Below are 56,534 nucleotides of genomic sequence, written 5' to 3' on the forward strand. Positions count from 1 at the left end.
CGTGGCTCCAAGCAGCTCGCCCGCGCCTGCGGAATCCCCATCATCGTGACAACGCAGTCACTCCGCTCCAAGATGGGGGCAGGAGGACTTTCGGCGGGATCGGTCGGCTACACCAGCGCATTCGAGCAGGACTGCGACGTCCTGATCGGCATGGAGACAACCGACAACTCCAAGGAGTCCAAGCTCAAGATCATGGCCTCCCGAAACTGCCCGAATGACGAATTCCTGGTTGTCTGGGACTACGACACCTCCACGTTTGAAGAAGCAAAAATCAACTTCGGTTCTTATGCCCAGGGAGAGGATGTTGAAGACGTCGAGGAGTGGTTCGACCGCCGGGCGGCGTGACGACCTCATCCCAGGGGACGTTCCCTCCGCACTCGCCGAACTCGGCGTAGAGGTTCTGGGGGACGACGGCGATAACTTCAGGATCCGCTGCCCAGCCCATCTGGAACGCACCGGCAAGACGGACCGCAGACCCTCCTGCTACATCCACATCCACAGCGGCCAGTTCATCTGTTTCTCCTGCGAGTGGAGCGGCTCCTTCGCCCGCTTCGTCGCCTACATGCAGGGCACTGATTCGGCTCACGCCAACTCATGGATCGCATCCCAGGGGACGATCGGCCGAGCCCTGCGCCTGCTCAAGGGCGACGACCGCCATGCCGAAGTCGAGCCGGGCCAGGACGTCACCGAGGCACACCTTGTGCTGTTCACGAGCCCGCCCGAGGCAGCCCGGCGCCGACGCGGACTCACGCTGGAGGCATGCGAGCGATTCGGCGTGCGATGGGACCTGGCCCGACGCTGCTGGATACTCCCGATCCGCGACCCCGACGGCCAACTGCTCGGGTGGCAGGAGAAATCGAAGCGCCACTTCCGCAACTACCCCGACGGCGTAGAGAAAGGCAACTCCCTGTTCGGCGCCGACGTCGCATTCGACGGCCCGCTCGTCATGCTTGAATCACCCCTCGACCCGGTGCGTCTCTACTCCGTAGGAATCGAGGGCGGCAAGGCTACCTTCGGCGCCCACGTAAAACACGCACAAATGGGGCTGGCCATGGAACTGGCCGACACCATCATCCTTGCCCAGGACAATGATGCAGCCGGGCGCACTGCCAGGAACAGTATCTACTACAAATACCGGTACAAGGGTGCCGCTCTGAAGTTCTGGAACTACTTGAACACTGGAGCAAAAGACCCCGGCGAGATGACCGGTATGGAGATATGGGACTGCTTCGATGCCTCCTATTCACCAATCAGGAGGAAGCTCAAATAGCCTGATGAGGTGTTCACGGGAAAACTGCACCCCTATCAGGAGCAGGACGTCTCTCGCATAGTCGAGAGAGGCTCCATGCTGTGTGCCTACAGCATGGGCATGGGCAAGACCGTGCTGAGCATCGCGGTGATGGAGGAGTGGCTGGCTCATGACGACATCACCACCTGCATGGTGGTCGTCCCCGCCTCCCTCAAGTGGCAGTGGGCCGAGGCAATAGCGCGATTCACCGACGTACCCGCAAGGCGGCGGCCGGTGGGTCGCGCCCACATCGTCGTGCCGGACGACAGTGCCTGCATCGTCGTGGACGGCACGAAGACGCAGAAAAGCAAGCAATACGCGGCCATTCTGGAGACACGGCCGGACTACGTCGTCCTCAGCTACGAGAACGTTGTCACTGACTGGCGTCAGGTACGCAAGATCCGCCCGGACGTCCTGGTTGGCGACGAGATCAGCTACGTCAAATCCTTCCGGGCCCAGCGCACGAAGAAGATCAAACGCCTCACGGCCGGTCGCCGCCTGGGACTGTCCGGCACTGTCATCGACAACGGGCAGCCGGAGGAGCTGTTCAGCATCTTCGAGTGGATCGACGAAGACGTGCTCGGCCGTTGGGATTTGTTCGACGGTGCCTTCATCCACCGCTCCCGCTCAGGCATCCCCCTGGCCTACAAGAATCTGCCGCTCCTCCACACCAAGCTGACCCAGGCCATGATCCGGCGCACCTATCTTGATGAGGATGTAGCGCGGTTCATGCCCCGTGTCAGGGAGCGCGTGCTGCCCGTCCGCCTAGGCCGCCAGGCGCTCAGAGCCTACGAGCGAATCGCCCAGGACCTCCTTGTCGAACTCGACAAACTCAAGGCAGGGGCGGTCGACCTGGCCGCGATGTATGCCGGGCGCTCCGACTCCGGGAACATGGCGCAGGGCCGTGTCATGGCGCGGCTGTCGGCCCTTCAGATGCTCATCAACCACCCGGACCTGCTGCGCGAGTCGGCCATTGCCCATGACGCGGGTGACGGTGGCAGTGCGTACGCCGCGCAACTGCTGGATGACGGTGTCCTTGAGGGTGTGTGTGGGTCGCCGAAGCTCGACACACTGGTTCGGTACCTGAGGAAGCGCCTTGACGCCGATCCGGCTCTCAAAGTGATCGTTTTCTCCTTCCACAAGGGCGTGCTGCCCCGTATCGCCACAGCGCTCAGCGATTGGGATGCCGTCCACTTCACTGGTGACCTCACCGCGAAGGGGAAGGCCGAGGCCAAGGCAGTCTTTGCCAGCGATCCCAAGGCGCGCCTCTTTCTTGCTTCCGACGCAGGCGGCTACGGGCTCGACCTGCCACAGGCGCAACTGCTGATCAACTTCGACCAGCGTGACAGTTCTGGGGCGATGGACCAGCGCAACACCCGCCATGTAAGGGCGAGTTCACTGTTCAACGAGGTCGAGGTCGTCAACATCGTCACCGAAGGGACGATCGAGGAACGGCGGATGGAACGGCTCGCCGTCAAGCGGAGGACCAACAGCGCAATCCTCGACGGCCGGGGCGCGGACGAGGACGGCCGCGTGGTCAACGATGTGGAATCTCTGCGCTCCAACCTCACGCGGTCACTGAGTGATCTGCGCCGCAGCGCGTAGGTCTGTCCGGGGCCCGCCGTAGGCATATGCAGTCGGCGGGAGTTGATACCCGCACTCGGCGCCCCTGCCTGACTAGGGAATCTGACCTGCGTGTTCGGTGGAGGGCTGGTGGCAGGCTCGCGATCCCCAGGCGCGTCCCAACAAGTCAAAGACAGTTGTGCAACAGTTGATATGTCGGTCAACTGTTGTAGTGTTCTTGGTGTCACAGGGGGAAGCGGAACGGCCCGACAAGGCGATTGACGCCCAGCTTTGCGTTGCCCCCAGCTGCCGAACACCGAGCCACGGGGAGCCTTGATGGAGTTCAGCGATGCACCACTGTCGAGCGAGATGACGGCCAACACAGTCGCCAGCGACTTCAACAGGAAGGCGGCCCAGTGGGCGCTGATCATGGACCGCGTCGCAACGCAGCAGACACTGCTCGAAGCCCTCAAGGCGGACATGATCGAGGACCTCCAGGACTTCGGTGTCCGGGACCACAAGGGCAGCTACGTCCTCGACCTCGGCCGGTCCTATGAGGTGGCAGGGAAGAAGTTCACCGGTCTCAAGTACCAGCGCGGCTCAACCCGCACAGCAAACACGGAGAAGGCCGAACAGCTGGCCAAGGAGAAGGGGCTGGTTGAGCGTCTCTTCCCGGCGCAGCCCGTCTTCGACCCGCAGGAGGTCTACGTCGCCTTCCAGGAAGGCCTCCTCACCGAGGAAGAGGTCGACCAGATCTTCCCGGAGAAGACCACCTGGTCCTTCGTGCGAGTGGGGGCCAAGTAAATGCGCGACTGGGAGCGGGAGTTCGCCGTCATCGCGGGCGGAGAAGCACAGAAGACCCCCGCCTACTACCCGGGATCATCCCGCCGCATCCGCAGCGTCGACCCCCACACCATGCGCCTCGTCCAGGCCGAGCCCGCCCCCGAAGTGCTGTGGGACTCGCGGCCCCGCGTCTACCGCGTCGGCGGCCGACTTGAGGAGTTCTTCTCCATAGGACAGCTGGCTCAGGCGCTGAACCGCCAGCCGGTCACCATCCGCAAGTGGGAGCGCCTCAAGGTTATTCCGGCACCCACCTTCTCCATCCGTGGCAAGACCGAGCGGGGAAACCGCAGGCTCTACACCCGGGCGCAGGTTGAGGGAATGATCCGCATCGCGGCGGAGGAGGGCATTCTCCTCCATGAGGGCGAGAGCATCCACATCTCTACGACCGATTTCTCCAAGCGCGTGGTGGCCCTGTTCAAGGAACTCGCCGCTGCCGCAGAGACCAGCCGCGCCGCATGATCTACCGCAAGCGCGTCACCGAGCGCTACAACATGGGCTCCTACGAGCACATCGAGGTCTCCGCCGAAGTCGAATACGACCCGGCCAAGGAAGACATCGACGACGTCGAACTGACCCTGGACCACATGCTGGCCCGCGAGCGGCTGCTGGCCAAGCAGCTCACCACCGAGGACAACTCGCTCGCACACGCACACCCCGCACTCACCAAGCCACACACCAAGAGGAGCTGACGCATGGCCCGCACCGCAACACTGGACGACGACGATGTCTTCGACGAGCGGCCCAAGCGTCGCCGACGCAGCCTCGACGAATCCGACGACGCCGAGCAGCGCCCCCGCCGCCGCACACTTGATGACGACAGTGATGACGAACCGCGCGGGCGTAAGCGGCGATCCCTCGATGACGACGCCGACGACGAAGAGAGCCGCCCCCGGCGCAACCGTCGCGCCCAACAGGACGAAGGCGACGACGAGGCGGAGGAGCGGCGACACCGGAAGAACGCCGCATCCAAGCGAGGTGTCGCCGGGTGGGACGAGTTCGAGACGACGAGTAGCTCAGGCGGTACCGACTTTGAGGCGAAGGCCGCGCTCAAGCTCAAGGTGACTGAAGAGCAGCAGCTACTGAAGCTGCTTGACTCGGCGCCGTTCGACTCCATGGGTCTCCACTACGTCAAGGAAATCCGCACAGGCAAGCGCTCCTTCCGCTGCGGAGGCGAGGCGTGCCCGCTCTGTGACGACCTCGACCACTATGCCCGCAAGCTCGCTTACTTCAACGTGGCTGTTTTCAACGAGGACACCAACGCGTGGGAAAACCGGGTGTGGGAGGTCGGCGTCAAGGTCGGCCGCAAGCTCAAGGCGATCAACGACGACAAGAAGCGCGGACCGCTCGACAAGCCGAGCCTGTACGTCGCGATATCCAAGACAGGCATGAAGACGGCAACCGAGTACCACCTGGAAACCGTTAAGGGCCGTGACCTCGACGAGGACTGGGATGTCGACGAAATCGACGACCAGACCTACAAGTCCCTCACCGAGAAGCTGTACACGGAGCAGTGGGAGCACTTCTCCACCCCTCAGGAGCTGAAGCGCGTCGTCAAGCGGCTCCTGGACGACGACGGCGAGGAGGACGACGACTAGCCGTCTCCCGCCACCCGGTCGGTCAGCCCGCCCCCTGCCTTCAGCGGGACAGGGGGCGGGCTTTTCACACCCTGGACGCACCCATGCCCAGCATCATCCTCACCAAGGAAGACCTCGCCGACACTGTCCGGTACTTCAGACAGCAGGACGGCTTCAGCTTCGACGTGGAGACCGTCGGAGAACACCGGGGAGTGCCCTCCCAGAACCAGATCACGTGGCTCTCCATGGCCACCCACGGCGCGGCCGTCGCCGTTCCGGTGGGCCACCCCAACGGCGACACGCTGATCTCCAGGGCCACCCGCAAGAAAAACCGCGAGACCGGAACGCTCGACGCCATTCCGGCCGTATACGACGAGCCCCCCGCCCAACTGCGCCCCGGCCAGGTCTTCGAAGCCCTTCAGCCGCTCCTCTTCGGCGAGCAGTACCGAAAGATCGCCCACAACGCCGTCTTCGACATCGTCTCCGTCGCCAAGTACTACGACGGTGCCCTGCCCACACCCAAGTACGGCTGCACGCTCGTTGCTTCCTGGCTCCTGGACGAGAACCGCCTCAACGGCCTGAAGCCGCGCGTCATCAGCGAGTACGGCCACAAGTACGACACCGAGAACGTCGGCCGTCGCGTCGAGACCCACGCGTTCTCCAAGGTCGCCCGCTACGCCCTCCTCGACGCCAAGTACACCTGGCTGCTCTGGCGGCGGATGGTGCCGCTCCTCCAGGCCGAAGGCCTCTCGCGGGCCATGAGCCTCGAACTAGGGGTCCTCGAAGTCCTCCTGGACATGGCGCTGACCGGCGCCCCGGTCGACCTGGAGGCACTGCACAAGCTCGACGCCGACCTGACCGTCCAGGTCGCCCGCATCATCGAAGAGGTCTACAAGGCAGCGGGCCAGGTATTCAACATCAACAGCACCAAACAGAAGGCCGACGTCCTCTTCGGTAAGACGTCCGCCGGAGGCCAGGGCATCAAGCCGAGCAAGCTCACCCAAGGCGGCCGGAAGAAGAAGCGCGAGGGCACCAAGCCCACCATCTACGACTACAGCACCGACGCCGAGGAACTGAGAAAGCACGACGACAACCAGGTCTGCGCCACTCTGCTCGAATACCAGGAGGTCAACAAGCTCCTGGGAACTTACGTCCACGGCTACCTCGGCGACGAGGCAGCGGGAAAGCCGTCCATCATCTTCGACGGGCGTATCTACCCGACCTTCAAGCAGTACGGCACGGTGTCCGGCAGATTCTCGGCCTCCGAACCGAACTTGCAGAACGTACCCGCCCCCGGCACCCCTCTCGGGGCAGCGGTACGCGGCCTTTTCGTCGCGCCGCAGGAGAAGGCGACTGTCCTCCAGGGAGACGAGCCGGTCGACCTCGGGTGGAAGCTGCTCATCGCCGACTACGGACAGATCGAGCTGCGGGTGATGGCGCACTTCCTCGGTTACGGCGCCTGGTACGACGGATTCCACGCAGGGGTCGACGCCCACACCGCCACCGCCAACGCCGTATTCGGCGTGCCCTTCGAAGAGGTCACCAAGGACCAGCGCAACCGCTCCAAGACACTGGCGTTCGCCACGCTCTTCGGCGCTCAGGCGGCCACCGTCGCCAAGTCCATGGGATCCACGGTGCCGGAAGCCCAGGCCTTCCTCGACCTCCAGGAACGCAAGATGCCGGAGGTTGCCAAGTTCCAGAACTGGCTGATCGGCGAAGCCCTCAAGCACGAAACTCCCCACATCCGCACCCTCGTTGGCCGCAAGCGAAGACTCCCGGACCTCGCCAGCTCCACGGACTGGATCCGTGAGAAGGCAGAACGGCAGTGCCTCAACAGCCTGATCCAAGGCTCGGCCGCCGACCTGAACAAAATGGCGATCATCCGCATGGGGCACTTGTGCAAGAAGAACCGGGAATGGCTGCGGCTCTCTCTCACGGTGCACGACGAACTCGTGGTGCACTGCCGAGAGGACAAGGTCGAAGAGGGCTCGGCGCTGCTTCAGCAGGCAATGATCGGCCCTGGAATTCAGGAAATCCTCAACGTCCCCATCACCGCAGACGTGAAGATCTGCGACCGATGGTCGGAGGCCAAGTAGATGAAGAACCGCAGCGTTCCCGCCGAGGCCATCCAGGCCGAACTCCTCATGGACATGTGCGACGGCGACATGGTCCGGATCATGGATACCCTCAAAAGCCTTGGTCAGACCGGGAGAAGCCCCGACGTCATGGCTATGGAGATCGCCGCCTCGACGGCGCGGATGGCAACTGTCGAGAGAACCGACGAGCTGCTCGCGACCTACGCTCACCTTATCGCTCAGGTCGTGCTCAAGCCTATTCTTAAACACCCGTCCTTCAGATCTCTGAGCAACGAAGGAAAAACGGAATTCGTCCACGACCACGCAAGTCTCTTCTACGCGGCATCAAAAGCGATCCTGGCGAACCTGTTCGACAAGGACATCATTCAGTACACGGTGCCTAAGGAGGTCCCTGGTGAGTAGTTTCTGGGCACGAGCGGTCGGCAGTGCCGCGCCGCCCCCGCCGCCCGCCGTCACCCCGCACACGCCCGTGCCCCCAGCACATCCAGCACCGGGCGCACCGCCTCCGCTCAAGGCTCAGTCGGCCCGGGACAACTCCGCCTGCCCCAACTGCGGCTCGGGCAACTACATGGCACCGCAGGGCACGCAGAGCTACCGCTGCTACGACTGCGGATACCCCCGGCTCCACTCGACGTCGGGAATGATCGCGTCCTCCTCCGACGGCCCCGCGCGCCCGGCCCGAGCCCAGCCCCAGAGCAGCCCCGCCCTCAATACGATCATCGGCCGCGTCGGCTAGAACGGACACGCATGACTCTCATCGACAGCCTCGGCGATCTCACCGATCCGTACCAGGCCTACATCACGAAGTCCCGCTACGCCCGCTGGCGCGACGACCTCGGCCGCCGCGAGACCTGGACGGAGACGGTCGACCGCTATTTCGCCTTCATGACGACGCACCTCCAGGAGCGGTGCAACTACGTCCCGGACAAGGCCCTGGCCCGCGAGCTGCGGCACGCTGTACTCCACCACGAGGTCCTTCCCTCGATGCGCGCTCTGATGACGGCCGGGGTGCCACTCGACCTGTCACACGTCGCCGGGTACAACTGCGCCTACACGCCGCTGGACGACCTCCGGTCGTTCTCCGAGGTCCTGTTCATCCTCCTCAACGGCACGGGGGTGGGCTTCAGTGTGGAATCGAGGTATGTCGACCAGCTGCCGGTCGTCGCCCATCAAAGGAGCGACCCGGCCACGCGGATCGTCGTCGCCGACAGCAAGCTGGGCTGGGCCGAAGCGTTCGACCTGCTGCTCGATCTCGTGTGGATCGACGGCCGCATACCTGAGGTGGATTACTCCCTGGTGCGGCCTGCTGGTGCCCGGCTGGCGACGTTCGGCGGCCGGGCGTCCGGGCCGGAGCCGCTGAAGGCCCTCTTCGACTACACCGTGGAGCTGCTCAGGAGCGCCCAGGGCCGGAAGCTGCGTCCGATTGAGGCACACGACCTGGCGTGCAAGGTCGCTGATGTGGTGGTGGTCGGTGGTGTGCGCCGGTCGGCCATGATCTCCCTGTCCGACCTCGACGACAGGGAGATGGCCACGGCCAAGAGTGGCGAGTGGTGGGTGGAGCACCCGTACCGCGCCTTGGCGAACAACTCGGCGGTGTACCACGACGGCATGAGGTATGAGGAGTTCCGCGCCGAGTGGGACGTCCTTGTCGCTTCGGGCAGTGGTGAGCGCGGAATTTTCCACCGTGACGCGGCACAGCGGCAGGCCGCGAAGTTCGGCCGCCGGGAGCAGGACGTCGACTACGGGACCAACCCCTGCTCCGAGATCATTCTGCGGCCCCGGTCCTTCTGTAACCTCTCGACCATTGTGGTCCGCCCCCAGGACGGCATCGGTGACCTCCGGCGCAAGATCACGCTGGCGGCCATCCTCGGAACGTGGCAGGCGACCCTGACCGATTTCCCGTTCCTGCGCGAGGAGTGGTCGGCCAACGCCCGCGAGGAACGGCTCCTGGGCGTCTCCATGACGGGCATCTTCAACTCCGCCCTGCTGACTGACGGCCAGGGCCGGGACCTCAAGAACGATGTGCTGGAGAGGCTTCGCGACGAGGCCCGCGAGGCCAACGAGCTGGAAGCCGAACTGCTTGGTATCTCTCCCTCCAGGGCGATCACCGCGATCAAGCCCGAGGGCACGACTTCGCAGAAGACGGGCGTCCCGTCAGGCCTGCATCCTTCGCATGCCCCGTACTGGGTGAGGACCGTCCGCAACGACGTGAAGGACCCCATCTCCAACTTCCTCATCGACTCCGGGGTTCCGCACGAGAAGGACCTCATGAATGACCAGAACTGGGTCTTCTCCTTCCCGCAGCGTGCCGCCGCTGATGCAGTGACCCGTGAGGACCTGACAGCCATTCAGCACCTGGAGCTGTGGCTCGATTTCCAGCGCCACTACTGCGAGCACAAGCCCTCGGTCACCGTGTCGGTCCGCGAAAGTGAATGGGACGAGGTACGGGAATGGGTATGGGCACACCTTGACGAAATGTCAGGCGTCTCCTTCCTGCCCTACTCCGAACACACCTACGTGCAGGCTCCCTACCAGGAATGCGACGAGGCGACGTACCGTGAACTCGCAGCGAAGATGCCCACACTCCTGTGGTCCGACTTGTTCTTCTACGAAAAATCGGACCACACCACGGGCACCCAGGAATATGCGTGCTCGGCAGACGGGTGCGATGTGAAGTAGCAGGAAGGAGTTGTGCGGTGAGCGAGATCAAGGCAGCCGTCGCCGAGGTGCTGGAGGACCTGGCCACCGGCCTGGAAGAGCGAGTCGAGCACTTCTCCTCGACGTACGCCACCCACTCCGAGGCCATCAAGGCGCAGGTCCTGTCAGAAGTCCTCGACGAACTGCGTCGGGTCAGCACGGATCTCGCCGCGTAACAACTCCTGCTGACTAGCCCCCGGGACTACCAGGCCCGGGGGTTTTCCATACCCCACCTCTTTGCCATTTCATTACCTTGAGTAGCAACTTCGGCCTGAGACATCAGCGTTGACCCGCTAATAGCCTCTCCACATCACGGCAACACTTGCTCAACCCGAGCAATCACAGCCGGAAACGGGGGAGTTGACGCATGGCACTGACCGGAGAAGCGCTGGCTCTCATGGCCAAGATAAACAAGCAGTACGGGGACGGATCGCTCGTCATCGCCAGCTCCCTGACTGACTCCGGACAGCTGGCCACCGGAATCCTCAGCCTCGACCTCATCCTCGGCGGCGGATTTCCCCGCAATCAGTGGAGCGAAGTCATCGGTATGGAAGGCAGCGGAAAAACAACCGTCTGCCACCGCACCGTCGCCCACAACCAGCAGATCTCACCGGACTTCACCACCCTGTGGATTGCCGCAGAGGCCTACGACAGCGACCAGGCCAAGATGCTCGGAGTCAATGTCGACCAGGTCATTGTCCACGCTACGAACAGGATGGAAGAAGCATTCCAGGTCATGATCGACGCGGCGGAAGCCCGAGCCGTTGATCTGATCGTCCTGGACAGCTATCCCGCGCTCGTCCCCGACGGCGAGGCCGAAAAGGACATGGACGAGGCGTCCATGACACTCGGCGCCCGTCTGATGGGAAAGTTCTTCCGCAAAATCGGCAAGGAGACCGGGAAAGCGATGTCCGCGACCCAGCGGCCGGTGACCGGACTGATCATCAACCAGTGGCGGCAGAAAATCGGCGGCCGCGTCATGAACGGGCAGATACCCAAGACGACACCCGGCGGCCTCGCCAAGAATTTCGCCTACTACAGCCGCGTCGAAGTGGCACGCGCCGAATGGATCGACGAAGCCCGCCCCGGCAAGGGAAAGGCCCGCATCGGGCAGGTCGTGAAGTTCACGACGATCAAGAACAAGCAGATCGCCGGACAGAAGACCTCGCAGTCCGACTACTACTTCGAGGAATCCCGGACTCTCGGCTTGGACGCAGGCCGCTTCGACACAGTCAAGGACCTCATTATCTGGGCCGTCTACTACGACGTCATTACACGGCGCGGCTCCTATTACGACTACGGAAAGAACAGCTGGAAGGGAAAGGATCCCATGATCGACGCCATACGTCAGGACCTCACCCTCCAGGAAGAGCTGACCGCTTCCATCCTCGGGGCAGCCGATCCGCGCCGCCAGACCACCAGCCCCGCCGAACTGGGGAACCTCGCGCAGGAGATCGAGGCCGAGGCCGCGTGAAGAGCCCCCTCAAGCGCTCCCAGGACCAGGAGAAGAAGCTCGCCGACCGCTACGACGGCACCGTCAACCCCGGCAGCGGCAACGGCTGGATCCACAAGAACGACGTCCGCTCAGACCGCTTCAGCTTCGAGGCGAAGACCACCGAGAAGCGGTCCTACTCCCTCAAGCTCGACGACCTCCTCAAGGCGGAAAAGAACGCCCTCATCTCCGGTCGGGAGATGGTCTTCGCCGTCGAACTCGGCGGCCGGAACTGGATGGTGGTCAGTCAGGAGCTTTTCGACACCCTCCTGGACACCTGATGGCTCTCTTCTCCCGCAAGGCATCACCGGACTGGAGCGGCGGGTACTCCCCGGCCACGGAAGCCAAGTGCCGCAAGTTCCCCACGCCCCATACCGAGACCGGCGACGCGTGGTTCGACGATCCGGAAAACGCCGCTGACATCTGCAACGGCACCAACGACGGGATCGTGTGCCCACTTCGCACCGCCTGCCTTGTCCAGGCCCTCGTCAACGCCGAGCGCTACGGAGTCTGGGGCGGCCTCAACCAGCAGCAGCTCGGCTGGATGCGCAAGAAGTACCGCGCCCAGCCCGACAAATGGGCCATCAAGAATGCCCCGCCACTCTCACTCTTCCAGGAAGGACAAGGAACGAAATGGGTACAGCAGAGGACTTCTGGGCCCGCGTCGAAAAGACAGAATCATGCTGGCTGTGGCGAGGCGGCACCCGAGGCAACGGCTACGGAACATTCTGGGCCGACCGGAAGCGCTACTACGCCCACCGCTACGCCTTCTTCCTCACGCACGACCACATGCCGAAAGGCATCGTCCTGCACGCCTGCGACACCCCCAGATGTGTCCGCCCCAGCCACCTCTCCGACGGCACCCCCGCCGACAACGTCCTCGACATGTGGAGCAAGGGACGCGGCAAGCCTCCTCCCGTCCTCGTCGGCGAGGCGCACCCCCACACCCGCCTGACCGAAGCCACCGTCCTGCACATACGCGAGCAGTACGCCAGCGGCCAGTACTCCCAGCGCAGCCTCGCCCGCACCTACGGCATGGACCACGCCTCCATAGGCGCCATCGTCCGGCACGAGACCTGGCGGCACATCGGCGGCCCCCACCCCGCCCAGGCGGCGGCATGAAAGCCCCCCGCGCCCGCCGCAAGGCCATCGCAGCGCCTTCCAGCCTCGACGACCTCTTCGCCTCCCGAAGCAAGGACAAGACGTTCCTCGCCGAAGCCAAGGCACACGTCATCGAGAAGAACGCGAATGACAACTCCCGGCGCCAGGACATCATCCACCCCTCCGAAGTCGCCAAGGCCAGCTGGTGCCCCCGCGCCACCTACCAGCGCATCGAAACCGGCATCCACCACAAGGAGAAATTCGGCTTCCAGAGCCTCAACATCTTCGACTCCGGACACGAAGCCCACCGCAAGTGGCAGAACCGGGCGTGGAGCACCGGATGGCTTGAGGGCAACTTCAAATGCCTGAACTGCGAACAGCTCTGGTGGGACAAGAGCCCAGCCACCTGCGACCGCTGCTCCTCCTCCGCCCTCGAATACGCCGAAGTGCCCCTGCGCGCCGTACCCACCCACCGCATCGCCGGACACGCCGACGGACTCCTGACCCCGATCCGCAAGATCCTGGAAATCAAGACGGTAGGAGAAGGCACCTACCGCTACGAGAACCCCAAGCTCCTGGCACGCCATACCCACAAGGACGCCGAAGGCCGCCCCTACGTGGACGTCAAGGGCCTGTGGACCGACACCCGCGTCCCCTTCCCCTCCCACGTCCGGCAGGTCCAGATCTACATATGGCTCGCCAACACCTTCATGCAACTCGAAGTGGACGGCGCCGAATTCATCTACGAGTCCAAGATGAACCAAGACGTGAAGTCTTTCACGATCAAGGCCAATTTCGACGTCATCGCGGACCGCATCGCCCTCTGCCAGGAAATCAACGAACGCCTCGGCAAGAACGACCCGCCCGCCTGCCCCAAGGGCGGCTGCAAGGACTGCAACGCCTACGAGGAGAGCGATGACGGCCCCGCACGACGACGCGGCACCAACCCTGGCGCAGACGACCGTGAGACGCCTGCGGGTGAAGGGGCTGAAACTCCCGCAGCGGCCCGGCGAGGACGCTCCCGAACTCACCCCGGATCTGACCGAACTCGCCGACGACGCACTGATGTCGATCTTTGTGGAGATGACCAACTGGGGCGAGTTCGCCGGAACTCGGCTCGCCCAGGCGGCAGTCGACGAGAAGCAGGCTGAAACCGACCTCGACCGGTGCCGCGCCATCGCCGCAGTCAGGGCGAAGACCGAAAAGTCGGTGACCGCCCAGAAGGCCGCCGCAGCAGCCGACCCGGAAGTCCTCGCCTGCACGGACGCCTACAACGCCGCCTACGCGACCCGAAAACTCCTCGAATCCATCTACAACGGCCTGACCGCCAAGGCAGCCGTCGTCTCCCGCGAACTCACCCGGCGAGTGGGACGCCACGACCGCGACAACCGGGCACAGAGATGGTCCTCGTGAAAGGAATCGGCATGACCAACGGACAGATGTTCCTCCACAAGAGCCGCAAGAAGATCGCCGTTCTACGCCCCACCGACAAAAACTCCACCCTCAAGTCGGCCTTCATCTACAACCTCGGCACCGGCAAGCGCACCGCCGTCTACATCCGCACCGAAAACCTCACCAAGCAGTACCGCCCGATCTCCAACTGAGCCAGGAGCACATATTATGACCAGCTTTCACCTCAGCTCCACCACCGGCCAGCACCATCTCAAGATCGACAGCACTCGATTTACGCCACCCGGCCCCGCCGACGGAACCCAGGCCATAAACCTCCACGGCTATGCCCTTTCCCTCATGCTGACTCAGAACGAACTGGCCCAGCTCCGCAAAGCCGTAGGGGAAAAGGAGATCAAGTCCCTCCAGCACCGGGTGAGCGAAATATCAGAAAACTACGAGAGAGCCAGCAGGGAACTCACCGAACTGCGGGCAAAGCTGGTCAAGGAGCGCGAAAAGCAGGCGCTCATCGCCGACCGTACCGCCCGCGAGCAGTCACGGCGGCGAGCACAAGTCGACGACTTGCTGGCCCAGAGGGACGCGGCGATCAAGGACAAGGCTGACTGCTACCGGCAGCTGACGGAACTGAGGCACCAGCACGCCAAGTTGCAGATGACTGGCACTCCCCAGCCCAAGCTGAGCCTCTTCAGTGACCTCGCCGCCGAAGAACGCAAGCGCAAAGATTCCCAGATCAGGCTGCTCACGGTTGAGCGAGACGCGGCCCGAGCCGACGCAGCTGCCTCCGCCTCTGCCTACCGCGACATCGTGCAGCGCTGGGAGGCCTCCAAGTGAGCCCCACCTTCAGCGCGGTCGTCTGCCCCTGCGGCTACGAGATCAGCGCGGATGAGGAACGCCATTGCATCGATGGAGAGTCCCACTGCACCAGGTGCGTTCCCGCACCCGGCTATGCGGCAACCGGCCGTGATAGGAGCCACGCGTGAGTGCACTGACCAGCTCGCTGATCCGTCCCGGCCAGACATGGGCCGACGCGGACAGCCGCCGACGAGGACGCGCCGTACGCGTAGAGCGAATTAAGGGAGCGCGAGTCCAGGTGACCGTCCTCACCAACTCGGCCCGCACACAGGCTCGCGTCGATTCGGGCGACATCCATCTCGACCAGCGTGGCCGAACGTCGCAGATTCTCAAGTCCCGCTTCGCCTCCGACTGCTACCGCCTCGTGCAGCAGAACAACACCTTGGTCAACCGGTTGCCCACCGCCTGTATCGACTACGGCCGCCACGCATGGCACCCCACCCGCGTGATGACGCCCTTCCTCCAGGACGCGGCCGTCATCCTCGTCTGCACCAAGTGCAGTGCCCACACCGCGCGCGCGTCCCGGTACATACCCGATGCCGTCCTCGACGGAGATCTGGCCGCCTGATGCCCGCCGAGACCACACACCCGTACATCGGGATCGACCAGTCCTATACCGGTTTCGGATTCGCTGTCTACAGCCACCCCAGCGGCATCTACCAGACCAGGACAGGCCGATGGGAAGCGAAGAACTTCCGCTCCCAGTCCGACCGGCTCGCCCGTGTTTTCCGCGACGTGCAGTCGATGCTCTCCTCCGTGTACTGCGCGTATGGCGGCATCTCGGCGGTCGCCATCGAAGGCTATTCCCACGGCTCACGATTCCAGCGCGAAGCCCTGGGCGAACTCGGGGGAGTGGTCAAGCTCGCCATCACCGAGATAGCCGGGGTCCGTTCCTGGCGGCACCCCATCATCGTGCCGCCGCCCACGCTCAAGAAATTCGTCACAGGCAAGGGCACCGCCAACAAGAAGGAAATGATCGACGCCGTCGCCCGCCGCTACGGCGCCATCTTCTACGACGACAACCTGGCCGACGCCTACGCACTCGCACGCGTCGCCTGCACCCTTCAAACCGGCCGGGGAAGCACCAGCGAACTGGACACCGTAAAGAACCTGAAAGAACAAGGACAGCGCGGACAGCAAGCAGCCTGACAACAAGATCCCCTGCCAGAACCGGCAGGGGATCTTCGCTATTACCACAAACTCAAATCCCGTCCCTACTCTCAATATGTCACGCAAGAACCCCGGCACCCCAGAAGAGATCCAGATGAAGAACAACGACGACGAATCCAAGGACATCACCGTCATGGTGAAGTCATCCACCGCAGCACCAAGCCTCGGCTCCATGGTGGCCCGCAGCATCTACGAGGGAAAGCGAATCACCCTCCGCGCCGTCGGGGCATCCGCCGTCAACCAAACAGCCAAGGCCATCGCAATCGCCCAGGGATTCGCCGCCCCACGCGGCCACGACCTCTGGGCAAAGCCCCACTTCTTCGACGTTGACATCCAGGGAAAGACCGTCACGGGCGTCGCATTCCGCGTCATCGACAACGCCCGCTAGCCCACAACCACAGACCAGACGAGAAACCAGCGGCTGACGGACCAACAGCACGGGCCATGAGGAGGCCACATGAGCGAGCGCATCATTTCCAGCGGGCAGTTCCCCACCATGGGGCAGTCCATGGCCCTGGCCGCTTCCTTCGTCACGCCCCAGGGCGGCACCCCCGTGTCCAAGAAGGGCAATGCCAAGGGCGGCACCGCATACCCCGAGCACGCCACCGGCATCCGAGCACGCCAGCTCAACCGCGAGGGTCGCGGCTCGATCCGCGCCGACCGCTTCGTCTCCAACAGCCCCATCGCCAGCGAGACCGGACACAGCGTCCGGCGCGTGCCCTCCAAGTTCACCACCAACGGGAAGTAGCCGTGCTTCCGCTCATCCTCGCCGCCGCCCGCACGGTCCTCCCCGCACTCGCGGGACGCGCCGCTGCCGGAGCCGCAGGTGAAGCAGCCGCCTCCGGCGGAGCATCCCGGCTCCTGTCGGGAGCGCAATTCGGCGCCGGAATGCTCTCCGGCAGCCACACCGACACCCAGAACTCCGCCCCGCCCACGGAATCCAATCCCGTCTACAACCGCTAGGAGCGCCGCCCCATGTCACTGCTCTCCTTCGGCAACGGCGTCCTCAACCAGACCCAGTTCAGCAAGGTCGGCCGCGAGGTGACCAACATGGCCACCACCGGCACCCAGCCCATGGAGCGCACCTCCATGGCAGGCAACATCGTCGGCGGCCTGACCGGAGCCGACTCCCAGTACCAAAGCGGCGTCCTGGCCCGCATCTCCGACATCCAGAACGAAGCCCGCACCCGGGGCGTCACCCCCGACCAGGTCGTCCGCGACCGCCAGCGCCAGCAGGCCGTCACCGACACCGTCACCCGCTACGCCGGATCCAACCCCATCCGCAACTCCCAGGCCACCACCGGGAGCAGCGCGTGAGCGACATCTTCTACTCCACCCCCTACCAGCTCCCCGGAGCCGGAGCCGCCGTCGTCGGCGGAGGCGGCAGCACCCGCATCACCGGAGCACAGGCCATCTCCCAGGCACGGCAGAACCTGTCCGCCCCACGCCTGGGCGACGCCGAATACCCCGACGGCTACCTCGGCACCCTCAACTCCCGCCGCTCCGACCGCCTCGCCAGCAACAGTGCCGAACGCAGCAACACCCGGCCCTACTCCCGAGGCGTCCACAAAGGCTCACGCCTGGCCCCCCAGGACTACCGGTGGCCCACCGACTTCGGCCCCATGACCGGCATCGAGCACCAGATGCGGGGCCGCAAATGGACCGCCACCGGCACACCCGAAGGCACCCACCTCGTCAACTCCGGCAAGACCCACATCACCCCCAGCGACCCCGAGCAGAACGCACAGCGCATCAAGGCACTCACCGCCCTGCTCCCCTCCTGGAGGTAGCCCGTGGACTACGCGCCACGCCCCTGGTCCAGCAGCCGCGAACAGCAAGTCGACGACATGCTCCAGGCCCTCAGCGCACCCGTACACCAGGGCACGTGGTGCCCGCCCAAGGTGGTGTTCGGCACCCACGGCACCCACCCATCCGTCCCCACCCTCGACGACGCCCTCGCCGTCGACTCCACCTACCCGCCACCCCAGACGGAGACCCGCCATGGCCGATAGCCAAAAGCAGCCGATGAGCATGTTCGACCGCCGCCGCTCCGGCCGGGGCGACAACGTCAAGTACACGGTCGACAGCGACGAACTTGCCTCCCAGCGCCTCGCCAACATCTGGAACGACAGGTCCACGATCGGCGCTGGCAAGCGCATCACCACCCCCGTGCCCCGCATCAAGAAGGCGGCCTGACATGGCCTACATCCCCCGAGGCCCCCTCACCGACGAACTCGACTCCGGCCTCTGCGACGGCACCATCCGCAAGGCCAACCCGAACCGGGGCGGCGTCGTCGAGAGCCTCACCCGCGAATCCCGCGAAGCCGTCCTCGACCCGCGCAGCTACGGCCCCCTCGGCGTCAGCGACCACCATGCCGCCGAACTCACCAACCGCTACCCGGAGCGCTCCCACCGGTACGCATAAACAGAAGGAGGCCCACCGTGGGCACACGATGGATACCCGGCGCCGAACGCCTCGGAGACGGCGTCATCGGCGGAGACATGGACACCCCCCATCTCCCGCCCCGCGTGGTCTGGCACACCACCGAATCCGGCGCGGGCAACAGCGCGTTCACCAACGTAGGTGACTACCTCATCTCGGAGAACTTCGAGCCCCACATCCTCTACGACCCCACCACCGACCGCCTCGGACAGTACGGCCCCCTGGACCAGTCCGCCCGCGCACTGGCCAATGACGGCTCCACGCGCACCAACCGCACCGGCCGTGTCTGCATCCAGATCGAGGTACTGGCCCGCGCCCACCAGCCGTTCACCGACTACTGGCGCCCCGGCCCCAACTTCCGTGCCCTGATGGCAGCCATCCGCTCCTGGGGCATCCCCGACACGTTCCCGATGGGCGCTCCGCCGCCGTACCCGGGAGGCTCGCGGCGCTCCCGGTCAGTCTGGCTCAACCAGGGCGGCCACTTCGGACACGCCAACATCCCCGGCAACAACCACGGCGACCCCGGCGCCATCTCGGCATCCCGGCTCTTCGCGGCCGCAGGCGGCTCCGGCGGAGGCTCCCAGAGCAAGACCTGGATCGTGCGAGCAGGCCAGACCATGGCAGGCATTGCCGCAGCTGTCGGCATCACCCTGGCCTCACTGATCGGCGCCAACCCGCAGGTCCACAACCCCGACAAGATCCAGCCCGGCCAGGAAATCCACCTCCCCGACAACGCCAACCCGCCGCCGACCGTACCCGGCGACGACGAACAGCCCCCCACGACCGGCGGAGGCGGCGGCAACTCAGGCGGCCTGGGCAACTACCAGATCACCATCAACGGACTCAGCTACGGCCCCGGCGCCTACGGAGACCACGTCACACGCGTCGGCACGGCACTCGTCAACCGTGGCTTCGGCTCCTCCTACACCGTCGGCCCCGGCCCCCGCTGGACCCAGGCCGACACCAAGGCCTACGCCGCCTACCAGCGCTCCCTCGGCTACAGCGGCGCCTCAGCCGACGGTATCCCCGGCCCCTCCTCGCTGCGAGCGCTCCTCGGCACCTCCGTGAGCGGACCCGGATTCCCCGGACGGGACGCAGTCCGCTACGGCGCCAGCGGCCCGCAGGTCCTCACCGTCGACAAGTCCCTCCTCCGTAAGGGATACGGCCGTTACCTCTCTTACGGCCCTTCAAGCTATTACGGAAATACCACCCGGGCCGGGGTCAAGGCATTCCAGAAGACACAGGGTTGGACCGGCACTAACGCCGACGGAAACGTCGGGCCGGAAACATGGCGGAGGCTGACACGTTGATTGACTACATCAAGAACAACCCGATTCTCACCCGCACTGTCGTGGTGGGCCTGCTCACCGCACTCGTTCATTTCGTACCTGGTCTCGCCGGAGTTGACGCGAACGAGACCGTCATCGGTGGACTCAACACCTTGCTGGTTCTTGTCGTTGGCCTTGAGTCCCGCAGCAAGGTGACGGCCAACCAGCACGTCCTCGTGGATGCGCGAACCCAGTAACTCCCCTCTCGTAGCACGAGAACAAGGCCCCGGCTAACAACTAGCCGGGGCCTTTCCATACCCTCGAAACAACCCCGGGCGCAGCAATTCGCAGGGAGAGCCAGGGCCGACCATGTCCCCAACGTTGGGTTCTCACATGTCCCGCAAGCTCGCCGCATTCGCCCTGCTTCCCATGCTGGCCACGACTGCTGTCGCAGTGTCGGCCAGCAACGCCGCAGCCGACCAGCACAGCACGGTCGCCCCTCGCGTTCAGGCGCGCAGCACCATCGCCCAGAGCGCCCCCGCGACCTACACCGTCCAGCCCGGCGACACCCTCAGCCTCATCGCCCAGAAGCAGCTCGGCGACGTCAACGCCTGGCAGGCGCTCTACCAGAGCAACCGCACTGTCATCGGCGCAGACCCCGACCTGATCATGCCCGGCCAGAAGCTCCGCCTGGACACCGCAGCCAACACCCCCCAGCCCCCTGCCCGGCCGGAGCAGAAGCCCGCCCGACCCGCCCCCAAGGCGCCCTCAACCACCACCACCGCCTGGGACCGGCTCGCCGACTGCGAATCCAGCGGCAACTGGAGCATCAACACCGGCAACGGCTACTACGGCGGGCTCCAGTTCACACTTCAGACCTGGCACGAGTACGGCGGCACCGGCATGCCCAACCAGGCCTCCAGATCAGAACAGATCCGGATCGCCGAAAAGGTACTCAAGGGACAGGGCCCCGGCGCGTGGCCCGTCTGCTCCTATGAGGCAGGCATGCGATAACCGATCTCCGCTAACACAGTGATCGGCCCGGCCCGTAATTTTGGGGTCAGGCCGATCAGTTGCGTTACAGGAGAATCTCAGTGGCTGAAGAAAAGGTACGACTTCTGCTCTGCAAGGACTGCAAGAGCATCGAGGAGATCCCCGACCACGACGGAACCCCACGCGAGGACTTCCTCCTGGAAAACCGGGTTTCCCAGCACACCTACCCGGACGGCAACCGGCACTTCGGCCAGCTCATGGTCATCTCCAAGAAGCACTGGGACAACGCCGAATACAAGACCGAGATCGTCAAGAAGATCAACGAAAAGATGGAAAACGGCGGCTCCGAAGGCCTCGGCACCGACTTCTACAACCTCAAAGCCAGCTTCCAGGACGACGCCATGACCTGCTGGCGCAAGCACCAGCGCACCCTCGACTGCGGAGACCTCCGCAGCTCCAAGGTGAGGCTCACCCCCGGCACCAACACCGAACGCAAGGCCGCCGGACTCCCCAAGTACCGGTCAGCCAAGGACCGCTACCTCTGCGACTTCTGCCCCGTCATGAACCGCGTGCGCGCCGACCACTTCGACAAGGCCGCTCCCAAGGAGAGCCGATGACCACGCCCAGCATCGGACGCATAGTCCACTACCGCTCCCACGGCACCCCCGGGGGTGAATACACCCCACAGTGCCGGGCCGCTATCGTCACGGACGCTCCGCGAGGAGACAGCGATCTCATTGCCCTGGCCGTCTTCAACCCTGAAGGGATGTTCTTCAACCGCTACGTCCCGCAATCCGAGGAGGGGCAGCGGGGAGGCACCTGGCACTGGCCCGAGCGCACTGAGGAAAGCCGATGACCACGCCCAAGAAGGAAGCCCCGAAGAAGCAGACCCGGGGCCAGGCCATCATCAGCGGCACCAAGGGCGCAGAGAAGGGCATCGCCCGCACCAAGAAGGGCTACTCCTCCGTACGCGACCCCAAGACCGGCAAGGTCACCTACGGATACCGGCTCGTCATGGAGAAGAAGCTCGGTCGCAAGCTCAAGACGTCCGAGACCGTCGACCACATCAACGGCAACCACCACGATGACCGGCCAAGCAACCTGCGCGTCGTCTCCCGAGCAGAGAACACCAAGCTCATGCACGAACGTCGCAACAAGGACAAGAAGGGCGGGGCCAAGAAGTGACCACCGTTGACACCATATGGGCAGCAATCGCCGTCGGTGTACTCGCCTATGAGGTCTACATCGTCTCCAGCCCCCGGCTTGGAGCTACCATCTCCGACCGCGTCGTGGGCTGGCTTCATACCTCGACAAAAACCGCCAAGGCCGCCTTTGCGGCTGCATGGTTCGCGGGCACCCTACTGCTTGTCTTTCACATACTCACCGGCTGACCTGTCCCGGATGGCGAACCCAGGCTGCCGCTTCCGAACGATCAGCGACCCAGGGTCGCTACGGCAGGTAAATTACGTCGCAGGTTGGTGACCCGGGCCCGGTTCTACACCACTTACGCGAGAGGAACCGGGCCCCAGGCGTGAGTGACCAGTACGCCAATACGGCCAGTAGGGGAGCTGGAGCCAGGAACCCCCATCAGCACGACTCCGAGAGGGAGTCCGAGGTGTCGTGATCACTGCGGCACGCCCTCACGAAGCAGCGGTAGTGATCGTGCCTCCCCGGAGTACTGCTGCATTGGCCCGCTTGCCGGGCCTTCGGCCCGCATACGCTTCTCTCGTAAGACATCAAGTCAAAGTTGCAGGGGCGGGACAGTCGATGATCGACCTCGAAATCAAGATCAACCAAGTGTGGCACCAAGAGGTACGTCCCCTCGTAGCCGAGGCGTACCGTTGCTATACGTCGGGCTCAGCCCGCGCCTCCATCATGCTCACCTGGACCGCTGTCTGCGCCGACCTGATACACAAGATCCATCAGCTGGCCGAGGACGGCGACGGCGAAGCTCAAGAGGTCGTCGACAAGATCGAAGCGGCCCAAAAGAGCCCCGACAGCAAGCAGTCAGTTCAGAGCATGCAGCAGGTGGAGAGCGGCCTTCTGGACACAGCTGAGAAGGCCGAGCTGATCGACCACGTCCAGAAGCGCGAACTGAGTCGGCTCAAGGAGGACCGGAACCTGTCGGCGCACCCTTCTCTGCGACCCCTGGGGGAGCTCTTCGCCCCAACCACCGAGTACGCCCGCGCACACCTAGCGGCTGCTATGGAGGCGCTCCTGTTGCACCCACCGAGCCAGGGGCGCAGGGCAGTCGAGCGCTACAGATCACACGTAGACGATCCCGGCTTCATCGGTATGGCCGGTGTCCTCACACAACACTTCTTCGATCGAGCAAAGTCGGGCACCCGGCGTAGCATCCTGTCACTTGCCGCAAAACACGCTCTCCTCGAACTGCCGACCGACAGCTCCCAGGACGACGGCCTCCTCGCCGACCGCCATGCCACGTGCCTGCGCACATTCGCGGAAAGCAACCGGGAGCTGGCAGCGCAGGCACTCATTGCCGTCATTCCGCGCTTCCCCCACCTCCCTCTAGAGCAACAGATCCGCGCCGTGGTCCGCCTCGCCGACCTGGACATCTTCTGGGATGCTCTCGACTCGGCCTCAACAGCACAACTGGACACCTACATAGAGCGCATCTGCCCTCCGGACGCGTACACGCCTCTGCCCGTCGACCAGATCGCCCCACTCAGTCTCGTCGAAGTACCCAGAGCCAGGACGGAACTGCCGTCGCTGAGACCCAAGTTCCAAGCTCTCTCGCCGTACCAAAAGGCATCCGTCATCGCCCGCCGCCCCGGCCCCTACGGAGCCGGATTCCTCGCCGCGATCCTCAAAGAAGCAGGCAGCTTCAGGATGGCCGAGAGTCTGGCCAAGAACACCGTGCCGCAGTGCGCTCCGCACATGACAGAGGCCCAACTGGGCAGCATCCTCGAAGCCTGGGCAGAGAACTATGAGTGCCGGGCCTCCATGGGCATGCTGAAGCTTGCACCCACGTTCTACTCGCTTGTCCCCGCTGCACTGCGCAAGCATGGCGCTTGGCAGACCTTCCTCGACGACGTAAAGGCGGCCGACGACTCGGACGGCTTCTTCTCATATCAAGACCTAGAGGAAGTCATGAAGGAAACCACGTGATCCTTCAGAGATCCTTCTAGGGTTCGCGCTACGCATCGAACTAGCAAGGCTCCAGACCGCGCTAACACATCACCCCGGGCCACTCATAGCGTCACTCCTATGAGTGGCCCTAACGCTTTCTACGACCGCCTCACCGAGTCCCTCGCGGAAATCCCGGACCCCGCGCACGGCGGCAGCGGATACTTCTCCGAGCCCTCCCGCGAACTGGACCCCAACCTCTTCGACGGCACACACCTCAAGCCCAACATCCGCGAATGGATACTCCGCACACTGCGAGAGTTCTTCCTCGTCACACCAGGTTTTGACCAGTGGGCAGAGGTATGGCTTGCCGGATCTGGCATCACCTATCAGTGGGCAGCAGACCGGGGAAACGGGGACCTCGACGTACTGCTCGGCGTCGACTACGCCCAGTTCACCCACTACAACGACACCTACGCCGGACTCACCTCCGAAGAGACCGCCAAGCACGTCAACGAAAGCCTGCGGGCAGCACTGTGGCCCAAGACAGCCAACACCCAGATAGGCGACCGCACTTACGAGGTCACCTTCTACTGGAACGCGGCCCACGGCGTGAAGGACATCACCGCCATCAACCCCTACGCGGCGTACTCCCTCACCACCGACTCCTGGACAGTCACCCCGCCCAAGCTCCCCAGCGACCCTCGAAGCACCTACCCCGACAGCTACTTCGAGGCCGCCCGCGAAGACGAGCACCAGGCCAAACATCTCCTGGACCGCTACCGGTTCCTCTCCGCCAGCCTCAGCGCCCTCACCAAGGGCTCCCCGCCCTGGATGAACTCCGCTACCGCCCTACGCACCACCATCGCCGAAGCCACCACCCTCTTCGACGGCATCCACCTCGGCCGCCGCCATGCCTTCAGCCCCCAAGGCACCGGCTACTCCGACTTCAACAACTTCCGCTGGCAGGCCGCCAAGGAAAACGGCACCGTCAACACCCTGCGCCAGCTCAAGGAAATCGGGGCCACCGCACAACAGTCCACGGACATCGCCCTGTACGGCCAAGTCATCGACGACGCCCAGACCGCCCTCATCAAGGCCGCCCTCTGGAGCCAGAAGTGAACATCGCGCTGACCATCAACGGGGTACTCCGCAACCCCGAGACCCACGGCGTAATCCCTGTCGGCAACACCCTCTACCAAGCTCTTGTCGCTCAGCACAGCGTCTATCTCCTGAGCGACGACCTCGACATCGACCGCACCCAACGCTGGCTGACCATCCACAACCTGACCCGCCACACACGCATCATCCAACCCCGCACCCACGCCGAATGGCGCACCGACACACAGCTGCGACTCGACGCCGTCGGCAGCGTCACCAGCACCGGTACCAAGGTCGACCTCGTCATCGAACCCGACCCCGCCATCAGCGCAGAACTCCTCGCACTCGGATACCCCGTAGCGACGCTGACCCTGCCGTACTTCGCCAAGCCTGAATGGCGCCCCGACTACAACCAGACACCACGCCCCTGGGACGCCCTGGTTGACGAAGTCGAAGCACAAGCCGAGGCATACGCCGCAGACCCCCGCCGCACCGCCGACCCGCTCTAGGACACCGGATGCACCTCTACCAGGCAGGCACAGAATTCCCCGTCTACCGGCGCCTGCTCACCGCCGAAGGCTCGCTCACCCAGAGCCTGAGCTACTGGGGCCTGCGCAAGCGCAACAAGTTCACCAAACCGTTCCTCGTCGCCGACCACTACGACCCCGACGTCCGAGTACTCCTCGACTCCGGCGCCTACACACTCAACAACAACCCCGCCGCTTCCCCCGACGACGACGAACTCAAGGACATCGCCGACCACTACTACGACGAGGTCGTTGAACCCAGCATCGAACGCCTCGACCACTTCGTGGAGTTCGACGCGAACCGCCTCGACCCCACCCACCAGATGCAGCGCCTTCCCTGGCTCGAAGAACGCCGCGACAAGGCCGTCATCGTCTGGCACCCCGGCCAAGACCTCATCGCCACCTGCAAAGCCTGGCCCAACGTGGCCATCCCCAAGGACGCCATCGATGAGCACCTGGCCCACCGACTCGTCCGCGCCGTCAAGGACACGGGAGTTCGGCTCTTCGGGCTCGGCATCACCAAGCCGGAACTGCTCCAGAGCGTGCCCTTCCACGCCGTCACGAGCACCAGCTGGCTCAGCCCCTCGCAGTTCGGCGACACCATCTGGTTCTCCGGCGGCGAACTACGCCGATACCCGAAGAAGATGAAGGACCGCGCCCGCAAGCGCCACCGCCAGGAGTTCATCGACGCTGGGTACGACGTAGACCTCATCGACGAAGACGACTCGACCGAAGTACTGCGACTCTCCATCCACGCCTGGGCCCGATACATGGACAAGCTCAACGGCACCGCCAGGGGAGTAACTACCAGCCCCGAAACGCCCACCGAGCAGAACGCGGATCCGGCCCCCGAGTCAGTTGATACCCACCTGCTCGAAGTGCGGCATGACGGAGTAACTACCCCAGCCCCCTGGCACCGCCCCGAGACCCCCGTCATCCGCACCAAGGACGACATCACCAACCTCCAGGCCACCCTGCTGGAGATGCAGACCGGACGCGTATTCGCCCGCAAGCGCGTGGAGGAAAGCTACGGAGACGGCGAACTCGACCCCGTTCTGTCCGAAGAACTCGACCGCCTCACCAAGATGATCGGCGCAAAGGCCAAGGCAGACGAGGCATCCGTCTCCATCTCCATCAAGGCATCCCAGAAGGGCGCAGCTGAGACAGGCCTCATCTCACGCCTCTTCGGACGCGACGACTCACAGCCCCCCGCACTCCCCGCCTCCATCCAACGGGACACCAACATCATCGACGCCGACGTCATCGAGGACTGACATGCCTACTAACTACGCGCCCGAGCCCGACACATGGAACGACACTCACGCAGAATCGGGGGCCATAGAGAAGCCCTGCCCCCACTGCCGAGGCCGATACCCCCAGATCGACAGCTGCATCACCTGCGAGGGCAACGGCACAGTCCTGACCTGAACCGAGGCCGATACAACCCAGAAGGGACCAGCCATCGACTGGTCCCTTCTCGTTTTTTCGGGCGGCGAGTCTAGTCGCCACGATCCGAGTACTTGTACCAGCCACAGTCAGCACACCGAGCCGTCGTGCCATACCCAGACTCGTCGTAGCTCAGATCCTCACTCCGGCACTCAGGGCACCGAGGCTTCGCGAAGACCGTGTGCAGCTCACCATGAGGAGGCGATCCATCTGCGTGACCGGAGCGCTGGAAACTACCGTCTCCACCGTCACCAAACAGGGCCTCCGGGTCAGGGCTCCAGTTGTCCCAGCGGAACTTGGCCCGGACCACCGGCCCGCTACAGACCGCGCAGTTCCCCTCGTCCTCCTCAAGCACCTGAACGAACGACTCGCCAGGCCGCACCCACAACTTGGTACCCACGTCCACCCCTACCTCCACTTGTGCACCGTCGGCATGCTACTCCGAACCGTCGACTTTCTCCCGCTGCGAATCATCGACGGCTCCACGCTTCTAACTGAATCCCCAGCGGTCTGAATAGGGTCAGTTCATGACTCAAAATTCGATGATTCGACCCAGTGCGGAGACTCCGACCGAAGACGAATGCTGGTTGGAGTTCTGGGGAATCTTGGGCAAGGCGGCGTATCGAATTTGGCTCGCAGAGCAGCAGGCTGAAGGTCAGGCCACCATCGGCTCCTGATTTACTGGAGCACCTGCCCCTGCAAGAGCCTCCTGATTGGCTTCCCAACGAGGGACGATGGTGAGCTTATTTGGCGCCCTACCGGGGGTCGGAGTCACAAGCAGGTAGCTTATGACCTTCTTTGCTCCCGCCCGCTTCTCGTACTCCTCCATCTTGGGCCAGAGTTCGAGAAGCGTACCAAAGGCGTCGGCGCCCGGAGTCTGGTTGGCAGCTACCTCAGAGTTCAGCAGGCGAAGCCTGGAAACCCTAACCTCAAGCTGTCCCTCCAACTCCTCCTTCTTATTGAGATAGTCCTCCGGAGAAATGATCTTGTCGAGGTAGCCCTCAAGTGCCCTGTCGAGCTTCTCCTTGAGTCGCTGAATCTCTTTCTTCACTTCTGCTGCCTGGTCACCTGCCCGTGCCGCCGTGGCGGCACGCTTCATTGCCACTTCGCCAGTCTCCGAGTGCTTTGAGTTCGCATCGAGCCACTTGAGAACTTCAGTTTCGGCCTTGGGGCGCGTTACCGAAATTGCGCGGCACTGCTTGCTCCTTACATACCGCGAGCACCTCCAAATGTCCGTATGGTAAGTGCCGTACTTGGACTTGTACTTCGTAACGCTCGCCGTCATGATCGCCAGACAGATCTCGCCGTTGTCTCGAATGTTGCCGCACCGCACCAGGCCGGAAAGGCCGTACTTAGGCTCGGTCTCGCGGACGAAGCCGGAAAGCTCGGAGTCATAGTCCTCAGGGCAGCGCTTGCGCTTGTACGCCTCCCACAACTCCGAAGTGATCAGGGGGAAGTGAGCGCCGGGGTACCAAAGGTCGTAGGTATTAGGCTTGTTGGTCGCGTAGGTGATCCCCTTTTCGGGGTTCGACGGCTCACTTCGAGACCTGAGCAATCCGGCAGCGAAACCGCTGTCCAACACGCGGTACCACGAAGCGGCATCCATCTCAGCCCCCTTGAGCGACCGGATTCCCTTCCCCGCCATGTACTTGGCAACGCGGTCCATCGGTATGTCTTGCAGCACCCACATCTCATACGCCTCAGCGAGAGCTGGCCCGCGAACCGGATCAACGACCAGAACTCCATGGCATGTGGAGCACCGAAGGTACGCTCGGGGACTGTCAGGGTTCCGAACACAGTCGTCGCACCGCTGATAACCAAAACGCGGCTGCCCAGTGTGGGGCAGCTTGTTCCGAAGCCGCCGCTGATGGTTCTCCTTCCAGTTCTGGCCGATCATGTTCGACTGATAGGCGGCGATCAGAAGCATCTGGTCGCGCGAAAACTCACCCGTGGCCGTCGTAACGTCAAAGTGCTCAGTTGCCGAGTAAAGCTCACCACCCGCCCGCTTCAACTCGGCAAGGTACGCCTGGCTTTTGTGGTTGTTACGGCCGAAGCGCGACCACTGCCACACGATGACGCAATTCGCCTCACCGCGACGCACTCGCTCGATGATCTCAGTGATCTTCCGCTTGGCGAAGTCACGCCCAGACAGATCCAAGTCCTCGACCGGCTCGCCCACCAACTCGATGTTGTGCGCCAAAGCATATTGCTGACATGCCCAGAGCTGCTGCTCCGGACTGAACCCTTCTTCCTTCTCTTGGCTGACCCGGATGTAAACGATCCCTCGGAGTCGCGCTTTTGGCCCCGCGAAGGTTGCGGGAACTGCGACCGCAGGAACAGTGAGGGTTCCCAATCTGTGCTCCTTGAATGCCGAGGCTTGACTGGCACCAAGTCTGTTCGGGAGAGCCCTAAACTTGTTAGTGCTGCCCATACAGCGGTACCGAACACCTCGTGGATCAACAACACCATCTGCCTGGACACGGGCGCCGTGTTCGGCGGGAGGATGACCGCCCTGCGCTGGCCGGAGCGCGAGCTCGTCGACGTACCGGCGGAGCGGGTCTGGTACGAGCCGGTCAAGCCGCTGGTGACCGAGGCTCCCGGCGGGCACGAGGGCCGGCCGCTGGACCTCGCCGATGTGCACGGGCGGCGGGTCGTCGAGACCCGGCTGATGGGCAAGGTCGCGGTGCGCGAGGAGAACGCGGCGGCGGCCCTGGAGGTCATGAGCCGGTTCGCGGTCGACCCGAGGCTGCTCGCCCACCTTCCGCCGACGATGGCGCCGACCGCGACTTCTCGCGTGGAGGGATATCTGGAGCATCCGGCGGAGGCGTTCGCGCAGTACGCGAAGGACGGCGTGGCGAAGGTCGTGTGCGAGGAGAAGCACATGGGCTCGCGGGCGGTGGCCCTGGTGTGCCGGGACGCGGAGGTGGCCCGGGAGCGGTTCGGGGTGCCGGGGGCGACGGGGGTGCTGCACACCCGTACCGGGCGGCCGTTCTTCGACGACGCGGCCGTGACCGAGGAGATCCTTCAGCGGCTGAGGTCGGCGGTGTCCGCGGCCGGGCTCTGGGAGGAACTGGGCACGGACTGGCTGCTGTTGGACGCCGAGCTGTTGCCCTGGTCGCTGAAGGCGTCGGGGCTGCTGCGCTCGCAGTACGCCGCGGTGGGCGCGTCGTCCGGGGCCGCTCTTCCGGCTGCGCTGCGCGCCCTTGAGGCGGCGTCGGGCCGGGGTGTCGAGGTGGCGGGGCTCGCCGAGCGGCAGCGGGAGCGGGCCGCCGACGCGGCCGCGTTCACCGAGGCCTACCGGCGCTACTGCTGGACGACCGACGGGCTCGACGGGGTGCGCCTCGCGCCGTTCCAGATCCTGGCCGTGCAGGGGCGCAGCCTCGCCGCCGTGCCGCACGACGAGCAACTGGCCCGGCTGGACCGGCTGGTGGAGCACGACCCGACGGGGCTGCTCCGAGCGACCGCCCGCCTGGTCGTCGACACCGGTGACGAGGCGTCGGTGCGGGCCGGTGTCGACTGGTGGCTGGAGCTGACCGGTGCGGGCGGCGAGGGCATGGTCGTCAAGCCGCTCCAGGCGCTGGCGCGGGACGGCAAGGGGCGGCTCGTGCAGCCGGGCGTCAAGGTGCGCGGCCGGGAGTACCTGCGGATCATCTACGGTCCCGAGTACACCCGGCCGGACAACCTGCAGCGGCTGCGGCAGCGCTTCCTCGGGCACAAGCGGTCGCTCGCCCTGCGCGAGTACGCGCTCGGTCTCGAGGCGCTCGCCCGGCTCGCCGACGGGGAGCCGCTGTGGCGGGTGCACGAGGCGGTGTTCGCCGTACTCGCCCTCGAATCGGAGCCGGTCGACCCTCGACTCTGAGTCGGCCCCCGGGCTGCCGGTTCCGAGCCGGCCCCCGGGTTCGGGGCCGCCGCACGGCGGGCCGCTTCGGCGGCCCTTCGGGCCGTGCGGCGGCCGTGTTCGCCGGGTGAGCGGGGCCGTCGCGGGACAGGATGGGGGCATGGGATTCCATGTCGATTCCGAGACCGGGCGGCTGCGCCGCGTCATACTCCACCGGCCAGATCTGGAGCTGAAACGGCTCACGCCCGGCAACAAGGACGCGTTGCTCTTCGACGACGTCCTGTGGGTGCGCCGGGCCAGACAGGAGCACGACGGCTTCGCGGACGTGCTCCGCGACCGCGGGGTGGAGGTGCACCTCTTCGGTGATCTGCTGCGCGAGGCGCTGGAGATCGCGCAGGCCCGGGCCCTCGTGCTCGACCGGGTCTTCGACGAGAAGGAGTACGGGCCGCTCGCCACGGATCATCTGCGGGCGGCCTTCGAGGAACTGCCCGCCGCCGAGCTGGCGGAGGCGCTGGTCGGCGGGATGACGAAGCGGGAGTTCCTGGAGCGGCATCCGGAGCCGACGTCGGTGCGCTTCCACGCGATGGACCTGGACGACTTCCTGCTCGGCCCGCTGCCGAACCACCTGTTCACCCGGGACACCTCCGCCTGGATCTACGACGGCGTCTCGATCAACGCGATGCGCTGGCCGGCCCGGCAGCGCGAGACGGTGCACTTCGAGGCGATCTACCGCCACCATCCGCTGTTCAAGGGGCCCGACGCCGGCCCGTTCAACATCTGGTCGCGCGGGCAGAGCGACTATCCCTCGACCATCGAGGGCGGTGACGTCCTGGTGATCGGGAACGGCGCCGTGCTGATCGGGATGAGCGAGCGGACCACCCCGCAGGCCGTGGAGATGCTGGCCAGGGGGCTGTTCGCGGCGGGTTCGGCGAAGACCATCGTGGCGCTCGACATGCCGAAGCGGCGGGCGTTCATGCACCTCGACACGGTGATGACGATGGTCGACGGCGAGACCTTCACCCAGTACGCGGGCCTCGGCATGCTCCGCTCGTACACGATCGAGCCGGGCGCCGGCGAGCAGGAGCTCAAGGTCACCGACCATCCGCCGGAGCACATGCACCGTGCGATCGCGGCGGCCCTCGGCCTCGACCGGATCCGGGTGCTCACCGCGACGCAGGACGTGCACTCGGCGCAGCGTGAGCAGTGGGACGACGGCTGCAACGTCCTCGCGGTGGAGCCGGGCGTGGTGGTGGCGTACGAGCGCAATGTCACGACCAACACGCATCTGCGCAAGGAGGGCATCGAGGTGATCGAGATCCGGGGCAGTGAGCTGGGCCGGGGGAGGGGAGGCCCGCGGTGCATGAGCTGTCCGGTCGAACGCGATGCCGTATAGTGATGCACCCTTACGTATAGACTTCCAGTGTTGACTGGACGTCGTCGCTCACCGGACGCCGTCCCCGCCGTCCCCTATCCGCCCCAGGAGCAGCCACCATGGCGATAGACCTCGCAGGCCGCCACTTCGTCAAGGAGCTGGACTTCACTGCCGAGGAGTTCCTCGCGCTCGTCGCGCTCGCCGCCGAACTCAAGGCCGCGAAGAAGGCGGGTGCCGAGGTCCAGCGGCTGCGCGGGCGCAACATCGCGCTGATCTTCGAGAAGTCGTCGACGCGTACCCGCTGTGCCTTCGAGGTGGCGGCCGCGGACCAGGGGGCGTCGACGACGTACATCGACCCGGCCGGTTCGCACATCGGCAAGAAGGAGTCCGCGCGCGATACGGCCCGGGTCCTGGGGCGGATGTTCGACGCGATCGAGTTCCGGGGCGACGACCAGGAGATCGTCGAGACCCTCGCCGCGCACGCGGGCGTGCCGGTCTACAACGGCCTGACCGACGACTGGCATCCCACCCAGATGCTCGCCGACGTGCTGACCGTGACCGAGCACAGCGACAAGCCGCTGGGCGAGGTCGCGTTCGCCTATCTGGGGGACGCCCGCTTCAACATGGGCAACTCCTACCTGGTCATCGGTGCCCTGCTCGGCATGGACATCCGGATCGTGGCGCCCAGGGCGTACTGGCCGGCCGCGGAGGTCGTGGCGCAGGCGCGCGAGGCGGCCGCGGCGAGCGGCGCCCGCATCACCCTGACCGAGTCCGTCGAGGAGGGGGTGGCGGGAGCGGACTTCGTCGCCACCGACGTCTGGGTCTCGATGGGGGAGCCCGAGGAGATCTGGGCCGAGCGCATCAAGGCGCTCGCGCCGTACGCGGTGACCATGGACGTGCTGCGCGCCACCGGCAACCGGAACGTCAAGTTCCTCCACTGCCTGCCCGCCTTCCACGACCTGGGCACCCAGGTCGGCCGGGACATCCACGAGCGGTACGGCCTGGCCGAGCTGGAAGTGAGCGACGAGGTCTTCGAGTCGGCGCACTCGGTCGTCTTCGACGAGGCGGAGAACCGGATGCACACCATCAAGGCGGTCATGGTGGCCACGCTCGGGTGCGGCGCCACTGCCGTCGGATAGGAATGCGCTCGATTGGGTGCACATGCGGCGGGGTGGCTACTATGTCGCTTCTTGGTGGGGTCCGGGCTCGCACGCCCGGACCCCGCTTCTTTGTGCGCGGCCCCTGTCGGCCGCGGCGTACCACCAGGAATGAGAACCACCTCATGCGGCGCCCCCACCCCGCCTCCCGCCCCGCCCCCCAGCTGCGGATCAAACCGCCGCGGCAGCTGATCGCCGAATCCGGCGCCGACCTCGAAGGCCATGGCCTGCGCCGCACGATGGGGCTCTTCCAGCTCGTGTGCTTCGGCGTCGGCGCGATCGTGGGCACGGGCATCTTCGTCGGGCTCTCCGACAGCGTCGCCAAGGCGGGGCCCGCCGTGGTCCTGTCCTTCGCGCTCGCCGCCGTCACCTGCGTCTTCACCGCGTTCTCCTTCGCCGAGCTGGGCGGCGCGATCCCGGTCTCCGGCTCCTCCTACTCCTTCGCGTACGCCACGCTCGGCGAGCGCACCGCGTTCCTGGTCGGCTGGTGCCTGCTCCTGGAGTACGGCGTCTCGGTGTCGGCGGTCGCGGTCGGCTGGAGCCAGTACCTCAACGAGCTCCTGAACAGCCTCGTCGGATGGCAGCTGCCGGACGCGCTCTCGGCGGGCCCCGGCGACGGCGGAGTGGTCAACCTGCCGGCCGTCGTCGTCATCCTGCTCGCCGCGACCCTGCTGGTCCGGGGCGTGCGGGAGAGCGCGCGGGCCACCGCCGCGATGGCCGTGCTCAAGATCGGGATTCTGCTGCTGTTCCTGGCGATCGCCTTCACGGCGTTCGAGGCCGGTCACCTCTCGCCGTTCGCGACCCACGGCGCCGGCGGGGTCACCGCGGGCGCCTCGCTGGCGTTCTTCTCGTACATCGGTTTCGACGCGATCACCACGGCCGGCGAGGAAGTGAAGAACCCGCGCAAGAACGTGCCGATAGCGATCATGATCTGCATCGGTCTGGTCACCCTGCTCTACTGCGCGGTCGCCGTGGCCGCGATCGGCGGGCTGGGCGCGGACGCGGTCGGCGACAAGCCCGCCGCGCTCTCGCTGATCGTCAACCAGGTCACCGACTCCACGGTCGGCGGCGGCGTCATCGCGTTCGGCGCGGTCGTCGCCATCGCCTCCGTGGTGCTCGCCGTGATGTACGGGCAGACCCGCATCCTGATGTCGATGTCCCGCGACGGCCTGGTCCCGCGCGTGTTCGAGCGGGTCTCGCCGAAGACCGCGACACCGGCCGCCAACACGTGGATCGTCGCGCTGGTCTTCGCGGTCCCGGCGGCGTTCGCCTCCCTGGACGCGGTGGTCAACCTGACCACCATCGGCACGCTCGCCGTCATGGCCGTGGTCAACATCGCGGTCGTCGCGCTGCGCCGCAGCGAACCGGAGCTGAAGCGCTCGTTCCGGGTGCCGCTGTATCCCGCGAGCCCGATCCTGGGCGTCGGCTTCTGTCTGTACCTGATGTACGGCACCGGCTGGGCGACCTGGCTGCAGTTCGCCGCCTTCCTGGTGGTCGGCTCGCTGGTGTACGCCTGCTACGGCCGCAGCCGCTCGCGCCTGGTCGCTCCGGCGGCGCCGGGGGCGTGACCCGGACCGCGCCGGCCCGGCCGCCCCGGGCGCGTCAGCGCGGCCGGCTCGGCAGGGTGAACCAGACCGCCTTGCCGTGCGCGGTGGGGCGGTGGCCGCAGGCCGAACTCAGGGTGCGGATGAGGAGCAGGCCGCGGCCGTGCTCCTGCCAGGGGTCGGGCGGGCCGCCCGCACCGGGGACCGAGAGATCGCCCGGCGGCAGCGGCGAGGCGTCGTGCACCTCGACCTGGCAGCCCGAGGCGAGCAGTTCCACCACCAGCTCGATCGGCGCCTCGCCCGTGGTGTGCTCGACCGCGTTGGCGACCAGCTCGGCGGTGAGCAGCTCGGCCGTGTCGCTGTCGGCGGGCGCGTCGATGTCCGCGAGCGCGGTACGCACCAGGGCGCGGGCGATCGGCACGGCGGCCGTGGTGTGGGGGAGGGGGATGCGCCACACGGAAGGTGCGGCGTTCCGGTCGGGGCCGGAGGGCTTCGGCAAGGCGACTGTTCCGTTCGGGGCGCGAGAGGGCGTCGGGTTGCGTGGGGTCGTCCTGCTTTCAACCTTACGAAGCCGGGTCGCGGGACAGTAGGGGACCCCGTCCGGAGCGGGCGGGGCCCTGGGGCACCGGCGTGCGGGACCTTGGGCCCGGGGCGGGCGCGGCGTGCTTATCGCGTACTCGTGACGACGGTCACGCATGAGTGATACCTTCGTCGGGCAGGCAGCGAAAGCAGTGGCGGCACCTGCCGCCCCGCCGTAGGAGGCCGCCCGGATGAGCCCCTTTCCCAGCTCCGCATCGCCCACCGAGGACTGGCGCCATCTGCGCCTGACGGTGTCCGACTCGGTCGCCACCGTCACCCTGGCCCGGCCGGAGAAGCTCAACGCGCTGACCTTCGGCGCCTACGCCGACCTGCGTGACCTGCTCGCCGAGCTGTCCCGGGAGCGTTCGGTGCGCGCCCTGGTCCTGGGGGGCGAGGGGCGCGGCTTCTGCTCGGGCGGCGACGTGGACAACATCATCGGCGCCACCCTCGCGATGAACACCGCCGAACTCCTCGACTTCAACCGCATGACGGGCCAGGTGGTACGGGCGATCCGCGAGTGCCCCTTCCCCGTGGTCGCGGCGCTGCACGGCGTCGCCGCGGGTGCGGGCGCGGTGCTCGCGCTCGCCGCCGACTTCCGCATCGCCGACCCCACGGCCCGCTTCGCGTTCCTCTTCACGAAGGTGGGCCTGTCGGGCGGCGACATGGGGGCGGCCTATCTGCTGCCCCGGGTCGTCGGCCTCGGCCACGCCACCCGCCTGCTCATGCTCGGCGACCCGGTACGCGCCGCCGAGGCCGAACGGATCGGTCTGCTCAGCGAGTTGACCGAAGAGGGCCGCGCCGACGAGCGCGCCGCCGAACTCGCCCGCCGCCTCGCGGACGGCCCCGCCCTCGCCCACGCCCAGACCAAGGCGCTGCTCACCGCCGAACTCGACATGCCGCTCGCGGCCTCCGTGGAACTGGACGCCGCGACCCAGGCCCTGCTGATGAACGGCGAGGACTACGCCGAGTTCCACGCCGCCTTCACCGAGAAGCGGCCCCCGAAGTGGCAGGGGCGCTAGCGGTGCCGGCCCGCGACGCCGGGCGCGCCCCGCTCAGCATCGCCGTGATCGGCGGCGGCCCCGGCGGGCTGTACGCCGCGGCGCTGCTCAAGCGGCTCGACCCGGACCGTTCGGTCACCCTGTGGGAGCGGGGCGCGCCCGACGACACCTTCGGCTTCGGCGTGGTGCTCTCCGACGAGACCCTCGGCGGCATCGAGCACGCCGACCCCGCCGTCTACCGTGCATTGCGCGCGGAGTTCGTCCGCTGGGACGACATCGACATCGTGCACCGGGGCCGCACGCTCACCTCCGGCGGGCACGGCTTCGCCGCCCTCGGCCGGCGCCGGCTCCTGGAGATCCTGCACGAGCGCTGCCACGAGCTCGGCGTCGATCTGCGCTTTCGCGCCGAGGCGCCGCCCGCCGCCGAACTCGCCGCCGCCCACGACCTGGTGATCGCCGCCGACGGGGTGCACAGCCTCACCCGCGAGGCGCACGCCGCGCACTTCGCGCCACGGATCACCAGGCACCGCTGCCGCTACATCTGGCTCGCCGCCGACTTCGCCTTCGACGCCTTCCGCTTCGAGATCGCCGAGACCGAGCACGGCGTGATGCAGCTGCACGGCTACCCCTACGCCGCCGGCGCCTCCACGGTCATCGTCGAGATGCGCGAAGAGGTGTGGGAGGCCGCCGGACTGGGCGCGCTCGACGAACGGGCCTCGGCCGAGCACTGCGCCAAGGTCTTCTCCGACGCCCTCGGCGGGCGGCCCCTGCGCGGCAACAACTCCTCGTGGACGGCCTTCCGCACGGTCGTCAACGAGCACTGGTCGTACGGCAATACGGTGCTGCTCGGCGACGCCGCGCACACCGCCCACTTCTCGATCGGCTCCGGCACCAAGCTCGCCGTCGAGGACGCCCTCGCGCTCGCCGCCTGCGTCGAGGAGCAGCCGGACCTCGCCGCGGCCCTCACCGCGTACGAGAGCGAGCGCCGGCCCGTCGTCGCCTCCACGCAGCGCGCCGCCGCCGCCAGCCTGCGCTGGTTCGAGGACCTCGCGCGCTATCTCGACCAGCCCGCCCGGCAGTTCGCCTTCAACCTCCTCACCCGCAGCCGCCGGGTCACCCACGACAACCTCCGCCTGCGCGACCCCGGGTTCACCGACGCCGTGGAGCGGGAGTTCGGCTGTGAGCCGGGCACCCCGCCCATGTTCACCCCCTTCCGGCTGCGCGGCCTGGAACTGAAGAACCGCGTGGTGGTCTCGCCCATGGACATGTACTCCGCGGTGGACGGCGTCCCCGGCGACTTCCACCTCGTGCACCTCGGCGCCCGCGCCCTCGGCGGCGCGGGCCTGGTCATGACGGAGATGGTGTGCGTCAGCCCCGAGGGCCGCATCACACCCGGCTGCACCGGCCTCTACACCCCCGAACAGGCCGCCTCCTGGCGGCGGATCGTGGACTTCGTCCACGAGCAGGCCCCGGGCACCGCCTTCGGCGTCCAGCTCGGCCACTCCGGCCGCAAGGGCTCGACCCGGCTGATGTGGGACGGCATGGACCAGCCGCTCGACACCGGCAACTGGCCCGTCGCCGCCGCCTCCCCGCTGCCGTACCTGCCCGGCGTCAGCCAGATCCCGCACGCCCTTGACCACGCGGAACTCGCGGGAATTCGCGCCCGGTTCACGGCCGCGGCGCGCCGGGCCGCCGACTGCGGCTTCGACCTCCTCGAACTGCACTGCGCCCACGGCTACTTGCTCTCCGGGTTCCTGTCCCCCCTCACCAACCAACGGACGGACGAGTACGGCGGTTCCCTCGCCGGACGCCTGCGCTTCCCCCTCGAAGTCTTCGACGCGGTGCGCGAGAGCTGGCCCGCCGAGCGGCCCATGACGGTGCGCCTGTCCGCCACCGACTGGGCCGAGGGCGGCACCACCGTCGAGGACGCCGTCGAGATCGCGCGCGCCTTCGCCGCACATGGCGCCGACGCCATCGACGTGTCCACCGGCCAGGTCGTCCCCGAGGAGCGCCCCGAATTCGGCCGCTCCTACCAGACCCCGTACGCCGACCGGATTCGCAACGCGCTGGCCGTTCCGGTCGTCGCGGTGGGGGCCATCTCGTCGTGGGACGACGTCAACTCCCTGCTCCTCGCGGGCCGCGCCGACCTGTGCGCCCTGGCCCGGCCGCACCTCTACGACCCGCACTGGACGCTGCACGCCGCCGCCGAGCAGGGCTACGCGGGCCCCGGCGCGAGCTGGCCGCTGCCCTACCGTGCGGGCAGCCGCACCCCGCCGACGGGCCGCACGGACGCCCCGCGGCCGCGCCTCAGCCTGAACTGACGCCCCGGCGGGAGGCCGTGTGCGCTACCCCCGGCCGGGCAGCGCACCGCGCACGAACGCACCGCCCGTCTCGCGCAGCAGCCCGTGCAGCGCGCCGAACACCTCCGCGGAGCGGGCGCCGGGCCAGCCGTGGGGCAGGAGCTCGCCGGGCAGGCCCGGGTCGGCGTACGGCAGCCTGCGCCAGGAGTCGAGGGCGAGCAGGTAGTCCCGGTAGGCGGCCTCGGCGTCGGCCCCGGCGCCCGCGGGGTCCGCGGCCGGGCGCGACTGCCAGGCGCGCAGCACCGGTTCGTGGCGGTCGAGGAAGTCCTCGTGCTGCTTGGCGAGCGCGGGCAGGTCCCACCAGCGGGCGACGGCCTCGGCGGTGGGCGCGAAGCCGAGGTGTTCGCCCTTGAACAGCTCGACGTACGGCGCGAGTTGGAGCCGCTCAAGGGTGTGCCGGGTCTCGTCGTACAGCCGGGCCGGGGCGAGCCACACGCCCGGCGCCGCGGTGCCGAAACCGAGCCCGGCCAGGCGCGAGCGCAGCACGTGCCGCTTGCTGCGCTCGGACTCCGGCACCGAGAACACCGCGAGCACCCAGCCGTCGCCCGCGCCCGGGGAGGGCGGTGCGTAGATGCGCCGGTCGCCGTCGTCCAGGAGCTGGCGGGCGTCGGCCGACAGGGCGTAGCCCGCCGCGCCCGCCGCGGTGGGCCGGGCTTCGAGGAGCCCGCGCCGTTTGAGCCGGGACACCGACGAGCGCACGGAGGGCGCGTCGACCCCGACCGCCGCGAGCAGCCGGATGAGTTCGGCCACCGCCAGGGAGCCGGAGGTCTCGCGCCCGTAGGCGCCGTACAGGGTCACGATCAGGGATCGGGGGGTGTGCTGCTCGGCCACGCGATCACTCTAGTTCCCGCAGCCGGAAGCGCTGGAGTTTGCCGGTGGGGGTACGCGGCAGCGCGTCCAGGAAGACGATCTCGCGCGGGCACTTGTAAGGCACGAGCTCCTGCTTGACGAAGTCGCGAAGGAGCTCCTTGGCGCTCTCGTCGCGCGCGGCGTCCGGCCCCAGCACGCAGTAGGCGACGGCCACTTGGCCGCGCCGTTCGTCGGGCCGCCCGACTACGGCGGCCTCCGTGACGAGGGGGTGACGCAGCAGGGCGTCCTCGACCTCGGGGCCCGCGATGTTGAACCCGGCGGAAATGATCATGTCGTCGGCCCGTGCCACGTACCGGAACCGGCCGTCGCCGTCACGCACATAGGTGTCACCGGTGATGTTCCAGCCGTCGCGGACGTAGACGCGCTGGCGCTCGTCGGCGAGGTAGCGGCAGCCGACCGGGCCGCGTACGGCGAGCAGCCCGGGCTCGCCGTCCGGCAGCGGCTGCCCCTGGGCGTCGACCACACGGGCCTGCCAGCCGGGGACGGGCCGCCCGGTGGTGCCGGGCCGGATGTCCTCGTCCGCCGCCGAGATGAAGATGTGCAGCAGTTCGGTGGCGCCGATCCCGTTGATGATGCGCAGCCCGGTCCGCTCCTGCCAGGCCTGCCAGGTCGCCGCGGGAAGGTTCTCGCCGGCCGACACACAGCGGCGCAGGGCGCTCAGGTCGTACGCGTCGAGCTCGTCCAGCATCGTGCGGTAGGCGGTCGGCGCGGTGAACAGGACGGACACCCGGTGTTCGGCGAGGGCGGGCAACAGCTGCCGGGGGCCTGCCTGTTCGAGCAGCAGCGCCGAGGCGCCGGCCCGCAGCGGGAAGACGACGAGACCGCCGAGCCCGAAGGTGAAGCCGAGCGGGGGGCTGCCCGTGAAGAGGTCGTCGGGCGTGGGTTTGAGCACCTGCGCCGCGAAGGTGTCGGCGATGGCGAGGACGTCCCGGTGGAAGTGCATACAGCCCTTGGGCCGTCCCGTCGTGCCGGAGGTGAACGCGATCAGGGCGACGTCGTCGGCCGAGGTGTCCACCGCCGCGAACCGCTCGGCGGGTGCGTCCTTGACCAGGTTCAGGAGGTCGCCGGGACCGTCGCCCCCGTACGCCGTGATGCTCAGGCCCGGCGCCTCGGCCCGCTCCAGGTCCGCCAGGACGCGGGCGTCGCACAGCGCGTGGCTGATCCGCGCGATGGAGCACATGACGCCCAGCTCGTGGGCGCGCTGTTGGGCCAGTACGGTGACGGCGACCGCCCCCGCCTTCATCACCGCGAGCCAGCACGCGGCCAGCCACGGTGTGGTGGGCCCGCGCAGCAGCACCCGGTTGCCGGGCACCACGCCGAGCTCCCCGGTCAGGACGTGGGCGATCCGGTCGGCCCGGTCGCGCAGTTCCCGGTACGTCCACACCTCGCCCTCGCCGGTGCGGAAGACGGGGCGGTCGGGGCCGAAGCGCTCGATCGTGGTGTCCAGGAGTTCGGCGCCGCAGTTGAGCCGCTCGGGGTAGTGCGGCCCCGGTGGCCCGAGGACCAGGCGCGGCCACTGGTCGGTGGGCGGCAGGTGGTCGCGGGGAAAGGTGTCGGCGTGCGCCGAGTTCTTCAGCTCCATACGGGATCGCCCCCTTGTCGCCTCTGGAGCGTATCGTTTGGATGACGACAGTCAACAGTTCGCGATAGGGCGGTCCCTGTCGTTGTCGCGGCCGAGTGGGAGAGTCGGAACCCGAGTCGGAAAGGGGTGGTCATGCCCGGATTCGCGCTGGCGCCGGACCAGCTGGAGTGGTGCGGGGAACTGCGGGTGCTGGCGGGGGCGCGGCTGCGCCCCCTTGCGGACAAGGGTGAGCCAGGCCGGGTGAACCGGCCACTCGTCGAGGCGCTCGGCGAGCACGGCCTGCTCGCCCGGCTCTTCGGCTCCGGCGCGCTCGATCTGTGCCTGCTGCGCGAGTCGCTGGCGTACGCGTGCACCGGGGCGGAGACCGCGCTCGCCCTCCAGGGCCTCGGCGCGCACCCGGTCGCCGCGTACGGGACGCCGGCGCAGCGCGAGCGCTGGCTGCCCGAGGTGACGGCGGGCCGCGCGGTCGCCGCGTTCGCGCTGAGCGAGCCGGACGCGGGCTCGGACGCGGCGGCGCTGCGCCTCGACGCCGGCCAGGACAAGGGGGGTTGGCGGCTGACCGGCGAGAAGTGCTGGATCTCCAACGCCCCCGGAGCCGACTTCTACACCGTCTTCGCCCGCACCACGCCGGACGCGGGCGCCCGCGGGGTCACCGCCTTCCTGGTCCCCGCCGACCGCCCCGGCCTCAGCGGCACCCCGCTGGACCTGCTCGCCCCGCACGCCATCGGCAGCCTCGCCTTCGACGGCGTGCCGGTGGGCCCGGACGACGTCCTGGGGGAGCGGGACCGGGGCTTCCGGGTCGCGATGAACACGCTGAACCTGTTCCGGCCCAGCGTCGGGGCGTTCGCCGTCGGCATGGCCCAGGCTGCGCTCGACGCCACCCTCGCCCACACCGCGCACCGCACCGCGTTCGGCGGCCCGCTCAAGGACCTCCAGACCGTCGCCCACCGGGTCGCCGACATGGCGACCCGCACCGAGGCCGCCCGGCTCCTGGTGTACGCGGCCGCCGAGGCCTACGACCGGGGGGACGCGGGCATCGCGCGCGGCTCGGCCATGGCGAAGCTGTTCGCCACCGAGGCGGCGCAGTACGTCGTGGACGCGGCCGTCCAGCTCCACGGCGCCCGCGCCCTGCAGCGCGGGCATCTGCTCGAACACCTCTACCGGGAGGTCCGCGCGCCCCGCATCTACGAGGGCGCCAGCGAAGTGCAGCGCACGATCATCGCGAAGGAGCTGTACCGGTGAGCCTGGACCGGGTGAACCCCGCCGCGCTGTCCCCGGCGACCGGCTTCAGCCACGCCGTCGTCGCCACGGGCTCGCGCGTGGTCTTCCTCGCCGGGCAGACCGCGCTCGACGGGGCCGGCAACGTGGTCGGCACCACGCTGACCGAGCAGTTCCGCACCGCGCTGACGAACCTCCTGGCGGCGCTGGCCGCGGCCGGCGGGACGCCGGCGGAGCTGGCCCGGGTCACCGTGTACGCGACGGACGTCGCCGACTACCGGGAGCGGGCCCGTGAACTGGGCGCGATCTGGCGGGAGTTGGCGGGCCGGGACTATCCGGCGATGGCGGTGATCGGCGCGGTGCGGCTGTGGGACAGCGAGGCCCTGGTCGAGCTGGACGGGTTCGCGGTCCTGGAGTAGGGCGGCGGTCCGAGGGGCGGGTCCCGCGGGTGCCTCCTGCGGGGGTGCCGGTCCGCGGGGCGCGGTCACACAGGACCCGGCGAGCCGCCCTCCAGCAGTCCTCCCATCCACTCCTCGATCCCCGCCACCGACCTCGGCAGCGCGCCCGACAGCAGCCGCGCCCCGTTCTGCGTGATGACGAGGTCGTCCTCGATGCGCACGCCCAGACCGCGCAGTTCGGGCGGCAGGGTCTCGTCGTCCGGCTGGAGGTAGAGGCCCGGTTCGACGGTGAGGACCTGGCCCGCCTCCAGCACGCCGTCGAGGTAGGTCTCGGCGCGGGCCTGCGCGCAGTCGTGCACGTCAAGGCCGAGCATGTGCCCGCTGCCGCACAGCGTGTAGCGGCGGTGCAGCTCGCCCGAAGCGCTCTTCAGGACGCCCCACTCGGCGAGGCCCTCGGCGATCACCGCCATCGCGGCCCGGTGGAAGTCCCGGAAGGCGGCGCCCGGCCGCAGTGCCGCGATGCCCGCCTCCTGTGCCGCCAGGACCAGCTCGTACACCTGGCGCTGGGCGGGGGAGAAGCGGCCGGACAGCGGGAGGGTGCGGGTGATGTCGGCCGTGTAGAGGGTGTCGGTCTCCACGCCCGCGTCGAACAGGAGCAGCTCGCGCGGGTCGAGGCGCCCGTCGTTGCGTATCCAGTGCAGCACGCAGGCGTGCGCCCCGGACGCGGCGATCGTCTCGTACCCGGTGCCGTTGCCCTCGGCGCGCGCCCGCGTCCCGAAGACGCCTTCGAGCAGCCGCTCGCCCCGCGCATGGGCACGGGCGCGCGGCAGGGCGCGTACGACGTCCTCGAAGCCCGCGGCGGTGTGGTCGACGGCCAGCTGGAGCTGTGCCACCTCCCAGGCGTCCTTGATGAGCCGCAACTCGCCGAGCACGGAGGCGAGTTCAGGATCATCGGCGGCGTTGCGGCCCGGCGGGAGGGAGGCCTGCCCGTCCAGGTGGATGCAGCGGATGCCCGTCAGGCGTTCGGTCTCGGCGAGGTCGGGGCGCCGGCCCACCCAGAACTCGCCGTAGCGGCGGTCGCGGTAGAAGGCGTCGTCGCCCTCCGCGCGCGGCGAGCGCGGCCGGACGTACAGCACGGCCTCGTGGCCGGACCCGGAGGGCTCCAGGACCAGGACGTGCCCCGGCTGGTCCTCGCCGGTCAGCCCGGTCAGCCAGGCGTACGCGCTGTGCGGGCGGAAGCGGTGGTCGCAGTCGTTGGAGCGGACCCTCAACCCGCCCGCGGGCACGATCAGTCGCTCGCCCGGGAAGCGCGCGGAAAGCCGCGTCCGACGGGTCCCCATGACCTCGAACCCGGGCACCCGGATGTCCCCGGGCAGCGGCGTCGGAGCCCAGCCGCCGCTCATGAAAGCGGCGAGCTCGGGGCCGACGGGAAGGTCGTGGCTGCCGGTGTTGAGGGGGGCTGGGCGCTCGGCCATCGGGTCTCCCGGGGTGGAGTGCGGCGGGGCGGATGGAGGGGAGTGCAGTGCAATTTCACATTACTATGTCACGGCCCATGGGGCGCCGGACAGGCGTCGATCACCAACTTCCCTGGATCGCATGGCCGTTGGAGCCGGACCTACCGAGGTCACACCCCTTGTGGCCGGTCGCGATGACTCAGTAAAATGTCACACACCACACTAGGGAGTCCGACCATGACGTCTGCAGCACCCCGGCGCCTCCACCCCTGGCACGGCATCCTCGTCGCGACCGCGCTGCCCCTGCGCTCCGACCTTTCCGTCGACTTCACCTCCTATGCCCAGCACGTGCGTTGGCTGATCGACAGCGGCAGTGACGGCGTCGTGCCGAACGGCTCGCTCGGCGAATACCAGACCCTGTCCGACGAGGAGCGGGCCCGTGTCGTGCGCACCGCCGTCGAGGCGGCGGGTGACGGCGGGCGCGTGATGGCGGGCGTCGCGGCCTACGGCAGCGCGCAGTCGCGCCGCTGGGCGGAGCAGGCGGCCGATGCGGGCGCCGGCTCGGTGCTGCTGCTCCCCCCGAACGCCTACCGCGCCGACGAGCGCTCGGTGCGCGCCCACTACGCCGAGGTCGCCAGGGCGGGGCTGCCCGTCGTCGCCTACAACAACCCGTACGACACCAAGGTCGACCTGACGCCCGCGCTGCTCGCCCGGCTCCACGCCGACGGCAGCATCGTCGCCGTCAAGGAGTTCAGCGGCGATGTCCGCCGGGCCTACGAGATCGCCGAACTCGCCCCGGAACTCGACCTGTTGGCGGGCGCCGACGACGTGCTCCTGGAGCTGGCCCTGGCCGGTGCGGTCGGCTGGATCGCCGGTTACCCCAACGCGCTGCCCGCCGCCTGCGCCCAGCTCTACCACGCGGCCGTCGCCGGCGACCTCGCCACCGCCCGGCCCCTCTACCGTGCGCTGCACCCGCTGCTGCGCTGGGACTCCAAGACCGAGTTCATCCAGGCCATCAAGCTCTCCATGGACCTGGCGGGCCGCCCCGGCGGGCCCGTGCGCCCGCCGCGCCAACCGCTCACCGCGGAGCAGGACGCCGTGGTGCGCGCCGCCACCGAGAAGGCGCTCGCCGAAGGCCACAAGTAGCCTGCCAGGGAGGCGGATTCATGCGGACCCGACACGTCTACCACGCGGTCGACTCGCACACCGAGGGCATGCCGACCCGCGTCGTCACCGGCGGCCTCGGCGTCATTCCCGGCGCCACCATGGCCGAGCGGCGGCAGTACTTCATGGAACACCTCGACCACGTCCGTACGCTCCTGATGTACGAACCGCGCGGCCACGCCTCGATGAGCGGCGCGATCCTCCAGCCGCCGACCCGGCCCGAAGCGGACTACGGGGTGCTGTACATCGAGGTCTCCGGCGTGCTCCCGATGTGCGGGCACGGCACCATCGGGGTGGCCACGGTGCTGGTGGAGACCGGCATGGTCGCGGTCACCGAGCCCGTGACCACCGTGCGCCTGGACACCCCGGCGGGCCTGGTGGGCGTGGACGTGCGGGTCGAGGACGGCGAGGCCCGCTCGGTCACGCTGACCAACGTCCCGGCGTTCTGCCTGGCGCTCGACCGCAAGGTGACCGTGCCCGGGCTCGGCACGGTCACCTACGACCTGGCCTACGGCGGCAACTTCTACGCGTTCGTGGAACTCGACGCGCTCGGCCTGCCCTTCGCGCGCGAGCACAAGGACGAGCTGCTCACCGCCGGGCTCGCGATCATGGACGCCATCAACGCGGCCGAGCCGCCCGTCCACCCCGAGGACCCGGAGATCGCCGGGGTGAAGCACGTCTACCTCGCGGCCCCGGGCTCGGACGCGACGCGCTCGCGGCACGCCATGGCCATCCACCCGGGCTGGTTCGACCGCTCGCCGTGCGGCACCGGCACGTCCGCGCGGATGGCCCAGCTGCACGCCCGCGGCGAGCTGCCCCTGCACCGCGACTTCACCAATGAGTCGTTCATCGGTACGGAGTTCACCGGCCGGCTCGTCGCCGAAACGTCGGTCGGCCGGCTCCCCGCGGTGATACCCACGGTCACCGGCCGCGCCTGGATCACGGGCACGGCCCAGTACTTCCTGAACCCGTCCGACCCGTTCCCGGCCGGGTTCCTGCTGTGACCGGGGCGGTGACCGCGGGCGAGGTCAGGGGGCGGGGTCAGGGGCGTTCGGTGAGGTAGCCGCCCATCGACGTGAAGTACTCGGCCGCGGGCAGTTCCCGGCCGTCCTCGGTCCGTACCCGGGTGACGGCCAGGCCGTGGTTGCGGCCCGTGCGGGCGTCGGCCCCGGCGACGATCACCACGCCGTCGCCCTCGCGGTAGAAGATCCGGCCCGGCGTGCCGCCGTACCGGCCCTCGGACACGACGGCGCCGAGCACCTCAAGGCGCCTGCCCTTGTGGAAGGTGAAGGCCGCCGGGTACGGGGCGGACTGGGCGCGGACCAGGCGCTCCAAGTCCTCTGCGGGCCAGGACCAGTTGATCCGGATGTCCTCCTCGGCCCGCTTGTGGAAGAAGGTGGCCTGCGACCGGTCCTGCTTGGTGAAATCGGTCCGGCCGGAGGCGATCAGGTCGAGGGCGCCGATGGTGACCGGGGCGATGAGGTCGACCGTCTTGTGGAACAGGTCGGTCGCGGTGTCCTTCGGGCCGACGGCGACCGACTCCTGCCGCACGATGTCCCCGGCGTCGAGCACCTCGTCCATCAGGTGCGCCGTGACGCCGACCTCGGGCTCGCCGTTGATGAGGGCCCAGATCAGCGGCGAGAAGCCGGCGTACTTGGGCAGCAGCGAGTCGTGCACGTTGAGGGTGCCGTGCGGGGGCAGGGTGTAGATGCGCGGCGGTATCCAGGTGCGCCAGTTGTTGGCGACGACGATGTCCGGGTCCGCCTCCTTGAGCAGCTGGAACAGCTCCTCGTCGTCGGGGCGGTTGCGGATGACGACCGGAACGCCGTGTTCTTCGGCGAGTTCGGCGACCGAGTCGCTCCAGATCTTCTCGTAGGCGTGCTCGCTCTTGGGGTGCGTCACGACCATCACGACGTCGTGCTCGGAGTCCAGGAGCGCCTTCAGGGTGCGATGGCCCCAGGTCTGATAGCCGAACATGACGACCCGCATCGGGGTTCCTCCTCAGAAGAGCGAAACAATCAGACCCAAGTAAAGCAAGGCTTACCTAACGACGCAACGACGCCAATTCCGGGGCCGATTGAGCCCGAGCCGAGCGCGATGCACCTTTTGTCCGGTCGACAGTCTCACCAGGATCAGGTTAGCCTCACCTAAGTTCCGCTCGGCTGCCGGTCATCGGTGCGCCTGGACTCCCCCTTTTCCCCACCCTCGACACGACGCCTCACCGGCGGCTGTCCCGCACGAACGGGAGTGACATGTCACAGGCTCTTCCTGGCGACGCACCAGTGATCCACGATCTGATCGGCATCGGCTTCGGGCCGTCGAACGTGGCCATGGCGATCGCGCTGAGCGAGCACAACGCGCGCGTCGGGAGGCAGGAGGCGGTCACCGCTCACTTCTTCGAGCAGCAGCCGGGCTTCGGTTGGCACCGTGGCATGCTCATCGACGACGCGACGATGCAAGTGTCCTTCATGAAGGACCTGGTGACGCTGCGCAACCCGTCCAGCGAATACAGCTTCCTCTGCTATCTGCAGAGCAAGGGACGCCTGATCGACTTCGTCAACCACAAGAACCTGTTCCCGCTCCGGGTCGAGTTCCACGACTACTTCGAGTGGGCCGCGGCGAAGGTCGACGACATGGTCTCCTACGGCCACCAGGTCGTCTCCGTCGAACCCGTCCTGCGCGACGGCGTGGTGGAGTACGTCGACGTGACGGCCCGGTCCGGCGACGAACTCGTCACGCACCGCGCCCGCAACCTCATCGTCGGCACCGGACTGCGCCCGGTGATGCCCGAGGGCGTCGAGCGGACCGACCGCGTCTGGCACAACTCGGACCTCCTGCGGAAGGTCGACGCCCTGGAGGGCACCGACCCCCGGCGGTTCATCGTGGTCGGCGCCGGCCAGAGCGCCGCGGAGAACGTCGCGTACCTGCACCGCCGCTTCCCCGCGGCCGAGATCTGCGCGGTCTTCTCGCGCTACGGCTACAGCCCGGCGGACGACAGCAGCTTCGCCAACCGCATCTTCGACCCGCAGGCGGTCGACGAGTACTTCACGGCGCCGGAGGACGTCAAGCGCCGGCTGATGGGCTACCACGGGAACACCAACTACTCCGTGGTGGACATCGACCTCATCGACGACCTGTACCGGCAGGCGTACCAGGAGAAGGTGCTCGGTGAGGAGCGGCTGCGCTTCCTCAACATCTCGCGCCTCACCGGCGTCGAGGAGAGCGCCGACGGGGTCCGCGCCACCGTCACGTCCCTGGTCACCGGCGAGGAGAGCGTGGTGGACGCCGACGTCGTCGTCTGCGCCACCGGGTACCTGCAGGCCGACGGCCTGGGCCTGCTCGGCGAGGTCGCCGAGCGGTGCCACCGCGACGAGCAGGGGCGCGTCCGCGTCGAGCGCGACTACCGCGTGGCGACCGACCCCGAACTGCGCTGCGGCATCTACCTGCAGGGCGGCACCGAGCACACCCACGGGATCACCTCGTCCCTGCTGTCCAACACCGCGATACGCGTCGGCGAGATCCTGGACTCGATCCTCGACCGCGACCTCAAGGGGGCGTCCGACGGGGCGCGGCCCGTCGCCGGGGCGGCCGGCGGCGGTGTGCCCCAGCCGGCCCGCTGACCGGACCCCCGGCCGTTGCCGTGTCCGTGGTGCGAAGGCGCCACCGGGCACGGCACCGGCATGTACGCAGCACGCAGCACGCACGAGAAAGGAACGCCCGTGGCCCTTCGTACGCGCGGCCGGGCCGGTGGCCCGGCCTCGGGCAGGGACGAGGTGCCCGGGCGGCCCGGTGCCCGGGCCCGGGTAGCCTCGGTCGACATGGGCACGACTACAGGTGAACGTCCGCCGCTGGTCAGGATCGTCGGGGTCCGGCGACGGCGGATCGCGGGGTTGGGGGTCGTCGTCGCGGTCCTCGTCATCGCCGCGGTGGTCTCCATCGCCGTGGGCGCACGCGCGTTGAGTCCCGCCGAGGTGTGGCACGGGCTGTTCTCGGGACCGGGCGGCGACCAGCAGGCGAGTGACATCCGGCTCATCGTGCAGACCGTACGGATACCCCGCACGGTGCTCGCCGTCGTGGCGGGCATCGCACTGGGCGTCGGTGGGGCGCTGATCCAGGGATTCACCCGCAACCCCATCGCCGACACCGGCCTGTTGGGGGTCAACACCGGTGCCTCGTTCGCCGTCGTGACGGCGATCTCCCTGCTCGGGCTCACCGACCCGTTCCAGTACCTCTGGTTCGCCTTCCTGGGGGCCGCACTCGCCGGTGTCGTCGTGTTCGGGCTCTCCAGCATCGGCCGGGGAGCCGGCAATCCGCTCACCCTCGCCCTGGCCGGGCAGGGGGTCACCGTGTTCCTCGCGGCGATGACGACCGCGGTCGCCCTGTCGGACAAGGCCGCCCTGAACGCCCTGCGGTTCTGGAACGCCGGCTCGGTGGCCGGTGTCCCGTTCCGCGTCATCTGGCCGGTGACCGCCTTCGTCGTCGTCGGTCTCGTCCTGGCGCTCGCCGTGCTGCCCTCCGTCAACCTGCTCAACCTGGGCGACGACGTGGCGCGCGGGCTCGGCGTGAACATCACGCTGATCCGGACCGTCGGCATCGTCGCCATCACCCTGCTCGCGGGCGCGGCCACCGCGGCGTGCGGTCCCATCGCGTTCCTCGGGCTGATGGTGGCGCACGTGGCCCGGTACCTGGCCGGGCCCGACTACCGCTGGCTGGTGCCGTACGCGGGTCTGCTCGGCGCGGTCGTCCTGTTGGTCTGCGACATCGTGGGACGCGTGGTGGTGCGGCCGGGCGAACTGGACGCCGGTGTCCTCGTCGCCCTCCTGGGCGCGCCCTTCTTCGCGGTCCTGGTCCTGCGAGGAAAGTTCAAGAACGCATGAACACAACCGTGGTGAAGCCGGCGGTGACGCCGGGTGTGCGGCTCGGCCGCGTGTCGTTCGTCTGGCGGCCCCGGGTCGCGCTCGTCACGCTGCTCCTGACGGCGGCGGCGTTCCTGGTCTTCTGCGTCTCCATCGCCGTCGGGGACTTCCCCATCGGCCTGCCGAAGGTCATCGCCTCGCTCGTCGGCGGGGGCGAGCAGGTCGACCGGTTCGTGATCATGGACCTGCGCATGCCGCGGGCCCTGGCCGGGCTCGTCGTGGGGGTCGCGCTCGGCGTGTCCGGAGCGCTCACCCAGTCCATCGCCCGCAACCCGCTGGCCAGCCCGGACATCCTGGGAATCACCGGCGGCGCCGGTGCGGTCGCGGTGTTCCTTGTGACGGTGTCGGGCGGGGCCGCGACCGCGGTCACCGGCTCCGTCGGGCTGTCCGGGGCGGCACTGGCGGGCGGTCTGCTCACCGGGCTCCTGGTGTACTTCCTGGCGTGGCGGCGCGGCGTCGACGGCTTCCGGCTCGTCCTCATCGGCATCTCGGTGAGCGCGGTGGCGCAGGCGATCACGACCTGGCTCCTCGTCACCGCCGACATCAAGGACGTGGCGCGGGCCCAGGCCTGGCTCGTCGGCTCGCTGGACAACCGGTCGTGGGACGAGGTGGGGGTGGCCCTGTGGGGGACCCTCGCCGTGCTGGCCGTCGTGGCCTGCGTCGCCTTCCAGTTCAAGCCCCTGCACTTCGGCGACGACGTGGCGGCGGGCCTCGGTGTCCGGTACTCCCTGGTGCGGGCGGTCCTGTTGCTGTGCGCGGTGCTGCTCGCCGGATTCGCGGTCAGCGCGGCGGGGCCCGTGCCGTTCGTGGCCATGGTGGCCCCGCAGGTGGCGATGCGTCTGACGCGGCACCCGACACCGCCCGTGGTGGCTTCCGGTGCCGTGGGGGCGCTGTTGCTGATCGGCTCGGACCTCATCGCGCGCACGGCTCTGCCGGTCACCCTGCCGGTCGGTGTGGTCACCGCCGCGGTCGGTGGCCCCTTCCTCATCTACCTCCTGGTGCGGGCCAACCGCCGCTAGGTGGTAGAAAGGTTAGGCAAGCCTAATAGAGGGGGAGTCATGGCCGTTGAGTACATCACCGCGATCGAGCCCGGGGTTGCCGACGTTCCGCGCCTCGCGGCCCGGGGCGTCACGGTCGGATACGGCGACCGGACCGTCATCGACGCCCTCGACGTGACGATCCCGCCGGGCGTGGTGACCACGATCATCGGCCCCAACGGGTGTGGAAAGTCGACCCTGTTGAGGACCCTGACGCGCCTGCTCAAGCCCACCGCGGGATCGGTCGTCCTGGACGGTGAGGACATCGCCCGGCTGCGGACCCGGGACGTGGCGAAGAAGCTCGGGCTGCTGCCGCAGTCGCCGGTCGCGCCGGAGGGCCTGACCGTGGCCGACCTGGTCGCCAGGGGCCGTCATCCACACCAGAGTTGGCTGCGCCAGTGGTCCTCCGACGACGTCTCCGTCGTCGAGCGCGCGCTGGCCCTGACCGGCGTCTCCGACCTCGCCGACCGCCCGGTCGACTCGCTCTCCGGGGGCCAGCGCCAGCGCGCCTGGATCTCGATGACGCTCGCTCAGGGCACCGACCTGCTGCTGCTCGACGAGCCCACCACCTACCTCGACCTGGCGCACGCCATCGACGTACTGGACCTCGTCGACGACCTGCACGAGTCGGGCTGCACGGTGGTGATGGTGCTGCACGACCTGAACCTGGCCACCCGCTACAGCGACAACCTGATCGTGATGAAGGCGGGTTCGGTCCTCGCCCAGGGCCACCCGCGCGATGTGGTGACCCCCGAGCTGCTGCACGAGGCGTTCGGTCTGCGGGCACAGGTCGTCCAGGACCCGGTGGGCGACCGCCCGCTGATCGTGCCGATCGGCCGCACCCACGTTCCGGGACTGGGCGGCTGACGCATACACGTACGGAAACTTAGGCTAGGCTCACCTTACTTACGCGGATTAAGGTGTGCCTGCCCCGATGCGGGGCCGCGGGCGGACCGTACGAAAGCAAGGGATTCCGGATGCTCCTCGACCGATCGACACCTATGAAGTCCTGGCGGCGGCTGGCGGCGACCGTGTCCGTCGCGGCCCTCGGCGCGGGGCTCCTGGCCGGGTGCGGTTCCGACTCGTCGGACAAGGGCGCGGACAGGAGCGACGGCGCCAACTCCGCCGCCTCCTCCGGTGCGTTCCCGGCCACCGTGGAGCACGCCTTCGGATCCACGAAGATCGACAAGGCACCCCAGCGGGTCGTGACCGTCGGCTACACCGACGACCAGGACGTCCTGGCGCTCGGCGTGAAGCCCGTCGGCATGGTCGACCAGTACCCGAACCCGGCCGGCCAGAGCCCCGACATCAACACGCAGTGGCCCTGGGTGAAGGACAAGTGGGGCAGCGCCAAGCCCGACGTCATCATGAACAACGGCGACGCGGGCCCCAACTTCGAGAAGATCGCGGCCCTTCGGCCCGACCTGATCGTCGCGGTCTACTCCGAGATCGACAAGACCGCCTACGACAAGCTCTCCAAGATCGCCCCGACGGTGGCCCGCACGAAGGCGGAGAAGGAGCCGTTCAGCGCTCCGTGGCAGGACAACGCCCTCCACATCGCCAAGGCGCTCGGCAAGGCCGACGAGGGCAAGCAGATGGTGCAGGGCATCCAGGACAAGCTCGCCGGGGTCAAGAAGGCGCACCCCGAGTTCGCCAACCAGACCGCCGTCGCGCTGTCCTGGTACAAGAACTCCGTCACGCCCTTCACCACCAAGGACGTACGCGGCCAGCTCCTGAGCGGCATGGGCTTCAAGGGGCAGACCGAGATCGACAAGATCGCCGGAGCCGACTTCTCCACGCAGCTGTCCCCGGAGCGCATGGACCTGGTCGACGTCGACCGCGTTTTCGCCATCAACGACAAGGCCGACACGGACGCCCTCAAGAAGGACAAGCTCTTCTCCAACCTGAAGGTCTCCAAGGCGAACAAGGTCTCCTACCTGCTCGACAGCGAGGGCCCGGCGGCCGGCGCGGCGATGTCGCAGGCGACCCTGCTCTCCCTGCCGTACGCGATCGACCAGCTCGTCAAGTCGGTCGGCTAGGCGTGAGCGCCACCGACACACGCGTCGCCCCGGCCACCTTGCGCACGACGGGCGGCCGTGAGGCGGCCCGGTGGGTCGTGGCCAACTGCCGCGACATGCCCTGGCTGACGACCGCCACCGTGCTGAGCACGGTGGCGGGGGCGGCGCTCCAGATGCTCCCGGTGCTCCTGCTCGGCCGGGTGGTCGACGGGGTGACCGGGGGCCAGCCGCGTTCGGCCCTGGTCACGACGGGGGTGGTGATGGTGGCCGCCGCGCTGCTCGGCGCGGCGGCCACCGCCGTGTCCACCTACCTGATCGGACGGCTCGGCGCCGATCTGCTCGCCCAACTGCGCGAAGGGGCCGTCCGGGCCGTCCTCGGGATGCCCATCGCCCGGGTCGAACAGGTGGGCCGCGGCGACGTCCTGTCCCGGGTCGGCGACGATGTCGCCGTCCTGTCCAAGGGCATCCGGTCGGCCATTCCCACGGTGTTCTCCGCGGGCGTGCTCGTCGCCGTCGCCACGATCGGCATGTTCGGGCTCGACTGGCACCTGGGCCTCGCGGGAGCCTGCGCGCTGCCCGCCTACGCGCTGGCCCTGCGCTGGTACCTGCCCAGGTCCGCCCCGCTCTACCGCAAACAGAGGCTCGCCCAGGCCGATCGCGCGCAGGCGCTGATCAGTGGTCTGAACGGGATCGACACGGTGCGGGCGTACCGCCTCGAAGGCGCGTTCCGCGAGAAGGTGGCCGACGACTCGAAGCGGGTGCGGGACTACGGCATCGAGGTGTTCCGCTTCTTCGGCCGGTTCGTCGGCCGGGAGAACCGCGCGGAGTTCATCGGCCTGGTGCTGATCCTCGTGGTCGGTTTCGTGCTCCTGGAGACCGGTTCCGCGAGCCTCGGTGACGTGTCGACGGCCCCGCTGGTGTTCCACCGCCTGTTCACTCCGCTCGGCGCGATCATGTTCACCTTCGACGAGGCGCAGAAGTCGGGCGCCAGCCTGACCCGGCTCGTCGGGGTGCTGACCGAGCCGGCGGCGGAGCGTCTGGTCGGCCAGGCGGACTCCGCGCCGCGGGACGGCACTTCGTACCCGGTGACGGTCGAGGGGCTGACGTTCACCTACCCCGGGACGGACGAACCGGTCCTGCGGGACGTCGGGTTGTCCATCCCGGCCGGGGGTTCCCTGGCCCTGGTGGGGGCGACGGGCGCCGGCAAGACGACGCTGGCCGCGCTCATCGCCGGCATCGAGACCCCGGGGGCCGGTTCGGTGCGCATCGGGTCGACCGATCTCGCCGATCTGGACGAGGTCGGCGCGCGGGCGCTGGTGAGCGTGCTGACCCAGGAGACCCACGTCTTCTCCGGTCCGCTCGCCGACGACCTGAGGCTCGCCGCACCGCAGGCGAGCGACGCCGAACTCACCGCGGCCCTGCGCACGGTGGGCGCCGACGGATGGGTGGAGGCGCTGCCCGACGGGCTCTACACGACGGTCGGCGAGGGCGGTGAACGCCTCGACGGCATGAAGGTCGCCCATGTCGCGCTGGCCCGGCTCGTGCTGGGCCGGGCGCCGGTGGTGGTGCTCGACGAGTCGACCGCGGAGGCCGGCAGCGAGGGGGCCGCCGAACTGGAGCGTGCCGTTCAGGCCGCCTGCGCGGGCCGCACCACCCTGTTCGTGGCCCATCGGCTGACCCAGGCGATGGCAGCCGACCGGATCGCCGTGCTCGACGCGGGGCGGGTCGTGGAGCAGGGCACGCACGAGGAGTTGGTGGCCCTGGGCGGCCGTTACGCACGACTCTGGCGGGCCTGGAGAGAGGGTAGTTAGGTAACCCTAATTTAGGTTAGGGTTACCTTCGTGCCTTGGAAGGGTGTTGAGTCTTCAATGATGGAACCGAGCGCTCGTCTCGTGCTGTTCTCTCCCGCGCGGCTGGCCGATGTGCGCCGGCGTCTGGGCGACTACTCCGACCGGACCGTCGCCGAGGCGGCCGCCATCGGTCTCGCCCACTGGGCGTCGGGCCGGAGCCCGGACGGCATGGACCTGACTCCCGGCACCCTGTTCGCGGACGTCCTCGACCGGGTCGGCAACGGCGTTGCCGCGAGCGGTGGTTGGCAGGTCGGCGAAGCCGCCCCCGACGGCATCCGCATCGCCGTGCCCGAGGGCGTCGAGCTCCGCGACGCCCAGCGCGCGCTCGACGACCTGGCCGACTTCCCGGACCGGCCCATCGCCACCATCGCCCCCTCGGGCCTGCCGGAGCGCCTGGCGGCCCTCGCCGGATGGAACGACACCGACGCGGACCGGGTCCGGCCGACCATCGTGGAGATGTTCCGCGAGCAGGTACGGCTCAGGCCCGACGCGGTCGCCATCGTGGACGAACACCGCTCGCTGACCTACCGCGAAGCCGCCGAGAAGTCGGCCCAACTGGCCCATCACCTCAGGGGACTCGGGCTCTCGGCCGAGCAGGTCGTCGGCATCTCGCTCGGCCGCTCGGCCGAGATGGTGCTCGGCCTGCTCGGTGTGCTCCAGGCCGGCTGCGCGTTCGTGCCGCTCGATCCCCAGTGGCCCGCGGCGCGCCGCGCCGTCGTCATCGACGACGCGCGGGTCGCGGTGCAGCTGAACGGCTCCGGCGAGCACGACCCGGCCGAACCGGCCGCCGTCGCCGTCGACCTCGACGACTGGCAGCACGGCGCCCACCCCGTCGAGGACCCCCAAGTCGCCGTCCACGGCGACGCGTTGGCCTACGTGATCTTCACGTCCGGCTCGACCGGCCGCCCCAAGGGCGCGATGATCCGGCACGAGGCGATCAGCGAGCGCCTGCTGTGGCAGGTCGACGAGATCCTGCACTTCGGCCACGACGACGCCTCGCTCTTCAAGGCGCCGCTGTCCTTCGACATATCCATCAACGAGATCTTCCTGCCGCTGGTGTGCGGCGCCCGGCTCGTGATCCTGCGCCCCGGCGGCGAGCGCGACCCGCACCACATGCTGAGCGTGATCGCCGAACAGCGCGTCACCTTCACCTACCTCGTGTCGTCGATGCTCGACGTCCTCCTGGAGATCGCGGGCGACTCCGACCGCCTCGACAGCCTGCGGCACG

At 67.9% G+C, this 56,534-nt stretch carries 62 protein-coding genes and 2 pseudogenes (2 of these 64 cut by a window edge); 58 read left to right on the top strand and 6 right to left on the bottom strand.

Features of this window, described 5'->3' with window-relative positions:
- From IE267_RS22025 to IE267_RS22230, 41 genes and pseudogenes are all read left to right on the top strand, one after another.
- Window positions 1-345, top strand: the final stretch of a protein-coding gene (locus tag IE267_RS22025; RefSeq protein ID WP_189764375.1) for a DnaB-like helicase C-terminal domain-containing protein. The gene continues 942 nt to the left of window position 1, outside the view; the window shows 345 of its 1,287 coding nt (coding positions 943-1,287); its start codon lies off the left edge, out of view; it ends in the stop codon at window positions 343-345.
- Window positions 302-1,270 carry a toprim domain-containing protein gene (locus IE267_RS22030; protein WP_189764376.1) on the top strand — a complete coding sequence of 323 codons (969 nt, stop codon included), beginning with the start codon at window positions 302-304 and terminating at the stop codon, window positions 1,268-1,270. Before IE267_RS22025 ends, IE267_RS22030 begins: the two co-directional genes overlap by 44 nt.
- 9 nt (window positions 1,271-1,279) lie before the next feature.
- Window positions 1,280-2,893, top strand: coding sequence for a DEAD/DEAH box helicase (locus tag IE267_RS22035; RefSeq protein ID WP_268251566.1), 1,614 nt, complete (start codon window positions 1,280-1,282; stop codon window positions 2,891-2,893).
- A 327-nt stretch (window positions 2,894-3,220) separates the two neighbouring features.
- Window positions 3,221-3,655, top strand: coding sequence for a hypothetical protein (locus IE267_RS22040; protein WP_189764378.1), 435 nt, complete (start codon window positions 3,221-3,223; stop codon window positions 3,653-3,655).
- On the top strand, window positions 3,656-4,153 hold the full coding sequence (locus IE267_RS22045) for a MerR family transcriptional regulator (protein ID WP_189764379.1): 498 nt from the start codon (window positions 3,656-3,658) through the stop codon (window positions 4,151-4,153).
- Window positions 4,150-4,383, top strand: coding sequence for a hypothetical protein (locus IE267_RS22050; RefSeq protein ID WP_189764380.1), 234 nt, complete (start codon window positions 4,150-4,152; stop codon window positions 4,381-4,383). The genes IE267_RS22045 and IE267_RS22050 overlap by 4 nt, the downstream gene beginning before the upstream one ends.
- A gap of 3 nt (window positions 4,384-4,386) precedes the next feature.
- Window positions 4,387-5,289 carry a hypothetical protein gene (locus tag IE267_RS22055; RefSeq protein ID WP_189764381.1) on the top strand — a complete coding sequence of 301 codons (903 nt, stop codon included), beginning with the start codon at window positions 4,387-4,389 and terminating at the stop codon, window positions 5,287-5,289.
- 83 nt (window positions 5,290-5,372) lie between these two features.
- Window positions 5,373-7,364 carry a DNA polymerase gene (locus IE267_RS22060; RefSeq protein ID WP_189764382.1) on the top strand — a complete coding sequence of 664 codons (1,992 nt, stop codon included), beginning with the start codon at window positions 5,373-5,375 and terminating at the stop codon, window positions 7,362-7,364.
- Window positions 7,365-7,766, top strand: coding sequence for a hypothetical protein (locus IE267_RS22065; protein WP_189764383.1), 402 nt, complete (start codon window positions 7,365-7,367; stop codon window positions 7,764-7,766).
- On the top strand, window positions 7,759-8,100 hold the full coding sequence (locus IE267_RS22070; RefSeq protein WP_189764384.1) for a hypothetical protein: 342 nt from the start codon (window positions 7,759-7,761) through the stop codon (window positions 8,098-8,100). The genes IE267_RS22065 and IE267_RS22070 overlap by 8 nt, the downstream gene beginning before the upstream one ends.
- Window positions 8,101-8,111: 11 nt before the next feature.
- Window positions 8,112-10,043 (top strand): glycyl radical enzyme family protein, encoded by a 1,932-nt coding sequence (locus IE267_RS22075; protein ID WP_189764385.1) that lies wholly within the window; start codon window positions 8,112-8,114, stop codon window positions 10,041-10,043.
- Window positions 10,044-10,060: 17 nt separating this feature from the next.
- Window positions 10,061-10,237, top strand: coding sequence for a hypothetical protein (locus IE267_RS22080; protein ID WP_189764386.1), 177 nt, complete (start codon window positions 10,061-10,063; stop codon window positions 10,235-10,237).
- 191 nt (window positions 10,238-10,428) lie between these two features.
- Window positions 10,429-11,535 carry an ATPase domain-containing protein gene (locus IE267_RS22085; RefSeq protein ID WP_189764387.1) on the top strand — a complete coding sequence of 369 codons (1,107 nt, stop codon included), beginning with the start codon at window positions 10,429-10,431 and terminating at the stop codon, window positions 11,533-11,535.
- Window positions 11,532-11,834, top strand: a complete 303-nt coding sequence (locus IE267_RS22090; protein ID WP_189764388.1) for a hypothetical protein — start codon at window positions 11,532-11,534, stop codon at window positions 11,832-11,834. The genes IE267_RS22085 and IE267_RS22090 overlap by 4 nt, the downstream gene beginning before the upstream one ends.
- Window positions 11,834-12,073, top strand: a pseudogene (locus IE267_RS40460) (WhiB family transcriptional regulator); the annotation flags it as partial. The gene IE267_RS22090 and the pseudogene IE267_RS40460, both read left to right, overlap by 1 nt.
- A 113-nt stretch (window positions 12,074-12,186) precedes the next feature.
- Window positions 12,187-12,675, top strand: coding sequence for an HNH endonuclease (locus IE267_RS39695; protein WP_229861361.1), 489 nt, complete (start codon window positions 12,187-12,189; stop codon window positions 12,673-12,675).
- Entirely contained in the window at window positions 12,672-13,805 is a 1,134-nt protein-coding gene (locus IE267_RS22105; RefSeq protein WP_189764391.1) for a hypothetical protein, read from the top strand. Before IE267_RS39695 ends, IE267_RS22105 begins: the two co-directional genes overlap by 4 nt.
- Window positions 13,738-14,067: a hypothetical protein gene (locus IE267_RS22110; RefSeq protein WP_189764392.1), complete on the top strand. Its 330-nt coding sequence runs from the start codon at window positions 13,738-13,740 to the stop codon at window positions 14,065-14,067. Before IE267_RS22105 ends, IE267_RS22110 begins: the two co-directional genes overlap by 68 nt.
- A gap of 11 nt (window positions 14,068-14,078) precedes the next feature.
- Complete coding sequence (locus IE267_RS22115; protein WP_189764393.1) at window positions 14,079-14,258, top strand: hypothetical protein; 180 nt, start codon at window positions 14,079-14,081, stop codon at window positions 14,256-14,258.
- A 16-nt stretch (window positions 14,259-14,274) separates the two neighbouring features.
- On the top strand, window positions 14,275-14,895 hold the full coding sequence (locus tag IE267_RS22120; RefSeq protein WP_189764394.1) for a hypothetical protein: 621 nt from the start codon (window positions 14,275-14,277) through the stop codon (window positions 14,893-14,895).
- Window positions 14,896-15,040: 145 nt separating this feature from the next.
- Window positions 15,041-15,484: a hypothetical protein gene (locus tag IE267_RS22125; protein WP_189764395.1), complete on the top strand. Its 444-nt coding sequence runs from the start codon at window positions 15,041-15,043 to the stop codon at window positions 15,482-15,484.
- Entirely contained in the window at window positions 15,484-16,065 is a 582-nt protein-coding gene (locus IE267_RS22130) for a RuvC family protein (protein ID WP_189764396.1), read from the top strand. Before IE267_RS22125 ends, IE267_RS22130 begins: the two co-directional genes overlap by 1 nt.
- Before the next feature lie 76 nt (window positions 16,066-16,141).
- Window positions 16,142-16,474, top strand: a complete 333-nt coding sequence (locus IE267_RS22135) for a stage V sporulation protein S (protein WP_229861362.1) — start codon at window positions 16,142-16,144, stop codon at window positions 16,472-16,474.
- Between the two features lie 69 nt (window positions 16,475-16,543).
- Window positions 16,544-16,834: a hypothetical protein gene (locus tag IE267_RS22140; protein ID WP_189764397.1), complete on the top strand. Its 291-nt coding sequence runs from the start codon at window positions 16,544-16,546 to the stop codon at window positions 16,832-16,834.
- A gap of 2 nt (window positions 16,835-16,836) precedes the next feature.
- Window positions 16,837-17,049 (top strand): hypothetical protein, encoded by a 213-nt coding sequence (locus tag IE267_RS22145; RefSeq protein ID WP_189764398.1) that lies wholly within the window; start codon window positions 16,837-16,839, stop codon window positions 17,047-17,049.
- A 12-nt stretch (window positions 17,050-17,061) separates the two neighbouring features.
- Window positions 17,062-17,403: a hypothetical protein gene (locus IE267_RS22150; protein WP_189764399.1), complete on the top strand. Its 342-nt coding sequence runs from the start codon at window positions 17,062-17,064 to the stop codon at window positions 17,401-17,403.
- Entirely contained in the window at window positions 17,400-17,876 is a 477-nt protein-coding gene (locus IE267_RS22155) for a hypothetical protein (RefSeq protein WP_189764400.1), read from the top strand. Before IE267_RS22150 ends, IE267_RS22155 begins: the two co-directional genes overlap by 4 nt.
- 3 nt (window positions 17,877-17,879) lie before the next feature.
- Entirely contained in the window at window positions 17,880-18,098 is a 219-nt protein-coding gene (locus IE267_RS22160; protein WP_189764401.1) for a hypothetical protein, read from the top strand.
- The gene (locus IE267_RS22165; protein WP_189764402.1) at window positions 18,088-18,282 is read left to right on the top strand and encodes a hypothetical protein; all 195 of its coding nucleotides are present in this window, start codon (window positions 18,088-18,090) and stop codon (window positions 18,280-18,282) included. Before IE267_RS22160 ends, IE267_RS22165 begins: the two co-directional genes overlap by 11 nt.
- Before the next feature lies 1 nt (window position 18,283).
- Complete coding sequence (locus IE267_RS22170; RefSeq protein WP_189764403.1) at window positions 18,284-18,511, top strand: hypothetical protein; 228 nt, start codon at window positions 18,284-18,286, stop codon at window positions 18,509-18,511.
- A gap of 17 nt (window positions 18,512-18,528) precedes the next feature.
- Complete coding sequence (locus tag IE267_RS22175) at window positions 18,529-19,839, top strand: peptidoglycan-binding protein (RefSeq protein WP_189764404.1); 1,311 nt, start codon at window positions 18,529-18,531, stop codon at window positions 19,837-19,839.
- The gene (locus IE267_RS22180) at window positions 19,836-20,054 is read left to right on the top strand and encodes a hypothetical protein (protein WP_189764405.1); all 219 of its coding nucleotides are present in this window, start codon (window positions 19,836-19,838) and stop codon (window positions 20,052-20,054) included. The genes IE267_RS22175 and IE267_RS22180 overlap by 4 nt, the downstream gene beginning before the upstream one ends.
- Window positions 20,055-20,190: 136 nt before the next feature.
- Entirely contained in the window at window positions 20,191-20,811 is a 621-nt protein-coding gene (locus tag IE267_RS40290) for a transglycosylase family protein (protein ID WP_308428831.1), read from the top strand.
- 80 nt (window positions 20,812-20,891) lie between these two features.
- A complete protein-coding gene (locus IE267_RS22195) occupies window positions 20,892-21,407 on the top strand; it encodes a hypothetical protein (protein ID WP_189764406.1) in 516 nt (171 codons plus the stop codon).
- Entirely contained in the window at window positions 21,404-21,646 is a 243-nt protein-coding gene (locus tag IE267_RS22200; protein WP_189764407.1) for a hypothetical protein, read from the top strand. The genes IE267_RS22195 and IE267_RS22200 overlap by 4 nt, the downstream gene beginning before the upstream one ends.
- Window positions 21,643-21,975, top strand: a complete 333-nt coding sequence (locus tag IE267_RS22205; protein WP_189764408.1) for an HNH endonuclease — start codon at window positions 21,643-21,645, stop codon at window positions 21,973-21,975. Before IE267_RS22200 ends, IE267_RS22205 begins: the two co-directional genes overlap by 4 nt.
- Window positions 21,972-22,181, top strand: coding sequence for a hypothetical protein (locus IE267_RS22210; RefSeq protein WP_189764409.1), 210 nt, complete (start codon window positions 21,972-21,974; stop codon window positions 22,179-22,181). The genes IE267_RS22205 and IE267_RS22210 overlap by 4 nt, the downstream gene beginning before the upstream one ends.
- Window positions 22,182-22,557: 376 nt before the next feature.
- Window positions 22,558-23,919: a hypothetical protein gene (locus IE267_RS22215; protein WP_189764410.1), complete on the top strand. Its 1,362-nt coding sequence runs from the start codon at window positions 22,558-22,560 to the stop codon at window positions 23,917-23,919.
- A gap of 99 nt (window positions 23,920-24,018) precedes the next feature.
- Window positions 24,019-24,999: a hypothetical protein gene (locus tag IE267_RS22220; protein ID WP_189764411.1), complete on the top strand. Its 981-nt coding sequence runs from the start codon at window positions 24,019-24,021 to the stop codon at window positions 24,997-24,999.
- Window positions 24,996-25,487: a hypothetical protein gene (locus tag IE267_RS22225; protein WP_189764412.1), complete on the top strand. Its 492-nt coding sequence runs from the start codon at window positions 24,996-24,998 to the stop codon at window positions 25,485-25,487. Before IE267_RS22220 ends, IE267_RS22225 begins: the two co-directional genes overlap by 4 nt.
- An 8-nt stretch (window positions 25,488-25,495) precedes the next feature.
- On the top strand, window positions 25,496-26,779 hold the full coding sequence (locus tag IE267_RS22230; RefSeq protein ID WP_189764413.1) for a hypothetical protein: 1,284 nt from the start codon (window positions 25,496-25,498) through the stop codon (window positions 26,777-26,779).
- A gap of 827 nt (window positions 26,780-27,606) precedes the next feature.
- On the opposite strand, the gene IE267_RS22235 is transcribed toward IE267_RS22230, so the two are convergent.
- The gene (locus IE267_RS22235; protein WP_189764414.1) at window positions 27,607-29,304 is read right to left on the bottom strand and encodes a recombinase family protein; all 1,698 of its coding nucleotides are present in this window, start codon (window positions 29,302-29,304) and stop codon (window positions 27,607-27,609) included.
- A 75-nt stretch (window positions 29,305-29,379) separates the two neighbouring features.
- On the opposite strand from IE267_RS22235, the pseudogene IE267_RS22240 reads away from it, so the two are divergent.
- The 4 genes and pseudogenes from IE267_RS22240 to IE267_RS22255 form a co-directional block, all read left to right on the top strand.
- Window positions 29,380-30,810: pseudogene (locus IE267_RS22240) on the top strand (polynucleotide kinase-phosphatase); the annotation flags it as partial.
- A 139-nt stretch (window positions 30,811-30,949) separates the two neighbouring features.
- A complete protein-coding gene (locus tag IE267_RS22245) occupies window positions 30,950-32,182 on the top strand; it encodes an arginine deiminase (protein ID WP_189764415.1) in 1,233 nt (410 codons plus the stop codon).
- A 98-nt stretch (window positions 32,183-32,280) separates the two neighbouring features.
- Window positions 32,281-33,300, top strand: a complete 1,020-nt coding sequence (argF, locus tag IE267_RS22250; protein WP_189764416.1) for an ornithine carbamoyltransferase — start codon at window positions 32,281-32,283, stop codon at window positions 33,298-33,300.
- Between the two features lie 143 nt (window positions 33,301-33,443).
- The gene (locus IE267_RS22255) at window positions 33,444-34,886 is read left to right on the top strand and encodes an amino acid permease (RefSeq protein ID WP_189764417.1); all 1,443 of its coding nucleotides are present in this window, start codon (window positions 33,444-33,446) and stop codon (window positions 34,884-34,886) included.
- Window positions 34,887-34,920: 34 nt separating this feature from the next.
- On the opposite strand, the gene IE267_RS22260 is transcribed toward IE267_RS22255, so the two are convergent.
- Entirely contained in the window at window positions 34,921-35,361 is a 441-nt protein-coding gene (locus tag IE267_RS22260; protein WP_167152764.1) for an ATP-binding protein, read from the bottom strand.
- A gap of 271 nt (window positions 35,362-35,632) precedes the next feature.
- On the opposite strand from IE267_RS22260, the gene IE267_RS22265 reads away from it, so the two are divergent.
- Window positions 35,633-36,460 (top strand): enoyl-CoA hydratase family protein, encoded by an 828-nt coding sequence (locus tag IE267_RS22265; RefSeq protein ID WP_189764418.1) that lies wholly within the window; start codon window positions 35,633-35,635, stop codon window positions 36,458-36,460.
- Window positions 36,445-38,760, top strand: a complete 2,316-nt coding sequence (locus tag IE267_RS22270) for a bifunctional salicylyl-CoA 5-hydroxylase/oxidoreductase (protein WP_189764419.1) — start codon at window positions 36,445-36,447, stop codon at window positions 38,758-38,760. The genes IE267_RS22265 and IE267_RS22270 overlap by 16 nt, the downstream gene beginning before the upstream one ends.
- A gap of 24 nt (window positions 38,761-38,784) precedes the next feature.
- Here IE267_RS22270 and IE267_RS22275 read toward each other — a convergent pair whose 3' ends face one another.
- Both IE267_RS22275 and IE267_RS22280 read right to left on the bottom strand, forming a co-directional pair.
- Complete coding sequence (locus IE267_RS22275) at window positions 38,785-39,630, bottom strand: PaaX family transcriptional regulator (RefSeq protein ID WP_161255748.1); 846 nt, start codon at window positions 39,628-39,630, stop codon at window positions 38,785-38,787.
- A 4-nt stretch (window positions 39,631-39,634) separates the two neighbouring features.
- Window positions 39,635-41,251 (bottom strand): AMP-binding protein, encoded by a 1,617-nt coding sequence (locus tag IE267_RS22280; protein WP_189764420.1) that lies wholly within the window; start codon window positions 41,249-41,251, stop codon window positions 39,635-39,637.
- 132 nt (window positions 41,252-41,383) lie between these two features.
- On the opposite strand from IE267_RS22280, the gene IE267_RS22285 reads away from it, so the two are divergent.
- A complete protein-coding gene (locus tag IE267_RS22285) occupies window positions 41,384-42,493 on the top strand; it encodes an acyl-CoA dehydrogenase family protein (protein ID WP_189764421.1) in 1,110 nt (369 codons plus the stop codon).
- Entirely contained in the window at window positions 42,490-42,888 is a 399-nt protein-coding gene (locus IE267_RS22290) for a RidA family protein (protein WP_167152760.1), read from the top strand. The genes IE267_RS22285 and IE267_RS22290 overlap by 4 nt, the downstream gene beginning before the upstream one ends.
- 65 nt (window positions 42,889-42,953) lie before the next feature.
- On the opposite strand, the gene IE267_RS22295 is transcribed toward IE267_RS22290, so the two are convergent.
- Window positions 42,954-44,342, bottom strand: coding sequence for an aminopeptidase P family protein (locus IE267_RS22295; RefSeq protein WP_189764422.1), 1,389 nt, complete (start codon window positions 44,340-44,342; stop codon window positions 42,954-42,956).
- 216 nt (window positions 44,343-44,558) lie between these two features.
- Between IE267_RS22295 and IE267_RS22300 the strand changes: the two genes are divergently transcribed.
- Both IE267_RS22300 and IE267_RS22305 read left to right on the top strand, forming a co-directional pair.
- Window positions 44,559-45,467 carry a dihydrodipicolinate synthase family protein gene (locus IE267_RS22300; protein WP_229861363.1) on the top strand — a complete coding sequence of 303 codons (909 nt, stop codon included), beginning with the start codon at window positions 44,559-44,561 and terminating at the stop codon, window positions 45,465-45,467.
- A 20-nt stretch (window positions 45,468-45,487) separates the two neighbouring features.
- The gene (locus IE267_RS22305) at window positions 45,488-46,489 is read left to right on the top strand and encodes a proline racemase family protein (protein WP_189764424.1); all 1,002 of its coding nucleotides are present in this window, start codon (window positions 45,488-45,490) and stop codon (window positions 46,487-46,489) included.
- 37 nt (window positions 46,490-46,526) lie between these two features.
- Here IE267_RS22305 and IE267_RS22310 read toward each other — a convergent pair whose 3' ends face one another.
- Entirely contained in the window at window positions 46,527-47,474 is a 948-nt protein-coding gene (locus IE267_RS22310; RefSeq protein WP_189764425.1) for a methionyl-tRNA formyltransferase, read from the bottom strand.
- A 263-nt stretch (window positions 47,475-47,737) separates the two neighbouring features.
- On the opposite strand from IE267_RS22310, the gene IE267_RS22315 reads away from it, so the two are divergent.
- The 7 genes from IE267_RS22315 to IE267_RS22345 all read left to right on the top strand — a co-directional run.
- Complete coding sequence (locus IE267_RS22315; protein ID WP_161255772.1) at window positions 47,738-49,105, top strand: lysine N(6)-hydroxylase/L-ornithine N(5)-oxygenase family protein; 1,368 nt, start codon at window positions 47,738-47,740, stop codon at window positions 49,103-49,105.
- Between the two features lie 198 nt (window positions 49,106-49,303).
- A complete protein-coding gene (locus tag IE267_RS22320) occupies window positions 49,304-50,362 on the top strand; it encodes a FecCD family ABC transporter permease (protein ID WP_161255777.1) in 1,059 nt (352 codons plus the stop codon).
- Window positions 50,359-51,420 carry a FecCD family ABC transporter permease gene (locus IE267_RS22325; RefSeq protein WP_189764426.1) on the top strand — a complete coding sequence of 354 codons (1,062 nt, stop codon included), beginning with the start codon at window positions 50,359-50,361 and terminating at the stop codon, window positions 51,418-51,420. The genes IE267_RS22320 and IE267_RS22325 overlap by 4 nt, the downstream gene beginning before the upstream one ends.
- Window positions 51,421-51,459: 39 nt before the next feature.
- Window positions 51,460-52,305 carry an ABC transporter ATP-binding protein gene (locus IE267_RS22330; protein ID WP_167152754.1) on the top strand — a complete coding sequence of 282 codons (846 nt, stop codon included), beginning with the start codon at window positions 51,460-51,462 and terminating at the stop codon, window positions 52,303-52,305.
- A 110-nt stretch (window positions 52,306-52,415) separates the two neighbouring features.
- The gene (locus IE267_RS22335; protein ID WP_189764427.1) at window positions 52,416-53,477 is read left to right on the top strand and encodes an iron-siderophore ABC transporter substrate-binding protein; all 1,062 of its coding nucleotides are present in this window, start codon (window positions 52,416-52,418) and stop codon (window positions 53,475-53,477) included.
- 2 nt (window positions 53,478-53,479) lie between these two features.
- On the top strand, window positions 53,480-55,267 hold the full coding sequence (locus IE267_RS22340) for an ABC transporter ATP-binding protein (RefSeq protein ID WP_189764428.1): 1,788 nt from the start codon (window positions 53,480-53,482) through the stop codon (window positions 55,265-55,267).
- Window positions 55,268-55,324: 57 nt separating this feature from the next.
- Window positions 55,325-56,534, top strand: the 5' portion of a protein-coding gene (locus IE267_RS22345; protein ID WP_189764429.1) for a non-ribosomal peptide synthetase. It continues 9,707 nt past the right edge of the window; the window shows 1,210 of its 10,917 coding nt (coding positions 1-1,210); its start codon is at window positions 55,325-55,327; the stop codon falls past the right edge of the window.

It is taken from the genome of Streptomyces xanthochromogenes (assembly GCF_014650455.1).
Taxonomy (GTDB): domain Bacteria; phylum Actinomycetota; class Actinomycetes; order Streptomycetales; family Streptomycetaceae; genus Streptomyces; species Streptomyces xanthochromogenes.

Bases quoted from the DNA above. Each gene is read 5' to 3' on its own strand.
- IE267_RS22205 (WP_189764408.1), top strand. From the start codon at position 21,643: ATGACCACGCCCAAGAAGGAAGCCCCGAAGAAGCAGACCCGGGGCCAG.
- IE267_RS22065 (WP_189764383.1), top strand. From the start codon at position 7,365: ATGAAGAACCGCAGCGTTCCCGCCGAGGCCATCCAGGCCGAACTCCTC.
- IE267_RS22130 (WP_189764396.1), top strand. From the start codon at position 15,484: ATGCCCGCCGAGACCACACACCCGTACATCGGGATCGACCAGTCCTAT.
- argF (WP_189764416.1), top strand. From the start codon at position 32,281: ATGGCGATAGACCTCGCAGGCCGCCACTTCGTCAAGGAGCTGGACTTC.
- IE267_RS22055 (WP_189764381.1), top strand. From the start codon at position 4,387: ATGGCCCGCACCGCAACACTGGACGACGACGATGTCTTCGACGAGCGG.
- IE267_RS22300 (WP_229861363.1), top strand. From the start codon at position 44,559: ATGACGTCTGCAGCACCCCGGCGCCTCCACCCCTGGCACGGCATCCTC.
- IE267_RS22265 (WP_189764418.1), top strand. From the start codon at position 35,633: ATGAGCCCCTTTCCCAGCTCCGCATCGCCCACCGAGGACTGGCGCCAT.
- IE267_RS22075 (WP_189764385.1), top strand. From the start codon at position 8,112: ATGACTCTCATCGACAGCCTCGGCGATCTCACCGATCCGTACCAGGCC.
- IE267_RS22200 (WP_189764407.1), top strand. From the start codon at position 21,404: ATGACCACGCCCAGCATCGGACGCATAGTCCACTACCGCTCCCACGGC.
- IE267_RS22245 (WP_189764415.1), top strand. From the start codon at position 30,950: ATGGGATTCCATGTCGATTCCGAGACCGGGCGGCTGCGCCGCGTCATA.
- IE267_RS22280 (WP_189764420.1), bottom strand. From the start codon at position 41,251: ATGGAGCTGAAGAACTCGGCGCACGCCGACACCTTTCCCCGCGACCAC.
- IE267_RS22045 (WP_189764379.1), top strand. From the start codon at position 3,656: ATGCGCGACTGGGAGCGGGAGTTCGCCGTCATCGCGGGCGGAGAAGCA.
- IE267_RS22320 (WP_161255777.1), top strand. From the start codon at position 49,304: ATGGGCACGACTACAGGTGAACGTCCGCCGCTGGTCAGGATCGTCGGG.
- IE267_RS22115 (WP_189764393.1), top strand. From the start codon at position 14,079: ATGACCAACGGACAGATGTTCCTCCACAAGAGCCGCAAGAAGATCGCC.
- IE267_RS22050 (WP_189764380.1), top strand. From the start codon at position 4,150: ATGATCTACCGCAAGCGCGTCACCGAGCGCTACAACATGGGCTCCTAC.
- IE267_RS22310 (WP_189764425.1), bottom strand. From the start codon at position 47,474: ATGCGGGTCGTCATGTTCGGCTATCAGACCTGGGGCCATCGCACCCTG.
- IE267_RS22230 (WP_189764413.1), top strand. From the start codon at position 25,496: ATGCACCTCTACCAGGCAGGCACAGAATTCCCCGTCTACCGGCGCCTG.
- IE267_RS22255 (WP_189764417.1), top strand. From the start codon at position 33,444: ATGCGGCGCCCCCACCCCGCCTCCCGCCCCGCCCCCCAGCTGCGGATC.
- IE267_RS22165 (WP_189764402.1), top strand. From the start codon at position 18,088: ATGGCCGATAGCCAAAAGCAGCCGATGAGCATGTTCGACCGCCGCCGC.
- IE267_RS22110 (WP_189764392.1), top strand. From the start codon at position 13,738: ATGACCAACTGGGGCGAGTTCGCCGGAACTCGGCTCGCCCAGGCGGCA.
- IE267_RS22120 (WP_189764394.1), top strand. From the start codon at position 14,275: ATGACCAGCTTTCACCTCAGCTCCACCACCGGCCAGCACCATCTCAAG.
- IE267_RS22315 (WP_161255772.1), top strand. From the start codon at position 47,738: ATGTCACAGGCTCTTCCTGGCGACGCACCAGTGATCCACGATCTGATC.
- IE267_RS22135 (WP_229861362.1), top strand. From the start codon at position 16,142: ATGTCACGCAAGAACCCCGGCACCCCAGAAGAGATCCAGATGAAGAAC.
- IE267_RS22220 (WP_189764411.1), top strand. From the start codon at position 24,019: ATGAGTGGCCCTAACGCTTTCTACGACCGCCTCACCGAGTCCCTCGCG.
- IE267_RS22170 (WP_189764403.1), top strand. From the start codon at position 18,284: ATGGCCTACATCCCCCGAGGCCCCCTCACCGACGAACTCGACTCCGGC.
- IE267_RS39695 (WP_229861361.1), top strand. From the start codon at position 12,187: ATGGGTACAGCAGAGGACTTCTGGGCCCGCGTCGAAAAGACAGAATCA.
- IE267_RS22105 (WP_189764391.1), top strand. From the start codon at position 12,672: ATGAAAGCCCCCCGCGCCCGCCGCAAGGCCATCGCAGCGCCTTCCAGC.
- IE267_RS22030 (WP_189764376.1), top strand. From the start codon at position 302: ATGTTGAAGACGTCGAGGAGTGGTTCGACCGCCGGGCGGCGTGACGAC.
- IE267_RS22285 (WP_189764421.1), top strand. From the start codon at position 41,384: ATGCCCGGATTCGCGCTGGCGCCGGACCAGCTGGAGTGGTGCGGGGAA.
- IE267_RS40290 (WP_308428831.1), top strand. From the start codon at position 20,191: ATGTCCCGCAAGCTCGCCGCATTCGCCCTGCTTCCCATGCTGGCCACG.
- IE267_RS22150 (WP_189764399.1), top strand. From the start codon at position 17,062: ATGTCACTGCTCTCCTTCGGCAACGGCGTCCTCAACCAGACCCAGTTC.
- IE267_RS22305 (WP_189764424.1), top strand. From the start codon at position 45,488: ATGCGGACCCGACACGTCTACCACGCGGTCGACTCGCACACCGAGGGC.
- IE267_RS22215 (WP_189764410.1), top strand. From the start codon at position 22,558: ATGATCGACCTCGAAATCAAGATCAACCAAGTGTGGCACCAAGAGGTA.
- IE267_RS22140 (WP_189764397.1), top strand. From the start codon at position 16,544: ATGAGCGAGCGCATCATTTCCAGCGGGCAGTTCCCCACCATGGGGCAG.
- IE267_RS22040 (WP_189764378.1), top strand. From the start codon at position 3,221: ATGACGGCCAACACAGTCGCCAGCGACTTCAACAGGAAGGCGGCCCAG.
- IE267_RS22325 (WP_189764426.1), top strand. From the start codon at position 50,359: ATGAACACAACCGTGGTGAAGCCGGCGGTGACGCCGGGTGTGCGGCTC.
- IE267_RS22335 (WP_189764427.1), top strand. From the start codon at position 52,416: ATGCTCCTCGACCGATCGACACCTATGAAGTCCTGGCGGCGGCTGGCG.
- IE267_RS22330 (WP_167152754.1), top strand. From the start codon at position 51,460: ATGGCCGTTGAGTACATCACCGCGATCGAGCCCGGGGTTGCCGACGTT.
- IE267_RS22060 (WP_189764382.1), top strand. From the start codon at position 5,373: ATGCCCAGCATCATCCTCACCAAGGAAGACCTCGCCGACACTGTCCGG.
- IE267_RS22085 (WP_189764387.1), top strand. From the start codon at position 10,429: ATGGCACTGACCGGAGAAGCGCTGGCTCTCATGGCCAAGATAAACAAG.
- IE267_RS22295 (WP_189764422.1), bottom strand. From the start codon at position 44,342: ATGGCCGAGCGCCCAGCCCCCCTCAACACCGGCAGCCACGACCTTCCC.